Source organism: Paenibacillus foliorum, from assembly GCF_013141765.1.
Classification (GTDB): Bacteria; Bacillota; Bacilli; order Paenibacillales; family NBRC-103111; genus Paenibacillus_S; species Paenibacillus_S foliorum.
This window is the reverse complement of sequence record NZ_WHOD01000013.1, coordinates 288,357-346,027: the sequence shown is the minus strand read 5'-3', so window position 1 is coordinate 346,027 and position 57,671 is coordinate 288,357. Positions and strand designations below refer to the sequence as shown.

The window sequence follows — 57,671 nt, the reverse complement described above, 5'->3', positions numbered from 1 at the left end:
CGGTACAATGCCTGATCATTGGTCGACGATTAAATCGGGCTCCCCCTCCTTGTTTGATCAAAAATCAATGAAGTGGTTGATTCTTTATGCTTAACGATCTTCCCATTTACTTAGAATGAAATCCATAATTTCCTCGCTTGTCTCCTCGGTAAGACCATTTCGAACTGCTGTAATAAATTCAATAAAAAGAAGAGATACCAGCTCATCCAGTTTTATATCAAGCTCCTGGTGCTTCCAACGCATATCTTCGAAAAAAACTTCCACCCGTTTGACCTCCCTTGAATGCAGCCTTATGGGAAGAGTCAGGAACTCTCGTTCCTCCTTATTGCCGTTTTTGTTAGTTAGGCGCCAATGAAATTCGGGCGGTTCACTTGTAGCGGATACTTTTTTACTAATGTTATTGGGTATCGTGAGGACGCTTCCGTATATCCTGCTCAAAGAGGCTAGGTATTCGTACAAATCCTTGCCTTGCCGGACACTTTCGAGAAAATTATCAAATAATAGCTTCACAAGAAAAGCTTTATTTAATCCGGTCAGTTCTTCATCCGTCATGTATTTGACATCCTCTATAAATGCATCGGCACGATTAAAATAATCACGAGGCGCACGAACCTGAACCGTTTGGTAGGACTCAGATGACCTCCCATTGAAAATGCCAGTCCATTTTTTGAAAGTGATCATACAAGCAGTCCCCCTTTTTTCCCTCTATAAACTACTATTACGAATCTAGTAGATTTATGACTAATTCCTATCGATCCATTCAAATTCAAATAGTTATAAAAAAAGAGCCGCCTAAATGGCAAGCTCCTCAACACTCGATATGGCAATTAGGGTAGAATGAGATACTAATTCTATTTGGAACTAATTCTATTTGGAATACCAGAAAAGAGCATATTCCGTCATAATAGAGGCGTGGCCCAATTGGCGTAACATAGCCGTAATATTGCCGCGGTGATACGTTCCATGATTCACAATTTGCAAGACTATTTCTGAATAACTAGTTTCCCGTATTCCTGCATATGGGTTATCTATCACTATCGTCTTTTCCATATTTTCCTGTTGGTTGAAAAACGCTTTATACTGCTCGGATGATTCGCTAAACAACGTTTCCAGTTCTTCAATACTCTTCGCCTCGGTATTCTCTTTCATTTGATTAGCAAATCCCATGGCTTCGTTCATACTTTTACCCAAAAGGATGTTCAACCAACAGGTATCGGTTATGTAAATATGAGGCATCGCCTTCGAAATTGAAGTAAAAACGCTTTGAATTTCCTTATAGTAAATGTCCTGCGGAATTTCCTTTAATCGTTCAAGCATAGTTTTATTAGCCCATACGTGGTAATCATACATTTCTATTGAGGCATGTGCCATATGAAATAACCTCCTATTTTTAACTTCATTTGCCAATTATTTGACTTATAACAAATAATAACACAATTACCCTGACAACAGTGTGTCAGGGTAATCTAATAGTAGTGCTGTGGGCTTACCCTCTCATGTAAAGGCCGTACTTTTGTATGTGAAAATTTACGAATACTGAAGATTTATACTTTTAAAATAACGATAGATACGATTTAATTTCTCGTCCTGTTTCCCCTTCGGGCTTTCCATATTGCCAAATTCAAAGAACTTCACTTTCTTTATACCCACGTAGTTAAATAAGGCTTTTCTCATTAATACTTTGTGCGCATTATTCAACCAGAACAAAGGATACAGTGCGGGCCCCTTCATTGTGGAAATACAAACAACTGACTTTCCCTTTAAAAGCCCCTCTGGCAGAAGTCCTCCCGTGTCTTTGTAAGCAAAACCTGAAGCAAACATTTGGTCGATATACCCCAAGAGCATAGCAGGTGGCCGTCCCCACCAGATTGGGTACACGAATACGATTTTATCAGCCCAAATAATCTGCTCTCGATACTTAGCAAGCTGGGGTTCGGATTTCATATCCCTTCTGCGTTTCTTCTCATTGAACACAAGGACAGGATTAAACTCCTCCTCATACAAATCCAGCACCTTGATCTCTGTGATATGGGGGTTTTCATTACTTCCTTGGATAACTTTTTTCAAAAATGCATAACTTAGGCTCTGATGATTAGGATGCGTATAAATAACCAGCGTTTTCATTTGTACCACCTCATTACTTATCATTTGATAAGCAAATAGTAGCACACCTTTATTTTGTTGTCAAATGATAATTGTTTTTTGACAATCAATTTGATATGGTATTCCTAAGAGGTGATTTCTGTGGATCAAAAAGCTTTTTATCATAAATTCGTAACATTTACCACTGCGGTTCATCAAGTAAAGCATGAATTTACAAAAGATGTTAAACCTGACGACATTACTCCCCTTCAATATAATATTCTTGAATATATTGCGGTTAGTCAGCCCGTTACCCTTAGCGAAATTAGCGATTGTCATCATATGTCCATGCCGAACACGAGCCGTGAATTGAAGAAACTAGTCGACAAAAATCTATGCGAGAAAGTTACCGTTGCCGAGGACCGACGCAAGCAATATATCCGTCTTTCCGAAGAAGGACAAGCCATGATGAATGAAGTCTTTAAGCGCATTCTAGCCCGTTTCCTTCAACGGATAAATGATGCATCCACAGAAGATCTGGAAGAAATCGACCGAGCTCTGGATGTACTGCACTCTAAAGTGTTTTATTCCAATAAATCATTGTGAATGGAGTAGCAGGGGTGATTGAAATCAATTTCCCCCTATCCTATTCAGAAGAATCTGGTAGCATTTACATGTAAATAGTTACAAGGTAGGTGAGAGGATGAAGATGACAGAAGTTTCCTTTGATATTGAAACGGTACCCTCGACAATTAGGTACTATTTAAAAAATGCTACATTTTATGATAGTAGCTGCTCCGATAATGCTAAAACTGTTTTTGTAAAGGGAGCGGATGGGGCTTTTCTAAAGATAAGTAAAAAAGGTAGTCTTGAACGCGAATACAGAATGTCAAACTTTTTAAGTACCCACAAGGTTGCACCGAAGGTTTTTGCCTATGAATCCGATTTGGAAAATGATTATTTATTATCAGAAGCCGTAAGTGGTGAAGACGGAACGTCAGAATTATATATTGAAAACCCGAATAAATTGGCTAGTGTTTTCGGTGAATATCTCAGCATGTTACACTCACTGCCTACCGAGGGTTGTCCCTATAAGAATAGGACTGCAGAAGAGTTAAATGAACTAACTAACAAGGAAGCAAGCCTTAATATCTTAACTGAGATAAATTATTCAGCCATCGACGATGTAATAATACATGGAGACTACTGCTTACCTAATATCATAATGGACAACTTTTCGTTCAAAGGGTTTATTGATTTAGGGTACGGCGGGATCGGTGATAGACATTACGATATTTATTGGGGAATTTGGACGCTTAACTATAATTTAAAGACTGATAACTATAAAGATATATTCTTAGATGCTTATGGACGAAGTAAAATCGATAGGGATGGATTGACCTATTTTACACAACTCATTAAGCTCTGTGATTAACCAAGTAATAAATGCAAATAAAAAGTGAACTAGGATTTCCCTAATTCACTCTATCTTTGTACTTAACTTTTCCTATTAGATTGTGGTTTACCTATAATTTTCCAATCGTTGTCTTAATTCAGATTCATCTTTTGTTGCAATTAAGTTTTCACATAATCTTGATACATAGTTACCCTCTACAGCACTTAGATGATGATTATGAAGTTTAAATAGTTTAAACCCTTGCGATGTTATAAATCTAATGAGTTCTGGTGTCGAATAGCCATATTTTTTAAAGTGATCCTCCCACGACTCGAGATAGATGTGCTTCACATTTTGGAGGACTTTAGTAGAGCCTTTCAGTACAAAGAGTTCAAATCCCTCAACATCTATCTTTAATAAAGTGATAGTTGAACCAACATTTTTTAATATATTGTCCAATTTTTCCACCTTAATCATGATGCCTTTGGAATCTAATGTAACTCCATTTTCATCATCCGAACTAATGTTGTCAGAGAAATTAATATACCCTTCGTTCTCCCCAACAGCTACATTGTAACAATCTATATTTTTGAAGTTATTTAGATTTATGTTATTTTTCAGGAACCTAAATGTCCTTGGGTGGGCTTCAACTGAAATTACCTTTCCGCTATCCCCCACTTTATGAGCAGCAGTTAGTGTCAGTGCACCGATATTTGCCCCCACATCAACTACTGTATCACCTGATTCTAAGAAGTGAGTGAAAAAACTTTCTTCACTGTATACCTTTTCTGGATTCATCCAATAATTGGCGGTTACTGCCGTTGGGTTAAAATAAATTTTAAATTGGTCTCTGTTTATTATTATGAATTTACTAAGCCCAGTAAGCATTAATATTCTGCCGATAATAAATCTAATAGGTCGTTCTTGTTCCCTTAAAATCGAATTATATTTGACAAAGTCAACCACAAAGATTCCTCCTAAAGAACATTTTTTTATTATATGTTCTTTATAAAGAATCCAATTCCTGCTTTTTGAAATAATTTTAATTAAAAAAATTAACAGAAATAGTCTTTTATTTATACTACTTATCTATGGAGTTATCCATTTCTGCATAAAGTGCAATCCGGTCAGTCTCATTATTATTAAGTATATTATCCTCTAATACAGCAAACTTATCCCCGTACTCCTTAACAATATGGTTTTCACCCCATGCGCATAGGGAATCTAATATTGATTTCAAGCTCCAACCATATTCGCTAAGCTCGTATTCGACCTTTGGAGGCACCTGGTTGTAGCTAATTCGATTCACTATGCCATCTTGTTCAAGTTCTCTCAGTTGCTGAGTTAACATCTTTTGTGTAATTGCGGGCATAATACGCTTCAAATCACTTGTTCGCTTCTTCCCATGTGTTAAATGACAGAGGATTACACATTTCCATTTTCCCCCGATCACCTCGAGTGTCGCTTCCACTGAAATGTTATATTTCTTTTTGATCACAATCTATTCCTCCCAGAGCACGTTTATAGGAACTTTTTAGTACCTATATCACTTAAAAGTACGTACTATTCTTTTCTATTCAAATAATTCATAATAGCATCTACCGGCCGGTAATACCATACTGTAGGAGTTGTGAAACAAATGTCAATGAATTCAAAAAGAAGTACGTTCGCGCTCCTTGCATTAGCCATAAGCGCCTTTGCGATTGGAACAACAGAGTTCATCAGTGTGGGCCTGCTGCCCCTAATCTCTGAGGACTTAAATATATCGGTTACCACATCTGCATTAACGGTTACTTTATATGCTTTAGGGGTGACTTTTGGAGCCCCTATCCTAACATCCTTAACCTCTAATATTCCGCGCAAAACGTTATTGGGCTGGATCATGATTGTGTTTATTGTGGGCAATAGCCTTGCCGCAGCGGCAAGTGGAATAGGCCTACTACTGGCAGCACGCGTCATCTCGGCCTTGTCACACGGAGTATTTATGTCGATTGGCTCTACCATTGCAGCCGACCTTGTACCCGAAAATCGGAGAGCTAGCGCCATAGCTATTATGTTCTCCGGGCTCACGGTGGCCACTGTTACAGGAGTACCCTTGGGTACCTTGATTGGACAACACTGGGGTTGGAGAGCCGCCTTTGTCGGGATCGTTGTAATCGGCATAATAGCCTTCATAGCCAATATGGTTTTGATTCCCTCTGACCTACGCAGAGGAACCAAAACTCCGCTTCGCACGCAGCTTAAACTTGTTACTAATGGGCGTTTGCTCCTTGCATTCTCCATTACTGCCATAGGGTACGGAGGCACCTTTGTTGTCTTTACTTATTTATCCCCTTTGCTTCACGATATAACCGGATTTAAGGAAACAACGGTAGCACTCATTCTTCTTTTATACGGAATTGCCATAGCCATTGGCAACGTCATCGGAGGAAAGGCTGCCAATCGCAAGCCCGTTTCCGCCTTGTTCTATATGTTTGCTTTACAATCCATTGTTCTACTCATTCTCACGTTTACCGTTCCATTCAAAATTGCTGGATTGATTACGATTTTCTTTATGGGATTGTTAGCTTTTATGAATGTACCGGGATTGCAGGTTTATGTTGTTATGTTGGCTGAAAGATGTAGCTTCTGCTGTTAATATCGCCGCCTTTAACGCTGGGATTGCGATTGGAGCGTATTTGGGTGGTGTAGTTACCGACTCGATTGGACTTATTCATACAGCTTGGGTCGGAGCATTGATGGTTCTCGGAGCCGTATTCCTAACCGGTTGGGCACGTGCCTTGGAAAGAAAAGATGAAGCAAAACTCAAACACAAGGCAGCTTGACCAATAAAACTCAGGAGGTTTATTCTATGATCGCGAAACATTTACAAGATACAACAACTTTACACAATGGTATTAAAATGCCTTGGTTTGGGCTGGGAGTATTTAAAGTTGAAGAAGGTGCTGAGCTGGTCCTTGCTGTAAAATCGGCCATTAAGCATGGTTATCGCAGTATCGATACGGCAGCTATTTATGACAATGAAACAAGTGTCGGACAAGGAATTCACGAAGCTATTCTTGAGAATCAAATCTCTAGAGAAGATCTTTTTGTTACATCAAAGGTTTGGAATGCCGATCTGGGATACGAATCCACACTAGCGGCCTACGAAACAAGTTTAAATAAACTAGGCTTGGACTATCTCGATTTGTACCTTATCCATTGGCCTGTAGAAGGTAAATTTAAAGATGCGTGGAGGGCTTTGGAAACCCTATATAAAGATGGGCGTGTAAAAGCAATTGGAGTAAGCAATTTCCAAGTCCATCATATTGAGGAACTAATGAAGGAAGCTACAATTAAACCCATGGTAAATCAAGTGGAACTCCATCCGCAATTAACTCAAAAAGAGCTTATTAGATTCTGCAAGGAGCAAGGCATTCAAATCGAAGCCTGGTCCCCGTTAATGCAAGGTCAGCTATTAGATCATCCGATCTTAAAAGAAATCGCAGATAAACATGAGAAATCTATTGCCCAAGTAATTCTGCGTTGGGACTTACAGCATGGGATTGTAACGATTCCAAAGTCTACTAAAGAACATCGAATCCTAGAAAACTCAGCAGTATTTGATTTTGAGCTTTCAAAAGAAGATATGGCTCGGATTGATGGTTTGAATCAGAATCATCGTGTTGGTCCAGACCCGGACAACTTTGATTTTTAATAGGCCCCTATTCTATGTAATTCTTGAATGCTAAAAAAGATATAAAGAGAGCGCCGATTTCTCGGTACTTTCTTTATATCTTTTTCAACTATTCCTTAGTCACGTACTCGTTTTTTCCTGCACCCATACCAAAAATAAAAATAAGTACTGAGGCAACAATCAGCATCAATAATGGGATCGTCCAGCTATTTGCTGCATCATGTATTAATCCAAACAATGTAGGACCTACCGCAGCAAGCAGATAACCAAATGATTGTGCCATTCCTGATAGCTCAGCCGCTTGTTGCGTATTATGTGTACGTAAGCTAAAAAACATCATAGCTAAACTAAAGGCCATTCCAGCAGCAATCCCAATCATAATGACCCATAATGGGATTAGTGCCGTACTTCCATACAGGACACCACTAATTCCACCCGTAAATAATAAAGCAGTTATAACCACTAATAACCGCTGATTCTTCATATATCCAGCTATAATTGGAACAATAAACGTAAAGGGTAGGACTGCAAATTGCATCAAGGAAAGCATCCATCCGGCTGAACTCGAACTTAACCCTTGTTCTTGGAGAATCACAGGCAACCAAGCAATGACGGTATAGAAAATAAGTGATTGTAACCCCATATAAAAGGTCACTTTCCAAGCCAACCTGGAACGCCATATACTAATAGACTCTGTTTGCTTCTCTAAGCTTATAGTATTTGCTGGTTTGCGATGGGAGCGCATTTGTGGAATCCAAAGTAATAGAGCAATAAAGGACAAGATTCCCCAGCTGCCAAGAGCTCCCTTCCATCCTAAACCCATTACAGAAGAAATTGGAGCACTAACTCCAGATGCAATCCCTCCGCATAAGTTCATCGAGACCGCATAAAGCCCTGTCATGACTCCAATTCTTGTGGGGAATTTATTTTTAATAAAACTGGGTAACAGTACATTGCAAACAGCGATAGATAACCCAAGCAAGATGGTTCCAGTAAATAGTGCTCCCACTCCAGCCAAAGACCGTAATACGATTCCGAGTGTTAATAAGAATAACGAAGCCAATAACACAAGCTCCATGCCAAAGCGTCGGGATAATTTAGGTGCGAAGGGTGAAAGCACTGCAAAAGCTAGTAAGGGCACGGTTGTTAGGGTGCCTGCTATTGTGTTAGATATTCCCAGACTGTCACGAATGGAGGCTATCAGAGGCCCTATAGATGTTAAAGGTGCTCTGAGAGTGGCTCCAATAAAAATGATTCCTATGATAAGTAACCCTATCCCTGCCTTTGGGGCTGCTTTAGATTCATGTTCTGCTTGGCTTTGTACTTGATGAAAACTCATGATGATCCCCCAATGTCTTCTAATAAAGCGTCCTTAAATTGATCTATATATTCATTTACAGCTTCTATAGCCTGATCTATATTTTGTTCAATAATTGCAGTTACAAGTTTACTATGAATGTTCTGATGAAAATCTGAATGCGATGTTATTTCAACGAGGTTATGAACAGAGGTTTGCATGGATTCTGTCATGTGCTCATACAAGTCAATCAGAACACTGTTATGAGCTGCTTCTACAATTGCTTTGTGCAGCTTAATATCAGATTCTGCGTAGGCCTGACGATTTTTCGCAACTGCAGCAGCCTGGCAATCGGAGATGTACATACGTAACCTAGCTATATCTTCCTCATTGCGTCTTATAGCTGCTAATTGTGCAGCCTCCCGCTCAAGAGCATGCCGTACCTCTAATGTTTCTAATATATTGGACTTCTGGATGCGTCGGTGAAGAACCGCCCCCAGAACACTGGATGAACTGACAAAGGAACCACTCCCTTGCCTTGTTTTCAAGAGTCCCGCATGAACAAGAGCCCGTATTGCCTCTCTTAATGTATTGCGACTCACATCGAACTGCTGCATCAGCTCTAGTTCTGGTGGTAAACGAGTTCCAACCGACCATGTCCCAGATTCAATTAATGACTCAATTTGTACTATGACTTGCTCGACAAGCGATAACCGATTTGTTTTCGAGATATCCATTCATGCACCTCAAATTTGTAGGATGATTGGTTTATTGGTTAATATAACATAGTTCTATAATAATGTAAATAAGAGGATTCAGGATGAAAAAGAAACCTTAAACTCCACCATCACGGTGTTTTTAAGGTTTCTTCAGACCGAACATGAAATTATTCAAATGAGTCTACCCTTGGGACAGACAGCTACCTCTTTGCTTGATGGAGATATGAATGCTCTCAGCTCATCATCTACACCTGCCGCGCTTCCAGTCGACGAGCCACTATGGATAACGAATAATTAACGATAAAGTACATAACAGCAGTGAGCAATAAGATTGGGATTACGAAATTAACATTCTGCCCGTTAATAATTTGTGCGTTGTGCATCAGTTCTCCCAAGGAAATAACAACTGCAAGCGACGTGTCCTTTAGCAGCGAAATAAATTGGCTTACCATTGGCGGCACCATGCGGCGGAGCGCTTGCGGCAGCACAATATGCCAAAGCGTCTGCAGGTAGGACAGACCTGATGATCGGGCCGCTTCTATCTGGCCTTTATCAATAGATTTTAATCCGCTCCGCACAATTTCAGAAATCATGGCTGCTTCAAAGATGGTCAACGCAACAATCGCCGCATTCACAACACTAAGCTTGATTCCTATTTCGGGAAGAGCAAAAAACGTAAAGAAAATAATCAGCAGCAGGGGGAGGTTCCGAATCGTCTCCACCATCAAAGCTGTAAGCTGTGAAATTACAGGAAATTTCGTATACCGGATCGTTCCCAGTACACATCCAATCAAAAAGCTGAACACGATAGCAATTGCAGCTACTTTCAAAGTTACTCCCAAACCTTCTATCATGAACCATATATGATCCCAAGTATACGCGCCTGCAAAATCCATAAAGTCTCACCTCCAAAACAAACCTATGCCTGCTTAACGCACTCCTGCCATTCGTCGTTCCAGATAGGAAAGCCCGATGCTTAACGGAATGGTAATAACCAGATAAAATAAGGCTACAAAAATATAGACACTAAACGTGACAAATGATTTCGTAGAAATGAGATCGGCATAATACATTAAGTCCAACCCTGCTACGACACTTAATATCGATGAGTTTTTGACAAGATTTAAAAACTGGTTGCCGATAGGAGGGATAACGATTTTGATAGCTTGAGGCAGTACAACATAACACATGGCTTGGTTATAAGTTAACCCCGATGCGCGTGCGGCTTCGGTTTGTCCCTTAGGCACGGCTTGGATTCCCGCCCGAACCGATTCAGCTATAAAGGCAGCCGTGTAAATAGTCAACGCCACTGTTCCCGCAACAAAGCCGCTCAACGGTAGACCGAGTACGGAAGGAGCAAGAAAAAAGAAAAAGACAATCAAAATTAGAGGAATATTTCGGATAAATTCAACAAAGACGGTGCCCATCCAATTCAATGGTTTAAAAGGCGCAATACGCATTACTGCGACAATTGTCCCCAGAATAAAACTACCGACCAACGCAATAAGACTAACCTGAAGTGTATTCCAGAAACCCTCCAGGTACATATCCCAATACTTGAACAAAATATCAAATTTAAGCTTATCCATACCCTTGCGGCGCCTCCTTCCGCTAATGGAACAAGATGAGCAGCATGGAAGCTAGCTCATCTCTCGGTGCGATCCGGCGTATTATTTGCTCGGCTTTTCCCCAATCCATTGCTCATACAATTTGTCATATTGACCGCTAGTCTTAATTGATTTCAGAAATTCATTAACATATGCGGTATAAGCTGTGTCGCCTTTTCGAATGGCCATACCATAAGGCTCATCTGTGAAAGTTCCACCTACCACCTCATAATTCGGATCCTGCTTCACCATACCGTACAAAATAGCATTATCCGTAGTGAGTGTGTCGCCTTGACCCGCTTTCAGAGCGGTGAATGCTTCTTGATAATTTTCAAACTCAAGTACGGTTGCCTCCGGCGCCTTAGCACGAATATTGGTTGTGGAGGTTGAGCCTTTTACCGCCAATGCCTTAACTCCTTTTTTCACATCTGCTACTGATTTGATAGCACTCCCTTTTTTCACCAATAAGGACTGACCTGCTTTAAAATATACATCCGAGAACTCAACTTCCTTCTTACGTTCCTCGGTAATCGTCATTGTAGCTATGATCATGTCAATATCACCATTGTTGAGCATCGGAATGCGCGTTTTGGAGGTAACCTCCTTTAATTCCAGCTTAGTTTCATCGCCTAGAATTTGTTTGGCCAATGCCTTGGCTAAGTCAATATCAAAGCCTTCGACTTTGCCAGTGCCAGGATCTTTCAATCCGAACAGCTTGGTGTCAAACTTAACGCCAGCTACCAGCTTCCCCCGTTTTTTGATGGCATCCAAAGTACTGGCCGTTGTTTTTCCAGCATCTGTACTAGCGCCCCCTGCTGCACCGGGTGCGGGAGTTGTGCTGCCGCAAGCGCTTAAAGCCATCGCTACCATAATAAAAATCAATGTGAAAGCCATTCCTATTTTCTTGTTACTCATTGAACAAACCCCTCTCCTATTGGTTTTGTTAATGCTGCAGTAAGCGGCCGAGGAATAGTCTGGCTCGCTCTTCCTTGGGATTGTTAAAAAATTCGGCTGGTGCCGCTTCCTCAACAATTACCCCTTGATCCATAAAGACAACGCGATCTGCAACCTCGCGGGCGAATCCCATCTCATGTGTTACTACAACCATTGTCATCCCATCGTGTACGAGACTTTTCATAACATCCAGTACCTCTCCAATCATCTCGGGATCGAGAGCGGAGGTTGGTTCATCGAACAGCATTATCTGCGGCTTCATTGCTAGCCCACGGGCTATTGCGACTCGCTGCTGCTGTCCTCCTGAGAGCTGGGCGGGAAACGCGTCCGCTTTCTCAGGTATTCCGACCTTCTCCAAGTACTGCATGGCAATTTGTTTTGCTTCCTGCTTAGGTACTCCAGATACTTTGGTTGGGGCTAATGTGATATTATCCAATACCGACATATGCGGATACAGATTAAAATGCTGGAACACCATTCCAATGTTGCGCCGCAGCTTATTAACGTCCATCTTCTTGCTATGCAGCTGTGAATCATTTACGGTCAATTCCCCATCAGTGATAGTTTCAAGCCGGTTGATACAGCGAAGCAAGGTACTCTTCCCTGAGCCTGAAGGTCCAATAACAACAACCACTTCCCCTTGCCGGATGGATAGATTGATCTGTTTAAGTACATGAAATTGTCCAAAGTGCTTATTAACATTGCGAAATTCAATCATACGTAACCTCCATCCTCCCCCCAAGCTATACCAAAAATATAACTATAGATAATGGTTTTGATATATTTATAATGTATGTTGTTATATTTTTGTTATGCTATATAACATAGATTGCTGTCGAGTTTTTCATTTTTTTTGCAACCTCTTTCTTTTGTAATCGTACTTGCGGCCCGCTCCTCTCTGCACCTTCAACACTATCCTTTATATGGTATTACCTCATTTCAGGCATTACGAATCGCAGATCATTAATCTTATTTCTTTCTGTCTTATACAAACGCGCGTGGATCCTTAGCGCGCATTGTGGCGTTGCATAGTGGTCGGTCGAACCCCACCTTGTCGTTAAGCGTGTCTTGTTGCTACCTTGGAAAAGGAACAAACTATACCTGTATCAATCTCGCTGCTTCATAGGGAGCGCTCCTTTTCGTTAACGGAACGTTCTTCCTCTTTCTCTTACGGAACGTCAAAGACTTAGGGAAACGGTTCGCGGCAATTGGGGGTAAGCTTGGCACACCCAAATTCCCAAAACAAAAAAATCACCCAAATGACACAACATTTGCGGTGATTTTTATATAAGCTACTTCCTTAAATTAGTTCGTTTTCGATGTTCTCGATGTATTCGCATGCGCACTCTCCTTGCGCACTCTCCTACCTACCTCACATAACGCCCAATAAACTGGGCTACCTCTCGGTCATATCCCTCCGGATCGGTCTGCCTTGCCATACCGTGCCCCGCACCGGCTACTATGAACAATTTCTTCTGCGTTGGACTGTTCTCGTACAATTGATATACCATTTCGGTCGGCACAAACAAGTCTGCGTCACCATGTATGAACAGCGTTGGTGTTTTGGATTTTTTCACCTGCTCCAGGGCCGAAGCTTCTCCAAAAAAGTATCCAGCCCGAATTTTAGCCACCATACTGGTTGATCGAACAAGCGGAAATGAAGGGAGATGGTACATACGTTTAAGTTGATAGGACAGCTGTTCTTTAACTGATGTATATCCGCAATCCTCCACAATCACTTTGACGTTAGGAGGCAAATCTTCGCCGCTGGTCATTATTACGGTTGCTCCTCCCATGGATACGCCGTGAAGAACAATTTGTGCGTGGCTGCCCGTATGTTCGATGACCTTGTCAATCCACTTGACGTAATCCATGCGTTCCGACCAGCCGAAGCCGATATAGTTTCCTTCGCTTCTCCCATGACCGCGGGCATTGGGTATCAAAATATTAAAACCAAGCGAATCTCTATACATACGTCCCAGATCACGCATTTGCTCGGCATGTCCAGAATACCCATGTGCAAGAATAACCGTCTTGTTCGTTGGCTGATCAGCAGATAAATAATAAGCATGTAGCTTTATTCCGTCATTGGATATCATGCTCCATTCCCCAAAAGCTTGTTCCTCCCACCATTCTTCGCTGCTGTTGGATGCGCGCTTGACGGTCACGCCAGTCTTTAAATCCGGGTTGCCCTTTAAAAAGCTCTTATCGGTACGTGCTATAGCAACATGATAGAAATAAAAGCTAGCTGAAGTGATGAATATTATTATTATTAATAAAACAATGATAGCAACCAGCACTATCCATCCACATCCTTTATGTATTCTATAGAATCAGCTTATTGGTTTATCAACCCTGTTAATTTACTGTATAGTATTGCTTATTATAATGGATTATAAGAATAAAAGGTTTAGTTGTTCATTGATCATTGTTCGCGGAATTGTCCATACTAGGGTGCAACAAGATCATGTACCTGCTCCCATAAAACAAAAAAACCGTGCTTCGCACGGTTCTACGGTTCTAAAGGCTTTTCCTAATAGCTTCTCTACTGAAATACTACCTTAGAACAACATTTCAACAATAAGAAACAAGTTCAATGAAACAACAATCGCCGCAATAATCCAACCTAAAGTGGCAGTGATTCGATGATTGACCAGCCCACCCATGATGGTTTTGTTACTTGTAAAAATAATAAGCGGAATCAGCGCAAAAGCAATGCCAAACGATAAAATGACCTGACTCGTAATCAAAGCTTTCGTTGCATCAATACCAAGCATAATGATTGCCAGTGGTGGAATAGTCGTAATTGCCCGGCGCAAGTACAGATTGATTCGTCTCTTAATGAAACCTTGCATAACAACGTCTCCGGCCATTGTACCTACGGAAGAACTCGACAAACCGGCAATTAACAGGCCCAGACCAAATGAGATAGCAAATGAAGGACCAGCCAACTGACCAAACTGCTGAAAAGCCGTCTCCAGATCTTCAATAACTAGACCGTTTTTAAAAAACAGGGCTGCCGAGATAATAACCATTGCCATGTTAACTGCACCTGCAATAACCATAGCAATAATAATATCCATCAATTCTAATTTAAATATTTGTTTCTTCTCCGTATCATTTTTTCCAACTATTCGGTTTTGAGTTAGGGATGAATGAAGATAAATCGCATGCGGCATTACCGTAGCTCCAAGAATCCCCGCTGCCAGAAGAATACTATCTACACCTTGAAAGTTTGGCGTAAAAATACCTGTGACTACAGCACCCATATCCGGCTGAGCCACAATAACCTGAAAGGTGAAAGCTAACACTACAATCAAAATCATCGATGCAATTCCCGCCTCTAGCGCTCGAAAGCCACGACGCTGCAATTCCAATATGGCAAAAGAACCAGCCGTTGTTATAAGTGCAGCAGGAAGCATTGGAATACCGAAAAGCAGATAAAGACCAAGCGCCGCTCCAATAAATTCGGCCAAATCGGTTGCAATGATAACCAGCTCACTTTGAATCCACAATATTATAGACACAGCCCTAGGAAATCGTTCTCTTGCTACCTCAGGCAGATTCATCCCTGTTGCAATTCCAAGCTTGGCGGATAATGTTTGAATAAGTACGGCCATTAGGTTGGATACGGCAATAACCCATAATAAGAGATATCCATATTTGGATCCAGCTGTAATATTCGTTGCAAAGTTACCCGGGTCTAAATAGGCAACCGATGCAATAAATGCTGGACCTAGAAAAGGAAGCAGTCTTTTTAAGCCTTTGACATCTCCTCTTAGCGCAACATCAGCTGAAACGTGTGATTTTCTTTGTTTTTGGATCCCAGTGTAACTGTAACTTTTCTCCGTCATGACTGTTCCCTCCCCATTTGCGAAAAGTTAGCTTCGTACACAAAAGTTTACCTTGAGCAACTTTTGTGTTAATTATAATCCTAATCTCGGCAATTGTATATAGAGAGACGAGCTTCTTCATAACAAAAAAATAAACTATCCCAGCAGTCGCTTATGACATACTGATATAGCTTATCCGTTTGGGGTATATAGAAAACCTCAACCATTGATCTCCATAATGAAAAAGCAGTGAGAAGGAGAACTGCACAAGTTTACTAGCAGCATTCGGCAAATCTCATTCTATAAGTCGAACCAATATGCTCTGGCTTGAGGAATCTTCACGATACAAGGACCTGTTTCAAGGAACGCATCATCATCAACAAATATTTGTTGGCCTTCGATTTCTACCATATAGCGGTAGTACGATCCCATAAATAAGTGATGGCAAATCTTACCCTCCAGCATAATATGCCCCTCCTCTTCCAGCACCTGCTGCTTGCCTTCTCCTGCCTGTTTTACTTGTCGAGCTGCACGATCAGGCAGTTCACCTTCAACAATTGGCTCTATCTTGGAGTCACCTGAGCGTATGACAAGTCTTTGCAGCGTACCCTTGCGATAAAGATTAAGTGTATGGCTTTCCCCCAGAAAATGGGCTGTGAAATAGGTGGAGGGCTGCCGGTAAATCTCTTCCGGTGTTCCTGCCTGTTCTACGCGGCCTTCATTCATCACAATAACGTAATCCGCCATCGATAATGCTTCTTCCTGGTCATGAGTGACATAGACGGCCGTGATTCCAAAGGATTGCTGAATACTCCGAATGCCAACCCGCAATCTCTGACGCACCTTCGCATCCAGATTCGATAACGGTTCATCGAGCAGCAGCACATCAGGCTGTACGACTAAAGCCCGGGCTAAGGCAATCCGCTGCTGCTGTCCACCTGAATATTGCTGGGGATACCGAGTCGCCACATCCGACGTATCGATCTCTACCCTCTCCAGCACTTCATGCACCCGTGTTTCACGTTCCTGCTTGGAAACCTTTTGCAGCTTAAGACCATAAGCCACATTATCGAACACACTCATATGCGGCCAGAGCGCATAATGCTGGAATACCATAGCCGCCTTCCGCTGCTGGGGCGATGTATGGGTTACATCGCGGCTCCCGAATAGGATACTGCCCTCGTCTGCCGTCAAAAATCCGGCAAGTGTCCTTAACAGCGTCGTTTTCCCGCAGCCGCTCGGCCCAACGATAGCCGTTAACCCGCCTACAGGCAGCCGCAGGTTGATGTCCGTAATCCCTCTCTTTTTACCGTAACGCTTGTTCAAGCCTTGAATGGTGATGCCCATCTTATACCCTCCCGAATGCAGCCAAATATTCTGAACGCATAAACCGCTGTAAGAAAAACAGCAATACGATTCCCGGTATCATCAGCAGCACAGACGTTACCGATGCGACCTGCATCTCATAGCCATTCGCAGCATTATACATAAAGACCGGCATTGTAATATGAAAAGGCGCTCCAATTAATAAGCTGCCCGTAAATTCATCCAACGAATATAGAAAGACTAACAAGGAGCCCGCGATAATTCCCGGAGCTGCCATCGGCAGCACCACATGAAAGAAGGTGTACACTTTCCCGCCACCCAGCATATAGGAGGCCTCTTCCATCGATTCCGCGACAGATTGGAAGACTGATACCAACGTCCAGACAGAAAATACGATGGCGCCCACCAGATGGATCAGCGTCAGCCCCGTCAGTGTACCTACAAGATCAAAACGGTAGAGAAAGACCATCGCATTCGTGAATACCGGAAGCTGTGGAAATGCCTGAGGCAGTAAAAACAGCAGCAATATGAAATGCTTGAGTGGAAGCCGGTTACGAGCAATGAGATAGGATAAAGGTACGGTTAACACCAGACATAGCAGCGTAACCACAATGGCAATAACGAAGCTCAGCCCGAGAGAAGTCAGCATTTTACCTTCAAATACCTGAGTCCAATATTTGAAGCCCCAAGAGCTCGGAAATGGGCTAGGCCAGAACCATTTCTCCGCTACGGACCATAGAATAAGGCTGGACAGCGGGCCAAAAATGAAAAATATGGATCCCACATAAATCAACAAACGGCGCGTCATGCGGGCGAAAGGCGCTTTTCTATGGGTCAGATCAAGCGAACCGTTAGATGCAGTTGCCGGAATGACTTTGTTCATTTCTTCGCCAACCCCTTTAAGTAATAAATGGCAGCTCCCATAGAAGCAATGTAAGTAATGACGCCAATTGCGTTCGATAATCCGTAATTATGCTGATAGACGCTTTGATGGTACAAATCCATCATTAGCATTTGCGAACCGCCGGCGTTGCCCAGCATTGCGGGTATGGAGAAGCATCCAAGCATCGACGTGAAGGTCAGCACCGCCATAACCCCGATGCTGCTTTTGTTCATAGGAACAAGGAAATGCCAGATCAACCTTAGCTTCCCCGCTCCCATGCCTCGCGCTGCTTCCAGCATGCCTTCATTTACGGATCGAAAGCCGCCAAGCACCAAAAGCAAAGCTAAACCGAGATTTTTCCAGACCAAAGCTGCAATGAGTCCAAACGTAGTGAACGCAAAGGATGGCAGCATATCCGGATTAAACCAGCCTGTTATGGCAATCGCCGAATTGAGCGTACCATGCGGAGCCAGAAATACCCGCATGGCATGACCTACAACGACAAACGGGACAAACAACGGAATTTTAAATATAAATTCCAGCACAGGGTATGCGCCTAGCCGCAGAAAGCCACCAATCGTCACGGTGAATCCGATGAGCAGTGCGAGGCTGGCTAAACAAACCCAAAGTGTAAACACCACATCCCCGCCGTATAAAGAAAAAGCTTCGACATAATTAGCAAACGTCCAGATGCCCTCCTGTGAGCGAAGGCTTGATATAAAGGAAAGAGCAAATGGATACATAAAAAGCAGCGCGACAACGGTAATAGCAGGAGTGGCAAGTCCCACTCCTGCTGTTTTTTGCCAGAAGACGATGGAAGATGAATTAGTTTTTTTCATAGGCCGTTTTCAGATGATCAAAATAGGTATTAATCGGGAATGACTGACCCCTTTTATTTAGGTCTTCCGCAGTAATATCCTTGAATAACTTTTTCTTACCCGCTTCACTGACCTTTGGAAGAACGACAGTTGCATCTATACCTGGATACCAGCTGTTTTTCTCCACGATCACTTTAGCTTGAATTTCAGGAGAGGTCAGCAAATCAGCATACTGTAAGGCAGCATCTTTATTTTTTGCATTTTTGGGAATAACCACGTACATCGGTTGACCAGGCATGCCGGGATCCAAGATTTTTAGTCCAAAGTTGGGATTCATACGACCTTCATCTACCCATAAGTTAAACATATCGACCCATACAGGTCCCATGTCGATTTCGCCGCGGTTCAGCATATCCAGCGTACCATTATTACCATTGGTGTAGGTAACTGGCAGTGCTTTGAGCTCTTTAAGGATAGCTGGCCATTTTTGCTCCAATGCTGCATCAAATGGACCTTGGCTCATCGTTTTGTAATCGCCTGATTTCCAGTAGGTATAGGCAGTGGCAAAAGCAACTCCGCTTGCACCGTTTTGGATGCCGTTATATCCGAATCGTTTGGGATTAGCTTTGATCCAATCCGTAAGCTCTTCAAAATTAGCAGGGAATTTCTTCACTTTATCGGGGTTATAAGCAAAAGCTACCTGACTGTGGAACAGAGGAATAACATAGCCTTCCACATTGGTGCCCAAGCTGTTTTTGCTGTCAGGGGAAACTACGTGCTGCTTGTTAGCTGATTGCGGCACCCATTTGTCCAGAAGATCATTCTCAATCAGCTGCTGCATACCGCTTTGATGCACAATCGCAAGATCGATATCCCACTCTGATTTGCCTGCATCTTTTTGCGCTTTTAGTTTCTCAAATATTTTTTGTGTTCCGCCATCACCTGCGCCTGAATTGACGACGCGAATTTGAGAGCCTGCATACTTCTTCTGGAACTCGCCGACTACAGTTTTCTCCTGCAGATCGGTCATGTTCGTATCTCCGGCTGTTACCAGATTGAGTTCATACTTCTTGGGTGCTACCGGAGCAGTAGCTGCTGCATTCGTCCCACTAGTGGAAGCAATGTTTGGCGCAGTAGTATTTCCGCATCCCGCCGATACGACCATCGTAAACGTCAGAGCACACAGCACGTTCCTCATTTTCTTCATATTTCTCCACCCTTTAGAATGATTAAGATGTCTAGACATCCTTATTCCTTATTATGGAGGAGCTTTGTTAACAGCCTGTCAACTACATACGAAGAAATTGTTAATTTTCAACTCCAACTTGAACAGTCCGACTGCTGTTGGAGATAATCTTATTGTCAGCACACAAGAAAGGCGTGCCAGAATGGAATCCGGTACGCCTTTTGTATTATTTAATGTGCAGTAGCCTTTTTAGGCTTTTTAGCCTTAATAATACTTTCTTCTTCTTCTGCTTTCCTTGGCGGCTTGTCATTAGAGGTACGTAACGGTATTTCCTTCAAGAAGAAGGTGAACACCAATCCAATGGTTACTAAAACAGCTCCAATTATAAAGACCATGGACAGAGTTTCGCTTAATACAGCACGCAGCATAGCGACCATTTGCGCGAACAATGGTTGAACTTGCGCTGGCAGTGTCAATTGCAATTGCTTCAACAAAGGCTGATCTAGCAGCAGCTGGGGGGACATGAGAGCAGTCAATTGTGCAGCTATTTCTGGGCTGACTTTAGATAAATCTACCCCCGCGCCGGAGTTCATTGCATTATGCAGCTTGTTTGTCATTGTAGAGTTCATGACCGAGCCCAATATGGCGATCCCTATTGTTCCTCCGAGGTTTCGGAATAGCGTTGCAGTCGCGGTAGCAACGCCAAGCTGAGATGCGGGTACCGCATTTTGCACAGTCAAGGTGAACACGGGCATGCTAAGTCCTAGTCCGACTCCAAAGATAGTCATGCTTGCAACAGCGAATGCCACCGTGTTCATATAGGCCATCATGATCATGCTAACAACCATTACAGCTACTCCAATGATTGCGAAACGTTTATATTTCCCTGATTTGGATATCCATCGTCCTGTCAATGTACTAAGAATGATCATCATTACCGACATCGGCATATTCACAAACCCGGATTGCGTAGGAGTTAAGCCTTCAACGCCTTGCACGAAGAAGGGCAAATAGATCATGGCCCCCATCATACCTGCGTTCATCAAAAAGCCCACAGAGTTGGAAATGTTGACAATACTGTTTTTAAATAAGGATAGCGGCATCACTGGACTTTTCGCTTTCCTTTCGATAAGTATTAAAACTACAATACCTATAAGGGTGAGGGCAAAGAGTCCCAGTATTTCAACTGAACCCCAAGCGTATTTACCTCCCGCCCACGAGAAGCCTAGAAGCAGAGCGACAATTGATACTGAAAGAACAAGAGAACCCCAGTAATCAACCGATTCAGCTTCAACCCGCGTCGCTTTGGGAAACATAGACCAGATCATAGCTAGAACAATAATACCTAACGGAAGGAAGATCCAGAATAGCCACTTCCATGGCATATGATCAATCATGACGCCGCCGACCGTTGGACCAAGAATGCTCGAAAAGCCAAAGATGGCCATCATAACTCCTGTCCATTTGGCTCTTTCGCGAGGAGCGAATAAATCACCTACGGCTGTAACTGTCGTTGACATTAAAATGCCGGCGCCAACGCCTTGGATCGCTCGATAAATAATCATCTGGAATATGTCAGTGGACAGACCCGTTAAAAAGGAGCCAATCATAAAGACGATGATTCCAGTGATCAAGAAAAGCTTCCTGCCATAAATATCGGATAATTTTCCGACCAGCACCGTAGAAATCGTAGAAGCCAGCATGAATATCGTCACTACCCAAGAGTAATATTCCATGCCCCCTAATAAGGCAATAATCCGTGGCATCGCCGAGCTCACGATCGTCTGGTTAATAGCAGCAAAAAACATCGCCCCCATAAGAGCGATCATAACAGTTACCTTTTGTTTCTGCGATAAGTGATTCATTATGCCACCCACCTTCTTCTAAGTAAAAATAATGTCCCCATTCATGGGTTAAATTATTCTAATAGTAGGAGGCAGGCAATTTAATTGGGAATACCTATAATGAAGCAGACTCATTTAAAAATAAACAACTCCTGCAAATAGTCAGCAGGAGCTATTATAAACATTATGCGATTTTTTTTAAGCACTGGTTGATCCTACTCTTGTACGCAGAAGCCTCATCCCATTCGCGATTACGATAAGCGAGCTTCCCGTATCAGCTAGAACAGCCATCCAAAGGGTTGATGTGCCCAGGAAGATCATGATAAGAAATACGACCTTGACTAGCAACGAAAAAGCAATATTTTGTTTAATAATCCGTAAGGCCCGTCGGCTTAATCCAATAGCGAATGGCAGCTTAGAAAGATCATCCGCCATCAGTGCAACATCTGCTGTTTCCAATGCGGTATCCGTTCCGGCAGCCCCCATTGCAATCCCTACGGTTGCTGTTGCTAATGCCGGCGCATCATTAATTCCGTCCCCGATCATGGCAACATACCCATGTTTGTTCATCAGCTCTTTAATAGAGCTCACTTTATCTTCTGGTAACAGCTCGCTCCGGTAGTCTATGTTACCGAGCTTCGCCGCTACAGCTTGAGCTGTACCTTGGTTATCTCCTGTTAACATGACTGTTTTTTCAATGCCAATTGCCTTAAGGTGTTCAAGAGTGGACTTGCTATTTGATCTAATTTCGTCCGCGACAGCAAATATAGCCCATACATTCTTGCTGGTACCCATTATCATAACGGTTTGCCCCTGCTTTTCGAGCCTCTGAATAATATCCTGAACATGTTCCAAGGATATATTCAATTCGTTCATAAACCAACGAGGGCTTCCGATGTAGAATAACGTTCCCTCGACATTCGCCTGAGCCCCTCTCCCAGTCACCGAAGTAAACAAGGAACTGGATTTCATCTGAATATTAGCTTGCTTGGCTCTTCTTACAATAGCATTTGCAACCGGATGCTCCGACGCAGACTCCACTGCTGCCGCAATCGATAATACCTCTTCTTCTATCCTGGAATCAAGAGGAATAATCTCTGTTACTTGCGGAATACCGGCTGTTAGCGTACCTGTTTTATCAAAAGCAACAACAGATACGGCGCCTAACCGTTCAAGATGAGCCCCGCCTTTAATTAAGACTCCGTTTTTGGCTGCATTGCCAATAGCAGAAACAATGGACACCGGTGTTGATATAACTAGGGCACACGGACACGAAACGACTAGCATCATAAGAGCTCTGTAGAACCATACTTGAAGGGACTCCCCCATAAACAAAGGAGGAATAGTGGCAATAAGTAAGGCAATCACAAGAACGGCAGGCGTATAATATTTGGCAAAAACATCTACAAACCGCTGGGAAGGAGCTTTTTGAGCTTGGGCATCCTCCACAAGACTGATGATACGTGATAAGGTATTGTCCTTAGACAGCTTAGTTACCTTTACTTCCAAAGCTCCCTGCTGATTGACCGTACCCGCGAACACTTCATCCCCTTCGCCTTTCTCTACAGGGATGGATTCACCGGTAATAGGAGCTTGATTTATGGCTGAAGCTCCTTTTCTAATTAGACCATCCATTGCTATTCGTTCGCCCGGCTTAACGATGACCGTATCGCCAATTTGAATGGCCTCTATCGCAATCATCATTTCTTCACCGTTTCTGCGGACAAGTGCTTCCCTTGGTGATAAATCCATAAGACCACGTATTGACTTTCTTGTACGATCCATAGTGTAGGCTTCTAATGTTTCCCCTAGTGAGAACAGGAATACGACAGCAGCGCCTTCTTCCCATTGTCCAATGAGTCCAGCACCGAGAGCGGCAACGGTCATAAGAAGATCCATACCGATGGTTCTGGATTTCAGACCATAAATGCCTGTTCGTGCAATGCGATAACCGCCTATGATCATAGCTAATGCGTATAAGATCGTTGATATTAATTCTGGTATTAAGTTCCCGAGCTCAAGACCCCAAGTTAAAGTAAATATCAATCCTGATGCTGCAGTTGGTATTACTTTATTATTACGTCTCCAAAAGCTACGCTCTTCTGCTAAAAGAGTCTTTCCGCCAGTATCAGGCGTAGCCGTATAACCAGCTTGCTTTACAGTCAGAATCACCGATTGCTCAGCACTGCCATCATGTTCAACAGTCATCTTAGCCGCGCCGTAATTTACCATGACTTGATTTACAGAATTAAGAGCCCCCACACGTTTTTCTAACTTTTGTGCACAATCTGCGCAGTCCATGCCTTCAATACGAAAAACGCTGGATTGCCTGGCGGCAGCCTGCTCTTGTACCCCGTATCCGAGGTTTTGAATATGCTTTTTAATAGAAGTGAAGTCTAATTGGGATTGGTCATAACCAAGACTCATTTTAGCCGTAGCAAAATTCACTTGAACTTGTGCAACTCCATCTAAACGTGAGATCGATTTTTCCAACTTCAGGGCACAATCGCCACAGTGCATTCCTTCAAGAGTAACCGTCTGGTTTACCGTATTCGCACTATGATTTCCGCCGCATAAATCCCCATGCTCGTGGTTGTGATCGTGGTTGTGATCATACTTGTGGTTATGATCATGCTTGTGGTTATGATCGTGATCATGCTTGTGATCATGCTTATCATCATGCTCATGCTCGTGATCATGCTCGTGATCATGCTTGTCATCAGAATCATGATGATGATGCTCGTGCTGATCACATGCACACGATTCGTGGTCCCGATCCTTTTCTTCCTGGATATGGCTGTGCTTTGCATCCTGACTGCAACATGAAGACTTGTCAGACATAGGAATCAGGCTCCTTATTAACATATGATTAGTTGCTCATGTATTGATTATATATTATGCCTTTCTTATCCATGTGTCAATCATACAAAGCCTAATTCATTTAAAGTGTTATAAAACAAAAAAAGCAGAGGCTCACCCCTGCTTTAAACTCACTGAAAAATAACAATCAGGCTCTCTCTCTTAAAACAAGTTATCCGTGCTTGATATGCTGCAGCATTTGGACAAATATTTGTTCTATATGTTCATCGTCTAAAGAATAAAACACCGTCTTTCCTACTTTACGGCGTTTAACGATTCGTAGGTTACGTAAATACCGTAGTTGGTGAGAGACAGCAGATTGGCTCATCTCCAAAACTAGGGTGAGATCATGCACACAAAGTTCATTTTGTACTAACGTGTATATGATTTTCACGCGTGTAGGGTCCCCGAGCGCTTTAAAAACCTCGGCCAAGCCCGCCGCTGTATGTTCATTTATCAAATTTTGTTTTAAAGTGACAACATTGGAAGTCCCTTCGCAAGATTCATCGCATCGTTCTTGAAGCACTTTTTCCAAAACAAGCACCGCCTTCTTTGTTTGCCACTAAGTCTAGTCCACGTTACACATTATAACAGAAAGAGATTCATTTAAGAATTTGGAGTTGCTTTCTAAGAAAAACTTCCATATACTACATATGAACAATTGCTCATATGTAACAAGGATTATGAGACTGATGTCTGAACATGATCGTCACAATCCTAGTCATGGACACTCGCATACGCCTATTAATATAACGGGATTACACATCTCGTTACTTTTTACATCTGTTATTATACTGTTTAAGCTCTTGGGCGACGCAGAATTAATAGTATAGACATTTGCAGATTTTCAATGGAGTTGATCAATATGCTAGCTACTATGGACTACGAGGTTATTATTATTGGAGGCGGACAATCCGGTCTTTCTACCGGATACTTCCTTAGAAAGTACAATACTGAATTCATGATTTTAGATGCAAATAATCAAATTGGTGACTCATGGAGGAATCGGTACGATTCACTTACTCTATTTTCTCCCCGAGCATACAGTTCACTACAGGGGATGCCGATGCCTGGCGAGGCCGAGGGTTATCCCAATAAAGACGAGGTTGCTGATTACTTGGAGAGCTATGCCATGGCCTTCTCTCTTCCTATTAGAACTAAGACCCTTGTAACGGGATTATCAAAAATATACAACGGCTTCCGAATCCATACTAATCGCGACACCTATACAGCCAAAAATATTATTATAGCAGCCGGGCCTTTTCAAACTCCATTTATTCCTGAAACCGCAAAAGCTCTTCATGCAGATATTTATCAAGTCCATTCTTCTCAGTACAAAAATCCTCTTCAGCTCCAAGAAGGACCGGTCTTAGTGGTCGGGGGCGGCAACTCCGGTACTCAAATCGCTGCCGAATGCTCCTTAAGCCGTCAAGTGATCTTATCTGTTTCAAAGCCTCTGCGTTTTATTCCAAACCGTCTGCTAGGCAAAAGTATATTCAGCTGGTTCGATATTCTAGGACTATCCCAAGCCACTTCTGACAGCTTTATAGGAAGGAGATTGCGGCAGAATGAACCGATCATAGGAACCGAGCTGAAGCCATACCTACTTAATGGAAGTGTCAGGGTGAAGCCTGCAACGGTGCGATTCGGACCTGAAGAGGTTTATTTCGAGGACGGCTCACACCTCCCGGTCCGCAATATTATTTGGGCAACAGGGTTTCGTTGTGATTATTCCTGGATATCCATCCCAGGTGTTGTGGACGTTGCGGGCCGTCCGATTCATAAGAGAGGAGTCAGCCCTATACTTGGACTGTACTTTGTCGGTTTGCCTTGGCAGCACCGAAGAGGATCAGCACTCATTGGAGGCGTTGGAATAGACTCTGAATGGATTGTAGAACAACTAACTTGGAAACACGAGTTAAGTCACTAATAAGAAGGCGATCAAGATTCTTCTTGGTCGCCTTCTTTTAACTTCTTTATTGTTTCTTGTTCTCTTCATTTGCTTTATCTTCCAAAAGATCCTTGGTTCCTTGACGAAATTCTTTTATCGTTGTGCCTACAGCCCTACCTAACTGGGGAAGCTTGGATGGACCAAACATAACCAGTGCAGTAACAACTATTAGCAAAACGCCCCCGGCTCCTAAATTTCCAATCATTTCACTCATCCTCCTTTTCAGCTAATCTTAGAATTTAACGAGCATTGCTGTGACATACATAAACAATATACCCAAAGTTAATCCAACGAAGTTGCTCCATGAAACAGATGCTATACGATGCTCGATAGATTCCTTCCATATCATCCGTGAGATCACCATAATAACTTGTAAAATGGCACCCGCTCCGATACCGAAAAATAAGGCTGCAAGTGTTTCATTAAACAAAAACCCACCTGTCCATGTCCCCAGAATCGCTGGTCCCCCTGCAATTAAAGCGAGTAATATGAATGTTTTCGCAGTCGGCTTATCCTTGAGTAATGGAGCTGCAATACCAACCCCTTCCGTAATATTATGAAGGGTAAATCCAATTATCAGAAATGTACCCAATGCAGCTTCTCCCGCAGCAAAAGCAGCCCCTATAGCTAAACCTTCACCCAAATTATGCAATCCAATGCCGGATGCCAGCTTATAGGAAACACCGCGTCCTTCCCGCAGAACATGATCCATTCGCCTTTCGTTCATTTGATCAACAGCAAGTAAAAAGAATAAGCTTAGCAATGCCCCAAACCAGACAAGGCCGGTTCCTTGGAACACCCCTGGAGCCTTTGCAGCAAGTTCAAACCCTTCTTCGAATGTGTCCACGGCAAGAAATATTAACAGACCAACCGTGAAGGCTAATACAGCCTGTGTTCCTCGAATTGAAAATCTCCTCATGAAAGGGTACCACAGCAGCCCTAATCCAACCGGTATAATCCCTACATAGAAGCCGATTAAAGCGTATTGAAAGAAGCGCTGCGAGTCAGGCTGGGGTGTCAGTGCAGCTACAGCAACTTCTCCGGTAAAAATTAATCCATTGGATGTAATAAACTTTATTTGGTGGGGGTCACCATGAACCCATGGATATGGAATAGTTACGGTCCCCCTTTCGAAACGATTCAGGGTAGGGCCTGGTACATACGAAGCATTCCAAAAAGAGTCATCAACGATAGTCTGAGCAATGGTGAGGGCTTCCGGCCCTGAGTTAAGCAGAGTAACGACGAATCCGTCAGGATTCATTATAATGCGTTCGACATTCAATTGTTCAATCGGAGCTGCTGCTTCTCCGTCTATTCCTGTACCGACTTTGGCAATAAAACCAATAATTGCAGCTAACAGAAGAAGCGGTAATAGTCCCCACAATACGGTTTTAACATTCCATCCACCACCCATGCGAGCACTTTGTGTATGATTTTCAATAGGATTCATTATATCCCCTCCTTATTCCGCTAAGAAAAAGCCCATCCAACCAAGCTCAGCGAATTCACTTTGATGCGCATGAAACATATAACGACCTGGCTCTGGGAATGTAATTTCTAAAATACCGCGTTCCCCTTGACATTGCATGATGGTGTCCGTAAAACTTGGCCGAGCTTCAGGATCTGCACCGGTAGCATAATAATTGAAGTAGTTCGCATGTAAATGAAATGAATTGATCAAATCAAATTCCGTAAGATTGCTTAAATAAATCCGAACCAATTCCCCTGTTTTCACCTTGATTGGCTCCTGCTGATAGGCAAAAGCATATCCGTTTACTGTATAGATCTCGTTCTCGCCATCCAAATCCAAATCATAACCATTCATAACCATGTTGAACTCTTTAGCTGCAGCTCGCGGTTTCTTGGGATCAATAATGAAGTTGCCGTAAAGCCCTTTATGAATATGCCTGCGCAGGGGTGCTACATGGCAATGATATACCTGCATGCCAGCCGGTTTCGCAGCAAACTCATATACAAATGTCTGACCCGGTAGCACTGCTTCTAAACCGTCCATATTTGTAGGGTGGATACCATGAAAATGTATAGAGTGCGGATGAGTAGAGTTGTTATAAAATTTAACGCGAATAATATCTCCTTCCGTACAACGCAGCGTTGGACCCGGAATCGTTCCGTTATATGTCCACCCCGGAAACTTGATGCCTTTAGCAATTTCTACTTCTTGTTCAACTGCTATCATATCGTATTCGCGAATCGTTCTTCCGTCGGCATTAGTACTCACCTTGCCATAATCAAATGAGGTAAGTGCATGTCTGGCAGCTTTCAGACCTTCTGTAACTTCTGTACCAGGATCGTACCCATGCTTCATTCCTTGGTGAAGCTGTGAATTCGACGGATTGCTTGACGAGTGATTCTCATGTGTACCCGTTGCCAATGCCGTTTTTGTGCCCCAAAAATTGGGTGAAAGCCACGTACTCCCTATAAAAGCCGCAGCCCCGGTCACTCCTGCTTTCACAATGGCCCTTCTGGACCATTTTTTACTGTCCTTCATAATTAAACCTCCTTCCAAAATTGAACAGCCTATTCAAACGCAAACGTTTTTATGCCAACACCAAAAATTTTAGTTTAACGCCATTTTGTTTCCCTAAGGAAACTTATATGAATAACTATATGCTGTACTCCATCTTTTGTAAATCCCCTTTTTTATGTTTTGACAAAAATAATAAATAACCCTGTCCTTGTTGGACAGGGTTAATGGAAGGGGGTGGGATTACAGCTTATTCTAATTTGAATGCAACGGCTTATTGAATCTCATTCTTTTTCAATTGCAGAGATTTCCCCAATTTCGGCATCAATTTGATTGCAGCTTAATCTTTTGCGTACTTCCTCGATCATAGTACTTTTAGCAATTCCCTCAATATAAAGGATCACAACGTCGGTCTGAGACAGCTCTCCAATGACCAAAGGTTCTAATTTTAATCGAGCGCTTCGGATTCTTCTCCTTACTAAACTCGTATTAATCCGTAAGGTTTCGGTAAAACCGTCCCGTTTGCATGGAATTGGGGATTTGATCATCATTCCAAGTTTTCTTATTACGCAGCATCATAAGTTTCTTGTAATTTATAATATCTCCCTCCCATGACTCTTATATAAATAGTTGTAAAATTTCTACAGTTACTATTTGTAAATGAAAGGATTATCATTCACGTCCGTTCATAATTTACCAGTCGGTGTGGCGGCGAGTCCCCCCTTTGCGGTTGCACGGTATTTCTCCGGCATGCTTCCTCCGATTGCTAACATCGCCCCAATTACTTCAATTTGTAGTCTAAAATGAAAACGAAAAAAGCGGCTGCCTAAGCATCCGCTTTTCAAAATACTAGCACTAGATGCCGCCACCCGTAATCACAAGAAGTATGAATAAAACAAGAATTACGCCTGCGGCAGTCATTCCAATTCCGATACCGCCACCAAGTCCTCCGTCAAACCCCATTTAGTCTTCCTCCCTCCATGTCACTTCACCAGTTTATGAAAGTCTTCCGTCATTAGAGTGGACGGTTCAAAAAATGGGCTTTCAACGAATTGGTTAACTCATATTATCCATTGCAGCGATAGAGGGTTCTTTGATTATTTATAAGCATGAACGCCTAACAAGGTCTCCAAGTCGACGATGGAAAATCCTTTTTTCTGAAGTTGCTCAATGATTTTTGGTAATGCTTCGATGTTTACCGTTTGCTTTTTGCTGGTGTGCATTAGAATAATATCACCGTTTCTTACGTTGGAAATCACATTATTTACGATATTGTCACTTTCCTTTTGGGACCAATCCAGTGTGTCAATAGACCAAAGTACAACGGTGACTCCCTCTTGTTTCACGGCGGTTAATACTTTATGATTCGTTGCGCCGTATGGCGTACGCATAATTGCTGGAGTTTTACCAATTACAGCTCGGATAGCGTCTTCTGTTTTTTTCATGTCGGCATGAATTTGATTGGCGTCCAATTTGGTATAGTCATCGTGATTAAAACTGTGGTTTAGCACCAAATGCCCGTTGTCATACACCCTTTTGACTACATCCATGTATGGATTTACTTGTTTTCCGATAAAAAAGAAGCTTCCCTTAACCTTATATGTATTCAAAATATCCAGAACAGCTGGCGTTGTTTGATCATCTGGGCCATCATCAAAAGTTAAGGCAACCTTTTTTTCATCGGCACCATTAATATATAGATCTCCTTGATGGGATTTGGCAAAATCAACGATCGTTTTGCGCCAATCCAGCATTTTTGCCCAAGCTGTTTGTGTTAATTGATTGGATTTCCCTTCAATGCTCAAAAAGTAATTTCCCTTGGACACGGGCTGCATTTCCGCCTCTTTTAGTACGCTTCCTTCAGAAAAGACCGAGATATGATCAACCTTGGATGTCCCTTTGGGGATAATGAATTTCAATTGATTTTTGGGAGAAACCTTATAGATATAGATATCATCAGTACCGATTTCTGTTTTACTGTCTGAGGGCCCTAATGATTGGACAATAATATCGAGTGTCAAATTTTGAAGGCTTTGATCGTAAGAACGGCTGTCAAATACAAGTCGATTTAATTTGTTATACCCAAAGGAGGCTTTTCGTCCGGTAAAAGAAGCGTACATACCTAATCCAGCTTCATCATTGGTATCTGATTTTCCCCATTGACTTTCAACTTGATCGATCGTACTTTGGCCTACGACAAATTCGTTAATCCAAACCCTTCCTTCTCGGGCTGAATCCAATATTTGTCCAAGAAGCTCGGTTTCCTTTGAAAGCGAAGGAGACGTGGAAGTTACTGGCGTAGGTGATAGTGATGGGCTAGGTGACACCTCCGAGGATTCGCAGGAACATATAACAAAAGTGACTGCAAGAACCACCAGCAACGAGTATATCAATGATTTCCTCTTCATGACATCTTATCTCCCTCACACAGTTGCACTTTATCCACCTCTGGATTTTTTGTTTCTAAATAACAACAGTATATCTTTAGTGATTTGAGCGTTATATTATAGGATGGTTCTATATTTCAGAAATAAAAGGCAGCGAAATGGTTACACTTATACCCTTATTTTCGTTATTTCTGATTATTATATCCCCGTGATATGTATGAGCAATACGTTTAGCAATAGCAAGTCCCAGACCGCTTCCTCCCTGTTTACGGCTGCGCGCCTTATCTACTCTATAAAACCGGTCAAACACAAACGGTAGATCCTCTTCAGGAATGCCTATCCCCTGGTCAACAATTTGTATATTTACCGTATTATTTTGTAATGTACTAACATTGATTTCAATAGTTTTATCGTGAAGTGAATATTTAACGGCATTATCCAAAACGATCAATACAATTTGCTTCAAATGATGTGAAGGTATAATCAGGTGACCTTCAAGGAATTTGTTCATATGAAGGATAAATTTGAAATCCGGATGAAGAATAGAAAGGTCATTCACGAGCTGTTGAATTATGGGCCTTGGATCTGTATATTCCTTTATTTCGTTACCTTTAATGGAATCAACTTGAGAAAGCTCTAACAATTCTTGAACAAGCTTTCTTAATCGAGTGGTCTCCTTCATTGCCGCAGACAGCGATTCATCTAATATCTTAGGATCTTCTTTTCCCCATCGATTTAGCAAGGATAGATAGCCTTCAATAATCGAAATTGGAGTTCGAAGCTCATGTGATGCATCCTCTACAAACTGCTTTTGCTGTCGAAAAGATTTTTCAAGCTGCCCCATCATCTCGTTGAAAAGTATGGCTAAATAGGACAATTCATCTCTATTATCGTGAAAGACTACACGCTCTTGTAGGCCGTTTTTCATTATCTTTTTCATCGTAACTATTATAGACTGTATGGGCTTAAGTAGCTGACGGGTTAAGAGTAACCCTCCTAAACCACTCAATAGGATAGCTAGCATTCCTCCAGAAAGCATAACAATATTCAGATTATCATTCAACTTATCTAATGCTTCTAGATTGTTAATGATCTCTACGGTTCCGACAAAATTACTTGTCTTAAATGGGCTGCGCATTATAATCAAGTGATCATCAAAGTGCCATATGCGTGATAACTCTGGCTTTAATACCGTCTTCGGATCAACCCAATCTTCCGGCAATTCATTGCTCACCGTTAAAATCGGGATTCCTTCATTGTTTAGAATACGAATTAATTGATTGTTTTTAACTAATTTTTCGATAAAAGCGTTAGCATTTGCAATATCTTTTGCATCGGACTGTTTTTCAATAAAATAACCTTGTATTTCATCCATATCCTTGCGTATTTCTTCTTCTGTTTGGTTCAAGAGCCAATGGTTAATGACGATATATTGTGCCGCGTTATAAGCAAAGAATAGAACAATTAAGAAAATAAATGACCCTATCATCAATTTCCATTTGATCGGAATTCCAGTAAACTTCATCATCTTATTATCATCTCATCACATATCCTATACCACGCAATGTATGTATATAGTTTTCTTCCGAATGCCCCAATTTAGTTCTTAGATAGCGCACATAAACATCCACCACATTGGTTTCAACCTCTGCATCGTATCCCCAGACTTTATCCAAAAGGATTTCACGCGTAAGTACGCGATTGACGTTTTCCATAAATACAAGAAGAAGATCATATTCACGTTTGGTCAGATCAATAATGTCTGATCCCCTTTTCACAATTCTCGATTCATTATTTATACTCAGATCGCGAAAGTGGAGATTAGAAGATTCCGTAACTTCACTATTATCGAAGCGTCTAAGCATGGCACGAATTCGCGCAAGTAACTCCTCAATCGCAAAAGGCTTTGAAATATAGTCATCTGCACCACTATCCAGGCCTGAAACCCGGTCCATTACACTATCTCTTGCAGTCAGCATTATGATAGGTGTTTTCTTTACATTTCGAATCCTTCGGCATACTTCAAATCCATTTAATTCTGGCAGCATGACATCTAATAAGATAATGTTCCATTCTTCCGCTATAGCGAGCTCCAATCCTTTTCTTCCATCATCAGCGATCGTTACTGAATAGGATTCATGCTCAAGCTCGAGCTCAATAAAACGTGCAAAGCTTTCATCATCTTCTACGACAAGAATTTTTATCATACGAAAACCCTCAAATTCATGGTTTATGCAGTTAATTTCTATATAAGTATGCCTCATTTATATATAGAAATATTAATATTTCCATAAGTTCATTTGAAAACGAATAAAAGAAAAACATCCTTATGCAAACTTCTACAAAAGGATGTTAATAGTAGTATTGATTATCTTGTTCGACCTTTACAACAGTACCTGTGCTTGCATCCACCTTGACTTCCATGGTTTCATTTTTACTGTCTTTAATGATAACGCTGTATACGGCCGTTCCATCTTCATCTTCCAGTTGAGCTTTAATAATAGTTCCATTCACTTTTTGTAGCGCGATCTCGCCTGCTTGTACTTTTGTAATCTTGGCCTGCTGCTCTAATTGCTGTAATTCGACAAACTAATCATAAGCTTTCCGCATGAGATCCTCATAAAAGGATCATTAGAATTTGATGAGAAATGTATTTGGTTTTATTTCCTGTAATGCATCTCCTTGTCAAGACTTATGTATATTAAGTTTTTCTAATGAGTTTCTAATAAAAGCCTTATATGTCAATCTGCACAAGGGTTTTCTTCCGATATGGAAATTTATAGAAATTATTCTTGTGGTATGGTGTTCTTGGGCAAACGCCTAAACCAGACAAACCCTTAGGAGGAAGCTATGAATAACACGAAGAAAAACCATTTTGGTAAAACACTAGTGGGAATCAGTCTCAGCCTCTCGGTTGCTTTTTCAGGAAGTATGCTGCTAACACCTCAATCTGCTCATGCGGCCACCGTATCAAGTTCATCTGTGGCAAACAATGTTATATCAACAGGAAAACACTTTCTAGGAGTCCGCTATCAATTTGGGGCTTCATCGGGAAGAACGGATGCTTTTGATTGTTCATCATTCACCCAATATGTTTTTAAGCAAAATGGTATCAGCATTCCCCGCTCGTCAAGACAGCAAGCCGGAGTCGGTACCGCTGTATCTAAAAGTCAATTGCAAGCGGGTGATTTAATATTCTCCGATACAAATCGTGACGGAACTATTAATCACGTAGGCATTTACATGGGGAACGGACAAATCCTCCATACCTACAGAGTAGGAATAGGCGTTACGATTTCCAATTTTGCGGGCAGCACTTGGGACAGAACTTTCGTAACCGCCCGTCGCGTAATCGCAGGTGGCGGACAAGCTGTGGCTGTTCCTGCTCCACAACCTGCTCCTCAACATTCGTATAAACCGGCAAAGCCAGCCTCCAAGCATTCCTCTCAGCCAAAACGGGTGTCTTCAAATAGATCCTCTGAAGGTGGGAATCAGCAAGGAGAACATTAATCCGACTAAGAGAAGAAACTTAGAAAAGCCCCGAATTCGGGGCTTTTCCCAATTCATAGATTTCATTAAATCTCTAGCTATGACATAAAACCTCTTAGTGCTTGCTCCTTTTAGTACATCAAATCAACAGCTCACCCTTGGTCTATACCTGCAACAATTTTGGCGTATGCCGTAAACAAATCCTTGCCTAAGAATAGATTGTTGTTATAACAAGGAGGGGATAGAACGTGCCTGGTAAGTTGGGGCTTCACAAATTTTACTTTAAGGATGCTCATATCCGAACTTATTTACCACCGACATCTGTATTGAATAGGACATCATTTTATCGCTTTATGAGGCGATATCATTCCGTTTATATTAAACCGAATATGTCTCACATGGGTAAAGGCATTATTAAAGCTTGGTCGGAAAACAAAAAATATCAATTGATCAAAGTCAAAGGGAAAACCCAATCCTATAGAACCCTCGAAACTACTTTTAACGCTATACAAGCACAAACATCAGCAAGTCTCCATATCGTTCAAAAAACGATTAATTTAGCAAAAATTAATAATAGACCCTTTGATATAAGAGTCATGATGATGCGTAACTCACAGAATCATTGGCAGTATGCGGGGATGTTAGCCAAAGTATCTGGACGTTCTAGCGTTATTACGAATGTAAATAGGGGAGGTGGTTACGCACTTCCGATTGAGAAAGCTTTGAGCGAATCACTTTGTTTATCCAAGAACAAGCAACAAAAAATAATTCAAGAACTTATCCGTTTAAGCTATTGCATTTGTAAACGATTTAATTATTACAAGTATTCTTCTCAAATTGGCATAGATTTCGCTGTAGATCAACATCAAAAGATATGGATCATTGAAGTCAATTTTGATTTTCCATCTCACAGCCTGTTTGACAAACTTACAGATAAAACAATGTATAGAGAAATTAAGAAGTTAAGAAATTCTTATTTAAAATCTCTCCTTTCCGGTAAGATAAAAATCTTAACCCACGTAAAATAGTGGGTTTTTATTGTGCGAGAAAAAAACAGGCCCGACAGTATTCTCTCATGAGATTTTAATCTAGGTATTGTATGATTACTTTCCGATGGTAATCTGACTATTAAAGGAGCCAGTAATGCAATGCATTTATCTCAATTAGACTATCAATGGTTTCAAACGATCAATCAACTTGCTGAAAGATTTCCCGCTATGAATCCTTTGATGGCTTTTTTTGCCGTGAATTTGGATTACCTGTTTTACCTTGGCGTTGCTGTTTATTGGATGGTACGAAGCCCTGATAATCGCCGTATGGTAGTGAATACACTTATATCCGCAGCAGTGGCGCTAGGAACTAACAGTATTATCGGCGCAATCTATCATCGGGATCGTCCATTCGTGGCTCATCAAGTCATTCAATTAGTTAATCACGAGACATCGGCTTCTTTTCCAAGCAATCACGCTGCCGCCGCTTTTGCCGTTGCAGTCTCTATCTGGCTATGGCGACGAAAGGGCGGAACGGTTTGGATCGTACTTGCTGCTCTCATCGGTTTCTCCCGTATTTGGTCGGGCATTCACTATCCGATAGATATCGTCGGGGGAGCGATTATAGGAGGCCTCATCGCGGTCGTGATTGGCAGGCTTATGCGTTGGCAACGGCTGAAATGGTTGTCAGAGGCTTTGATCCGCAATTATGAATTAATTGAACATAAGGTATGGAAGCCATAACACAAAAGACACGACCGAGCCCCCGGTCGTGTTTGTTCCTAACGGAAACGTCGGAAGAATACCTGTAGATCTTCAGTTAACAAATCGGGAGCCTCCATCGCCGCGAAGTGACCGCCACGCTCAAACTCGGACCAGTGAACGATCGTGTACTGTCTCTCAGCGAGGCGGCGTACAGGTTGGAACAAGTCATATGGAAAAACGGCTATTCCTAGTGGTACAGGACATGGCTTTTTCTGTTTTTTAACTGAAGCGGACTCATAGTGAAGCCTAGAAGAGGAGGCAGCCGTTCCTGTGATCCAGTAGAACATAACATTGGTGAGCAGGTGATCCACATCAATCGGACAAGCTGGATCGGACCACTCGCTGAACTTCTCAGCTATCCAGGACAGCTGCCCCACCGGTGAGTCGGTGAGTCCGTAAGCTAGCGTTTGTGGTCGCGTAGACAAGACTACCTTGTGACCGGCAGGATTGGCTAGATAGCCCTCCAATTTTGCAATCCTAGATTCCTCTTCCTCGGATAGGTCGCTTAAATCTCTAGTTGGTGCCATTGGCAGAAAGTTCAGATGAATGCCCAAAATATGCTCAGGTGCGAGTTGACCCATGCCTAGAGAAACCACAGAACCAAAGTCTCCTCCCTGTACACCATATTTGACATAGCCCAAACGGTTCATCAACTCGACACAAGCTTGAGAGACTCGTTGAACATTCCAACCGGTTTCCTTGGTGGGACCAGAGAAGCCATAACCAGGCATAGACGGAATCACTAGATGAAAAGCATCGGCCGGGTTGCCACCATAGGCTCGCGGGTTGGTGAGCGGACCGATTACGTCCAGGAACTCTATGATAGAACCAGGCCATCCATGGTTTAGAATGAGGGGAACTGCACCCGGTTCAGGTGAACGAACATGCATAAAATGAATATTTGCACCATCAATAGTTGTGGTAAATTGAGGAATCTCATTCAACCGATCCTCTTGCTTACGCCAGTCATACGCGGTACGCCAGTACTCCGCTAACTCCTTTATAAGCCCAAGCTCTGCGCCGTAGTTTCTACCTACGCCTGGCAGTTCGTCAGGCCAGCGGGTACGGCTTAGGCGACTTTGAAGATCATCAATATCACTCTGAGGGATTGCGATGCGAAATGGCCGGACCGATAAATCAATGAGTTCAGTGTTACTCGAATCAAAAGGTTTTGAATATTCCATATTAATCAGCCTCTTTCTCTCATTTTTTTTGTTAGCTACCTTATTTGGCTTACTCTGGCATAACGATTCTTCCTATTCTTGAATTCTTGGTTCGGATTGCAGGTAGTAGAACAACAAGATCCCACACGCATTGCTGCAAGAACGATATAAATATTGCTGAATAGGTAGCTGTTCGGATCGACATTTATCGGATTCCAATTAACAGATGAACCATGCGTTTTGTATGCAAGTACATACTTGCATACGCTTTATAAAAGAGCTAGGGAGTTAATGCCCTAGCGAATATCCGCACACTTTCCTCGATAAATTCGTCCAACGAATCTTCTGGAACAGCCACTTTTGCATTTATTTTACTGATGAATGCGCCATAATTCATCCACATGAAAGACTGTGCCTGAAGTTCAAAATTCGATGTTATCACCTTATTTTGTTCCGACATGTCGGTCAAATATTTCGTTAACAGTTTTTTTAGATGTTGAGGGTGACGTGCGGCCTCATCCAGAACTTCATCGGGGAGATTGCTGCTTCCTTTATGAGTAACTAAAAATAATTTTCTGTTCCGATACATAATCTTATGATACGTTCGGCTGATTGTAAGCAGATCCGTATGAAGTTCCCCTATCAGCCCTTCGTTAAATAGCTTTGTCATCTCTTCCGCATAATGGTAGCGATTAAATGCGGTCTCAATAAGCTTCTGCTTCGTTCCGAAATGGCGAAATAACGTAACTTCATTCACTCCGGCAGCAAAAGCGATTTCCTTGGTTGTCGTTCCATCGTACCCCTTCTGTGACATGAGATCGATTGCCGCTGTGAGAAGTTTCTCACTTGTACTTTGATTGTTACTCATTTAGTCACCTTTCTTTAATGCAAGTACTTGCTTACATTACTTACTATACTCTAAGTCTTGGCATAATGTCAATAACAGGAAGTGCAATTAATTAAAGGAAGTTGTAAGAGTTCATCCTGACCAGTGAGGAGGGTGCTGCTTAAATATCCCGGTATGGTGCATGCTTAGTGGATAAAAGCGAACAATCCATTAGAGTGAGGAGCTAGTTTCTAATGGATTGTTTTCGTATACCCTATATAATGACTAACCCATCTTTCATAAGAACAGAATCATTATGATTTTTTTGCAAGTTACAATGTGGACATGTCAATGACGAATCGATAACGCACATCGCTACGGAGAATACGTTCGAACGCTTCGTCCACTTGGTCAGCACAAATCACCTCAATTTTAGGGGCAATGCCGTGTTGAGCGGAGAAATCGAGCATTTCTTGCGTTTCACGGATTCCGCCTACGAGTGAACCTGCAATGCTGCGACGTTTCATGATTAGCGAAAATACATGGTATTTATCTGGTTGGCCTGGCGCACCAACATTTACTAGCGTTCCATCTACTCGAAGCAGGGATAAATAGGCATTAACGTCGAGATTTGCAGACACTGTGTTTAAAATGAGGTCAAAACGACCAGTCAACTCGGAAAATGTAGCGGGATCGCTGGTTGCAAAGTAGTGATCTGCGCCCAAACTCAGGGCCTCATCTTTCTTATTCAAGGACTGACTTAATACCGTTACTTCAGCACCCAAAGCATGCGCATATTGGACAGCAAGGTGGCCAAGGCCTCCTAGCCCCACAATGGCAACCTTTTTGCCTGGGCTGACGTTCCAGTGTTTCAACGGAGAATACGTGGTGATTCCTGCGCACAATAAAGGGCTTGCAACATCCAATTCCAAAGCATCTGGAATACGGACTACGAAATCTTCCCTTACAACGATTTTTTGGCTATAACCGCCGTATGTTGGATTGCCATCGTAATCTAATGAATTATATGAGTTGATAACACCTTTCGTACAAAATTGCTCTTCTCCGCTGAGGCAGTATTCGCATAGTCCGCAGGAGTCAACAAAGCAACCTGCACCAACGTGATCGCCAACGCCAAATTTCGTAACTTCTGGTCCTACCGCTGTAACGACTCCAGCCATTTCATGACCTGGAACCATCGGGAACATTCCGCCTCCCCATTCATCGTAAGCATTGTGAATGTCGGAGTGGCAAATACCACAATACTTAATATCGATTAAGACATCGTCCGGTCGTAAATTTCTCCGCTCAATTGTGGTCTTTTCAAATGGCGCTTTTGCACTTGCAACACTTAGAACATGGGCTTTACACATGGTTTCTCACTACTCCTTAGTCTTGGTAAAGTGGTGGTACTGGACTCTCAGTGATCTGTTCTACTAGCTTTAAATGCCTACAGCTGGATGAGGTACATTAATAATTGGTGCCGTTACCGGCTCCTTTTGGAGTATCCACGCAAGCTGCTGTGTCAACTTGTTTTGGAGGGAAGAGAACCGGTGTTCAGATGGCTAGGCTCTTTGTTTTTCAACAAGCGTTTCACAAATAAAGTAAACAATAATAAGGAGAGCGTGACCGATACGGCGCTGACCGTGAACACTACCTGATAGTTCGTGTATTGAGAAATCCAGCCTAGCATAATCGCACCTAACCCGATACCCAGGTCGTTAGCAGTCAATAAAGAAGCATTTGCAACCCCTTTGCGGTCCGGATGTGCAAGACGTATCGTTGCCGCTTGAAGAGCCGGCTGGGCGGAACCGAAACCGATACCGTACAGCACCGCAGATGCGAGCACGCCGAACAATCCGGTCGAGAAGCTCAAGACAATTAAAGCCGAAATCGTAATCAAAAGAGCCGGTACAATGACAAACGTCTGGCCGTACCGGTCCGAAACTGTCCCCGAAATAGGACGGCTCAAAGCAAGTGCTGCGGCAAAGGCCAGAAAAAACGCGCCTGAATTGACCTCGATCGAGTTGGTAAACATTGGGATGAAAGCGGTAATACCTCCATAAGCGATATACATAAAAAAGACTGATACCGTAACGGGCAAGACCGATTTTTCGAAAAGTTCAATTGTCCTTGCGCCCGATTGCGGTTGGTGAGGTACTTTTGCACCAAACATCAGAAGCAGCGCTGCGGCAGAGAGGCCGACGGCGAAAAGAAACAGAGCGTGGTACGATAGGTTCTGTATTACCCAGATAGCGAAAATCGGACCGACCGCCATAGCCAAGGTCGTGGCTGTGCTAAACCATCCCATGCCTTCCCCGCGGCGGGCGGACGGGATTATATCCGTAATCGTCGTGTAAACGGCGGTTGTGGATACAGCCCAGCTCATCCCGTGCAATAATCTGATCCCTATTAAAACGACGATTCCACCGACCCAGTCATACATATACATCGCCAAGGCGAAGAGAAGCAGCCCCCATATGATAAAAGGACGCCTGCCATAACGGTCAAGAAGTCCGCCAACGATAGGGCGAAAAATAACGGCACACAGCATAAAAGCACCCGTCGATAGACCAATTTGCACTTCGCTGCCGCCCATCTGTTTGATGAACAACGGCAGCGTAGGAAGCAGAAAGTAAAATGCAGTAAATAGGAAAAAGTTCCCTACAGTCATGAGAATAAATGTTTTCGTCCATAAGCGTTCCACTTCTCTTCCTCCTCGGGTGAAAGATTCAATGCTAACCGTTTATTACCCGAATTGCCGCTCACGCATTTCTTTTACAACTACTGCCTGTTCATATCTTTCAACTTTATAGTCCAGACGTTCTAGCGTTTTCTTCATAACTTCCATTCTTGCTATGAGCTGCTTACGCTCCTCTATCAAGAGTTCTTTTCTTGCCTCAAGGGTTTTATCACCTTTTTGAAACAGACCGACATACTCAATCAATATTTCAATCGAAAGACCCGCATACCGCATACATTTGATAAATTCGACCCATCTACAGTCTTCTTCCGTATAATCCCTGATTCCGCTTTTATTCCGGTTCACACGCGGAATCAGTCCGATGCGTTCATAATAGCGAAGTGTGTATCCGGCGGAATCTCAAATTTTGCACTTACTTCTGCTATCATCATTCAGCCTCACCTCCTAATATCCAATATTATTGCACTTGGAGTTAACTCCAAGTCAAGAGTAAACCGCCAAAGGCGAGCGTATAGGCGTTCTGTACCCAGGAGAGCCCTGTAGCCGAGAAGCCCAGATCATGCTGTAGTTTCGGGATTACGGTGATAACGATCGCCTTCTTGATATTCAGCTTATCACTTGGAGTTAACTCCAAGTCAAGCGATTTTCGCTTGCTGCGCCACTCCGGAGTCATTTCCACACAGTTCAGCGGAGGTAAATTAGTCTTAGAAAAAAGAAAACTTTAAACTATCCTGCCAGTTAGCATGGAAAAGGTAACCGACGATCAATTCCTGGCCGTCTACCTATTATTTATCCGAAACGCATCTGTTACATACTTCATTCAAAAAGGAGCCATTTAATAAGCCTCCACCTTCTAGTATTAATTCATCAATTGAAAATAAATTTTTTAGCTTTTCTACTACTACATTAAAACTTAAACTTTCTTTTCCACCGAATATATATGATATAACTAGATTTTTCAGATAAGCTAGGTAAGCATCAGATACTAATTCTGTTTGTTGTTTGTTTTCGACATTCATCATTTCGTAACCATTTAGTCAATTCTCGTTCAATTGTGCTGTGAAATAAATCACATGCTTCATTTATAATAAATAATATACACGTTTTAGTAATACAATAACATGTACTACATATTAAGGAGCTGATGTACTATGATGTCATATGATCCAGCTGTGTACAGTCGTATACTTACAGGCCTAACGCTGGGCTTTCATATTATTTTTGCCACCATTGGTGTCGGGGTTCCAGTTATGATAGCCATCGCTGAATTTCTGGGGATCAAACGTAAAGACCCCCATTATACACTGCTAGCGCGGCGTTGGGCTCGGGGCTTCGTTATAACTGTAGCCGTTGGTGTTGTTACTGGTACATCCATCGGATTGCAGCTAAATTTGTTATGGCCAAGCTTCATGCAGATTGCCGGTCAAGCGATTGCGCTTCCGTTATTTTTGGAAACCTTTGCTTTCTTCTTCGAAGCGATCTTTCTCGGTATTTATTTGTATACATGGGATAGGTTCCGTAATCCTTGGACACATTTTATAATATCGATTCCAGTTATTATTGGATCGAGCGCATCCGCTTTTTTTATCACAATTGTTAATGCGTTCATGAACACGCCCCAGGGCTTTAAGCTGTCCGGTCGCACGATAATCGATATTGATCCACTAGTTGCTATGTTCAATCCTGCCACTCCTACCAAAACAGCTCACGTAATCTCATCTGCCTATATGACTAGTGCATTCGTGCTTGCAGCTATAGCCGCTGTTGCTCTACTAGCAGGTAAACGTCACGTTTACTATCAAAAAGCACTGAAGCTGACGATGGTTTGCGGACTGATCTTCTCTATTTCTACTGCATTTATTGGTGACTTATCCGGAAAATTTCTAGCCGAGTATCAACCGGAAAAGCTTGCTGCAGCTGAATGGCATTTTGAGACTACAGACAAAGCTCCATTAGTAGTAGGTGGGATATTAGGTGAAAACAATGAGATTCGTTATGCCTTAAAGCTGCCTTATGCACTAAGTGTACTCGCACATGGCAACCCGAATGCTGTAGTTCAAGGGCTGAATGAAACACCTAAAGAGCTTCGACCGCCCCTCTATATTCACTATTTCTTCGATATTATGGTTACCATTGGTAGCTTAACGATTGTCCTTTGCATCGCTTACTTATGGATTGAGCGCAGATCTCAAGGTCAGGGGAAGCCGCTTCCGAGCTGGCTGCTGCGTTGTGTTGTGTGGTCCGGCCCACTCGCAATGCTTGCCATTGAATGCGGTTGGATATTCGCAGAGGCTGGACGACAGCCATGGATTCTGCGCGGCTATATGAAAACAGTGCACGGTGCCACAACCTCAGCTAATGTCGATTGGATGCTGCTGCTTTTTTCCTTATTATATATCGTGCTCGGCTTCAGCGTTTGGATGATACTTCGCCGTATGTTCCGCAGTAATACCCCCGAGCAGGAATTGGAATTGAACGGCATTGAAGGAGGCAAACACTAATGAATATCGAGCTGATCGGAATTACCGTTCTCTGGATTTTTCTGTACGGATATTTGATCGTTGCCTCCATTGATTTTGGCGCCGGTTTTTTCAGCTACTACAGTATGCTTACGGGAAGAAAACATTTGGTGCACGGCATTATCGAACGCTATCTCTCCCCTGTGTGGGAAGTTACCAACGTGTTCTTGATCTTTTTTATGGTCGGAATGGTCGGTTTCTTTCCAGATACGGCTTATTACTTGGGTACTACGCTGTTAATTCCAGGCAGTATCGCTATCGTGCTATTAGCCATTCGGGGTTCGTACTATGCCTTCAGCACTTACGGCTCCAAGGATAATAAGATCTACTTGCTGCTGTATGGTGCTAGCGGACTGCTTATTCCTGCCTCTTTATCCATAGTGCTGACCATCTCAGAGGGAGGATACATCGAGGAAAAGGGTAATCAAGTAACCTTGCTCTACAGCAAGCTTTTTACAAGCCCCTATGCCTGGTCTGTCGTTATCTTGTCACTTGTCAGTGTTTTGTTTATATCCGCGGCGTTCTTAACTTACTATGCTCAGAAAGCAAAGGACTACAAAGCGATGGAGGTACTGCGCGGTTTCGCAATCGCATGGAGCATACCTACAATTCTCAGCAGCTTGCTCGTATTTTTCTCAATCCAACAACATAATCCCTGGCATTTTAACCGGATGATTGAGCTATCCTGGATGTTCGTGCTGTCATTACTGTGCTTCATGGTCGCTGCTTATCTGATTTGGATCCGCAAGCGTCTCGGGCTGGCATTCCTGCTGGTGATGCTGCAATTCGCCTTAGCATTCTTCGGATATGGAGCTTCGCATCTGCCTTATATCTTATACCCCATGATATCCATTCATGAGAGTATTACGAGCCCTAGTATGGGTATTGCGCTGATAATCGCTTTTATAGCCGGGTTATTGCTGCTAATCCCTTCCTTATTCTTGTTGATGCGGCTGTTCTTGTTTGACGCTAATTATGTACAAGGTAAACACGGAAAATAGGCAAATAGCGTAATCCTAATCAGGAATCCATCCAAACAAAAAGAGGCCACCTCCAAGTTATCATACTTGAGAGATGTCCTCTTTATTTTTACTTCAGTTGTTTCTACATTCAAAAAATCACTTCAAGCTATTTCTTTTTCTTATCGCTCAAAATATACGGCCTTACCTGTCTTGGACGATTCATAAATAGCTTCAAGAATTTCCGACACAACGCATGCTTGCTCAGGTGTTACGACTGGATCCTTATCCTGCTCAACAGCTTCTAGCCATAAACGAGCTTCCAGATCAGCAGGACTTTCTTTCTTTCCATCGTAGAAATCTACGCCTTTAGCATCCAGTTGGATTTGATTCATGAACAAGCGACTATGCTTTTCACCGTTAATACGCAGACCATCCTGCATATCGGCGCCGCCCTCTGTTCCGCACAAGGTTGTTTTGGCTTCGCCTGTTTGCAGCATATTAATCGCCCAGCTGGATTCCAATACTATGGTAGCGCCGTTCTCCATAGTGATCATCCCGAATGCTGAATCCTCGACTGTAAACTTTTCCGGATCCCATGATCCCCAAGCGTTTGCTGCATTTTGCTTATGAGACAGCTTGTGAAAGGCTGTTCCCAGTACGGCCTTAGGCTTGTAATTATCCATCATCCATAACGTCAAATCCAGAGCATGTGTACCAATATCGATCAACGGCCCCCCGCCTTGCTTCTCCTCATCCAGAAACACGCCCCAAGTCGGTACTGCGCGGCGGCGGATTGCGTGTGCTTTCGCATAATAAACCTCTCCAAGATCGCCTTCAGAGCAAATCGTTTTCAAATATTGGCTGTCCGAACGAAATCTGTTTTGGTAACCAATCGTCAGTTTTTTACCAGTACGTTTCGCTGCTTCCACCATACTTCTAGCATCAGCGGCTGTTTTGGCCATCGGCTTCTCGCACATTACATGCTTGTCCGACTCCAATGCTGCAATGGAAATTTCCGCATGGGAATCGTTCGGTGTACAAACGTGTACAATATCAATGGAGCCGTCATTTAACAAATCCCGATAATTTTCGTACACTTTCGCCCCTTCTACGCCAAACTTATTCGCTGCATCATGAGCTTTGTTGACATCAACATCGCAAAAAGCGACCATTTCAGCATTTGGTTGATTTTTTAATGCGGGCATATGTTTTCCGTTTGCAATACCTCCGCACCCGATAATTCCAATTCTAAACGTTTTCGACATGACCCTTGCCCCTCCTTCAATATTAAAAGCAAAATTGTTATTATCATAATGATCTAAATAACCTAGTCCTAGTATAGACAAGAAACACCTTAAAATATATTTCGAATCCTGCTAATCTTGTATACGATTTTGTCTTATGCCCCATTTCCCGGGAAATGGCCCCTGGATTTCAAAATTAACCACAAACACGAGCAAACCCCCTGAATCATTCATTCAGAGGGCTGTTTGTGCCAGCTATTAATTTTTCTTCGTATTCGTATTTGTACTGACCAGCTTATAGCCAACACCACGAATCGATTCAATCTGCACGCTTTGCTGATTCATTTCGAGCTTCTTTCTTAGTGAGCTTACATGAACATCAACCGTACGCTGACCGCCGATGTAGTCAAAGCCCCAAACGATATTCATCAAGTCGTCCCTTGTTACAACAACTCCCGGGCGCTGAACGAGATATAACATCACTTCAAATTCCTTGGGCCTAAGAGAAATCGATTCGCCATTCAGCATAACCTCATATTTCTCCGGATAAATGTGCAATTCCCCTACCGTGATGACTTTCTCTCCAGCCGTATTCTTCTCCTGCAATTGCTCATCTGACATCGTTCTCCGCAATACAGCAGATACACGTGCGAGCAGCTCAGCAACACCAAAAGGTTTAGTGATATAATCATCTGCACCGTACTTAAGGCCTTGCACGACCTCTTCTTCTGCATTACGTGCGGTTAAAATAACAACCGGTGTCTTATTGCCTTTTTGTCGCAGCTTGGATAATATTTCGAAACCATTCATTCCTGGAAGCATAATATCGAGAATAATTAAATCAAACGACTGTTGAAGTGCAATCTGAAGCCCGTCGCTTCCGTTATCTACTACTTTCGTCTCATAACCGTCCTGCGATAAATTATAAGAAAGCAGCCTTGCTAATGTAGGCTCGTCTTCAATAACTAAAATAGTTTGTGGCATGGGAATCCCCCGCTTTAATTTCTATATAAACCAATCATAGCATGATTAATGAATAATCGGCAATTCGATTATGAATTTCGAACCCATACCGACTTCGCTATCTACCCGGATTGATCCTTTATGCAGCTCGACCAAGTGCTTAACGATTGATAAGCCCAAGCCGGTACCGCCTGAAACTCTTGAACGCGCTTTGTCCACCCGATAGAAACGTTCGAATATACGCGGCAGATCTTTCTTAGGGATACCAATGCCGGTATCTGAAATCGTCAAACGAATCCGCTCATTTTCAGGCCCGTCCCCCGCTCTAAGAAAAGACTCTACCTTCACTTTCACTTTACCACCCTCGGGGGTGTAATTAATACCATTGGATAACAAATTGATCATTATTTGCCGCAGCCGATCCTCATCCGCTTCAATATACAAATTCTCGTCTACCAGCATTTCGAGTTCTATCGACTTCTTAGCTGCCTCTGAATTCATCACATTAAGACAGTTGCCTACAAAGGTCTGCATATAAATGGGTGAAAACTGCATAGGAATCCGCTTTGACTCGATTTTTGATAACTCCAGAATGTCACCGATGAGCCGATTTAAACGCTCACTCTCGTCAAAAATTATCTGCAAAAACGACTTTGCGGTTTCTTTATCGTTTAGAGCACCGGCAAGAAGCGTCTCAGCAAAGCCTTTAACTGCAGCGATTGGTGTTTTTAATTCATGGGACACATTGGCAACGAATTCACTCCGCATCCGCTCCAAGCGCCGTACGGCAGTAATATCATGAAGCACGATCAATACTCCTACCCATTCCTCATCACCTAATGACATAGGGCTTAAGTTAATTTCCAATATGCGTTCAGATGGATAATAGAAAATCATTTCATCCCTGATATGCTCGTGAACATCAAAACATTCCTGGATCAATTGTGTAAAATCAAACTGCTGCTTCGCTTCGTCAAATTTTTTACCCAACAGCTCCTGAGAAGAGAAGCCTAATATATCCTCTGCCGACCGATTCAACAGCACGATCTTACCTTCACGGTCAATCATCATAACGCCGCTGATCATATTCTCCAGCACGCTTTTCAAGCGGCTTTCATCCTCAATAATTCGATTCATCTGCAGCTGTAGACTATCCGCCATTCGATTGATGGCATGCCCTAGCTGTCCAACCTCATCTTTCTTACGTCCATGGACGCGAGCTTTATAATTCAAATTAGTAATTTGATGGGCTACCTTCGTAATCATTTCGATCGGCTTTGTAATGCTATAAGCAACGCGAAAGCTAATTAATACTGCAAGCACAAATACGACTAGAAGGCCAATTAGCAATCCAAACCATAACTTCTTAATCGATGCTTCTACCTCTTCCAAGCTCATTGCGAGACGAACATAGCCCTTGATTTGATTGTTATCCTTAATTGGTACTGCTACATACAAGGTATTGCGCCCAACTGTGGCCGAAAAGCGCGAATCTGAGCCCACCGTACCATTTGTACGCGCTTCAACTATCTCTTTACGTTCTGAATGATTCTCCATATCAGCCGCAGCATGATCGGAATCCCCCAGTACTTTACCATCTGCGCGGATATAGGTAATACGCGCATCAGCCGATTGTCTCAAACGGTTAGCCTGTTCGGTGTAATATCGAATTTGTTCTTCATCCGATCCGCCTTTATTCCAATCCAGAGTAACCAGAATAATTTTAAGCTCCCGCTGCATATTAGCTTTCAAGGCTTCTATGTGGGATTCCTTCAGCATCTGAGCCATAAATAGACCCGCTAGAAGAACCGAAGAACCGATCAGCGCAATAAAAATCAATGTAAGCCGGGCACGAAATTTATGCATCGTTCATTTGTCCCTTCACTTGAGGTTTATGAATAAATAGTTTACACATTATCGTAGCTGTTCAGTAGATAGATGGCTAGTTTTTTTTTTGTAAAGGAAATTTTAAGACGCTTGTTGCAGTTGGAACATGAGCTTCAATAGTAGGTTGCATACCCGAGCAGGCACCAAAAGGTGACTACAAAGGCGATGTCGTAGCGATAGCGGACGCTTCTCCCCGCACACAACGATCCCCTCTTTTGTTCTACTCAGTGCTGCTTGCTCCCACGGAATAAGGAAACAATAGAGGAAGCTTTTGTTCCTCTATTACTTGAAAAGCACAATAAACAGAGGGATAACGGAACTAGCTTTTCCGTTATCCCTCTGTTTTTCTACATTTGTGCTCACATTCTACCAAATAACGGAACTCCAACTTCCGCTAACGCCTTAAATCGGAGGCCGTAAATGAAATAACGGAATTCTCGGTTCCGTTCAAATCCTACAGAGCTCATAGCAGCAGCTTCTCCGCTATCTCCGTTGTACATTCAATCTTAGGAAAAAACCGTTTCCTTCAATTGTGCAAGCTTCGCAAAAGAATCCTTCTCCACTTCCGCATGCAAGCTGTTACCATGTGAGTCCATTGTTACGATCGCGGCGAAGCCTTCGGTTTGCAAATGCCACATTGCCTCTGGAATACCGAACTCCATGAAATCTACGCCTTCTACCTTTTTGAAGCATTCGGCATAATATTGAGCCGCTCCACCAATAGCATTCAAATAAACTCCGCCATGCTCCTTGAGAGCGGCTAACGTTTTGGCGCCCATGCCGCCTTTACCGATAACTGCACGGATACCGAATTTTTTAATGATATCGCCTTGATAAGGCTCCTCGCGGATACTGGTGGTAGGGCCGGCTGCCTTAACATGCCACTCTCCGTTAGCATCCTTGGCCATAACAGGGCCACAGTGGTAAATCGCTGCGCCGTTCAAGTCCAATGGAGCATCGTGATCCATCAAATATTTATGAAGAGCATCGCGACCTGTATGCATGATACCGTTGATAATAACTACATCTCCAACACGCAGCTCACGAATTTGCTCCTCAGAAATTGGCGTTTGCAGCACTACTTCTCGACGTTCCGCTTTCTCAGTAGACGCTGCTGCTTCTGCCTGTTGATTCATAGGAACCGTTTCTCCGGTTCTGTACACCCACTCTTTAATATCACCGCTGTTCGAATCAAGCAGCACGCCTTGTCTGCGGTAAGCCCAGCAATTATAAGCAACGGAGACGAAGAAGCTCGCTGGAAGACGGTTCATAACACCCACTTTACACCCAAGCAGCGTCACTTGCCCACCAAAGCCCATGGTCCCGATACCAAGCGAATTCGCATTGCCCATAATGTAGTCCTCAAGCTGACGCAGCTCTTCAATGGGATTCACATCGTCTACATGGCGAAACAGCTGATGTTTGGCTAGTTCATAACCTGTCGTCCGATCACCGCCTATGCCAACCCCGATGAATCCCGCACTACAGCCTTGACCTTGAGCCTGATAGATCGAATGCAGAATACACTTACGGATCCCATCTAGATCACGGCCTGCTTTGCCTAAGCCTTCAATCTCCATCGGCAAACTGTATTGAATGTTTTTATTCTCACAGCCTCCGCCTTTTAAAATCAGCTTCACTTCAACATCGTCTTTTTCCCATTGCTCAAAATGAACAACCGGAGTTCCGGGACCTAAGTTATCTCCCGTATTGGCTCCTGTTAAGGAATCGACGGAATTGGTACGCAGCTTGCTATCCTTAGTCGCCTGAGCTACCGCTGCCAATATTTGTTTCTTCATCACAATTTGGTTAGCGCCTACTGGACAATGTATAATAAAGGTCGGCATCCCCGTGTCTTGACAGATCGGTGAGACGTTGCACTCCGCCATATGAATGTTATTAGCAATAGTTGACAAAGACAGCGCGGAACGCGTTCCAGCGTCCTCCTGGGCTTTAGCTGCTTGAATGGCTTCGCGGACATCGGCCGGAAGGTTGGTGGATGTTTCTACAATCAGTTTATAGACACTTTGTTGGAATTGCTGCATGAATAAAATCTCCTCTCAAAATGATAAGCCCGGCTTCCACACCGGATAAATTATGCATAGGTATATAATAGCATAATCCGACATGTTCAAAAACCGTGAAAATAGGGAGGTTTTGCGGCTTTATTTGACATCAGTCGTTATACCAATGAATTACACAAACATTTCAATATTCTACTGCCTTCTCAGAAGGAATCCTTACCTTGGACCTAGAATATGTTTTCTTACCCCCTAGGAAATTTCGACTACCAGATAAGGAGTTTCGATTGCATATGAACAAACTCATTCTAAAAGCAGCGGCCCTTAGTATTATCGGCCTTAGCATCATCCTACCGTCTCTATATGCAGCCAATTCTAACACTATTTTTAAAGATCAAGTTGCTGTTATTATGTATCATCATGTAGATGACGAAGCGAAGAGCTCCGGGACAGTCACCACTCAGCTTTTTAAGGATCAGCTGTCTCTTTTAAAAAATAAAGGCTATCAATTTATTACGCTCCAGCAGTTCAAAGAGTTTATGCAAGGCGCTTCGGTTCCGCACAATGCTGTGCTTGTAACCTTTGATGACGGCTATGAGAGCTTCTATACAAATGCATATCCCATTCTCAAAAGCATGCGAATCCCTGCGGTCAATTTTGTTATTACCGGAGACTTGGAAGATCCATTAGCCAGTTACATTCCGTCCATGTCCCGCGATGAAATTGTCGAGATGACCAGCGACACTAATTTTATAGATCTCCAATGCCACACCAACAGCATGCATCAAAAATTGCCTGACGATAGCGCCATGCTAATAGGACGTATCATCACGAACGGCACGAAAGAAACCGAAGATGAATATAAGCAGCGTGTCCTTACCGATACGGGACAATGTATCTCTAAGCTGAGTGAGTTGTATCCTGAGCCTATTGATTCCTACGCTTATCCATTTGGCATTTACGACAAGCTGTCCTCCCAATACATTCAACAGGCCGGGATGAAATTCGCTTTTACCATTGTACCGGAAATGGCTACAAGAGACCTTGAGCCTTTGCAAATCCCTAGGATCAATGCAGGTAACAGCGCTATTTCACCAGAAGGATTAGAAGCTTCCATCAAGCGCAGAGTTGTTGCCACTAATCATCCATTTAATGAAGTGCCTTTAATGGAGACAATGGGTCAATTAGGCGGTAAAGCAACAATGAATAGCAAAAGCCAAGTTCAAATTCAGTTCCAGAACACAAGTTGGATAGGTACGATTAACAGTCAAAAGCTAACTTCACTTACCGGAGGCAAGACCCTCAACCTGCAAAAGCCGCTTTATATGAAAAATAATGTCGTGTATATCGGAATTAAAGATTTGGAAAATGCTATCGGTGTGCAAATTGTGTATAATCCAACCGTACAGAGCTTCTCCGTCCGCCAAACACCGGCGGTTAAGCCATAACTCTGATGTTAAAAAATTAGATAGGATGAGACCTGATGGATAGTCATTTTTTCGCATACATGTACAGATTGCGCTATATTGAACGCTGGAGCCTCATGCGTAATGTAGTGAAGGAGAACGTAGCCGAGCACTCTTTTCATGTAGCCATCTTAACCCATGTGCTATGCACAATTGCCAACGAAGTGTACGGAAGAAATATCCCGACAGACCGAATTGTCAGTATGGCGTTGTTCCATGATGCAACGGAAGTATTTACGGGGGATATACCTACTCCTGTAAAGCATCACAATCCGAAAATATTAGCAAACTTTCGCGATATTGAGCAATTAGCCGCTGAGCGTATGCTCGATATGATTCCTGATAAGCTGCGCCCGGTGTACGAGCCGTTGATCGATACGAAGACAGGTGAAAACAACGAGTTAAAAAAATATGTAAAAGCAGCCGATTTGCTCGATGCTTACTTGAAATGTGTAACAGAGCTATCGGCTGGTAATAAAGAATTCGGCAGCGCCAAGAAGCAGATTGAGCAATCGATCCAAATGATGAACATGCCCGAAATGCAATATTTCCTCGATAACCTGGCACCCAGCTTGGAGAAGACTTTGGATGAATTATCGGAGGAATAAGATAAAGGGTAAGAATAAGAAAAAGCGCAAGAGCACGCGGCTCTTGCGCTTTTTCTTTTTTTGAATTAAATGCAGTTCCAGCGACTTCCCCATCCCCCCAGTTAAATAATATAGTTTAGGTCCGCCGCGGCAAAACTTAGTTTATGAATCCCTCGAATTGTAGGAAGCGTCTCAGCATTACAGCAGCCTCTGCACGTGTTGCATTGGCTTGAGGTACAAACGTCGTATCGGTTTGTCCATTGATCAATGCGGCATCTACTGCTTGTGCTACGGCCTCCTGTGCCCACGCACTGATTGTGCCTTGATCGGCAAATTTAGTGAGCAGCTGCTTTACTCTTCCACTTGTATCGTTGGATTTACCCGCGATAGTCATGGATCTTGTGATCATTAGCGCCATTTGTTCACGAGTGATCGGTGCGTTAGGCCTAAACGTCCCATCCTCGAAGCCTGCTACGATCCCCGATTGCGCTGCTGCTACAATCGCGCTTGCAAACCAATCCTTACTATTTACGTCCGAGAACTTCGATGAAGGATCTGCATTCAATCCTAAAGCACGGACAAGGAGAGCAGCAAATTCAGCGCGGGTAATTGAATTTCCCGGTTCAAATGCCGTGTCCGTGAATCCCTTCACTAAGAGTTTGGATGCCAGCAGCTCCACGTCCGCTTTTGCCCAATGCCCGTTCAGATCGGCAAAGCTTTTGCTAGACTGTACGACCATATAGATACTATTTGAATGGTTCTTAATCGTGACTTGTGTATTTCCGTCCACAACATTGAATACCGCTGGTACGAACGTCATTTCGCCTGTAGCAGGGTTGTAAAGCACGGCAGTAGCTTTAGCCGGATCTACCTTCTGCGGAATCACGATTATTCTTGAAACATACGTATTGTTAAAATGGTCAATGGATACCACACTGCCTTTTGCTACAGCTGTAATTTTGAAATCCAAGACCTTCGCTTGATCGCCGCCAATTAAAGTGAGTCCGGCAGCATTGGCTTTTTGTAGGATTTGCTCCCCGATGGCTCCTGCAACCTTTTCAATCGAGACTCTGATTTGTACATCCTTTGTATCTGCCCCAAGGCTTTTTGCAATAGCGCCTACATCAATCACTTTAATAGGCAAATTGTAGGTGGCCATATCGGTCTTAATGGAAATGACCGTTTGAGGCGCAAATTGATTGCCGCTTTGAATAGCGCTGCCAGGTAAGTCCACCTTTACTACCGAACCACTGCCTTTAACCTCCAGTGTGATTTTCTGTTCATTCGAGTTTTTACCTTTGATTGCTTCGATAGCCTTACTCAACCCAGCTACATCTACAGTAACAAGTTGAATGGTACGTCCATCGACGGTTTTTTCTTCTTTTACGGTTATGGAGCTGCTGTCGATTTTTCCAATTTCAGCATTTGAAGCATTCTCCGTGCTTGGGCTGCCAGCTCCCGGCCTTGATGAAGAGGAGCTATTGCTATAGCCTAGTGTTGTAGCAGCTACACTTAATCCTACTCTCTGATTTCCTGCTTGATCCAGTGCAACGATTTTAAACGTGTAATTGGTTCTTGCCGTTAATCCCGAAACCGAATAAGTAGTTCCAGTTACGGTGCCCATTAACGAGTCACCATTGTATACTCGGTATTCTTTTATGCCTACATTATCTGTTGCCTTCGGCCAGCTTAGTATCATTCCTGTTTGATTGACATTGGAATAGGAAAGCACCGCATTACCCGGCCATACCGGCGGTGTTGTGTCAATCTCAGCCGTTGTGTTCACTTTTACTGTATAATTCTGTCTAGTACCATTCCCTGCTTCTACGATGTAAACAACCGGATCCGTAAAGCTATTAGCAGTAACTCCACTCACCTGAGTCGTCGAACCCACTCTCACTTTGGTGCCGGAGGTATTGAAGGATGCAACCAACTGGGTCACATTCGTACCATAAGGAACCGTAAGCCTAATTTCCGTTCCATCTATCGTTCCGCTTACATCCGGATTCAGACCTTTGAAGCTGAACTCCGTTAATTCCTTTTGATTTAAATCGAAAAGAGGTTCGCCTGTTAATTTAAAATCATCAATGTTCATGTATCCGCTACTGCTTTTATCCAATCTTAGCCTGAATAAAAAGTTAGGGTTGTTATTAGCTCTGACATCATTAATCGAAAAGCTAAACGGATAATTGCCATAAGAATCAGTCAATGTAGTGCGAGTCGCGTCGCGAGTGAGTGTATTTGCCACGTTCCACGTAGCACCACCGTCTACTGACCATTCGGAATAAAGATTATAAGTTACCGACTGATCCTGAGTCCTGGCCGCGAAAGAGCCTGAAATATTATTATAGTTTTTCAAGCTTATTGGGATAGTTACGGTAGAGCCATATACCGCATCCTTAACCAGCCTTAAAGCTGCAGGCATGGATCTCGTATGTTGAGAATTCCCGTCCTTGATAAAAATACGTGCAGAAGATTTTACCATGCCATTATCATTTAACCCGCTGTACCACGTGAGTGGTTTCATCTCAGATAATGCTTGAGGCATTGGCTTTATCAAGTCAAATATTGTTTTACTGCTATCTACCAACAGGTCTTTATCTATACTAGGATCGTTTCTGTAATCGCTAAATCCCGTTTCATAGATTGTAACCGGCAGTCTGTTTGGCAGAACGTTCACTCTGATTGTATAATTCCTGCTTGAACCCGATGGCGATTCTACAGAATAAACAACTGGATTCGTGAAATCATTCGCCGTAACTCCGCTCTCCTGCAGTATTGAACCGATCTTAACTCTTTGGCCGGAGGTTTTAAATGTAGCAATCAAACTTGTCACATCTGTTCCATTAGGCACGTCCAGCGTTATTTCATCGTTATTTATCGTTCCTATAACAGGCACATACAGTCCTTGAAAACTGAAGGCAACCAACTCTTTACGCGGAGCAGGATCCGTGTTTCCTGGAGCAATCAAATTAACACGATGCGTATGTAATTGTTCTCCAAGCATTATTTCTGCTGCACTCCATAGTCTATCGTCTCCGTACCTTACAGCTGCTTCCCGCAAATACCTTGCAAAAGCAGTCTCATCTTCATCTCGGAGTTCATCATACGGCCATTGCGCAAAATCAATAATATAAGGTGCTATAAATCCATAGGCTTTACGGATACCGTCTCCGGAATTCCAAAGATCAACACCAACTTGATCTCCCAAAATCGATAACATCGAGAAAGGTATTAAATTAAACAAAAAATAATGAAAAGGTCGCGTTCTTCTCAATTCTTCGGGCATGGTCCCATCATCCATGATCTGGGCTGAAATGCGAGGAATTGCTGTTTTTTGCAAATAAGCCTTAGCATCCTCCTTTTTGCCTAAATACATCAAATAGTTGACGAATTGCGCATCATACCATGTACCGTGATTATTTATCGTTGCTTTTTCTGCTTGTGCGAGCGGACTTGCTTGCAACCATTCGGTGTATTGCATGAGCCACTTTTTAAAGCTCAGCGTATCCGAACTCGACCAGCTGCCTGAATTCGAAATGAGCTCGATAGAATCAATAATTTCGAGCAGCTTATCTGATTCCAGCACACCTTCCTTACGTCCGTTTTCAGCACCTCCTACACCTTGGGCATAATTCATATTCGGGTTCATTTTCGTTTCTGGGTCGATAAACCATGTTTTGAGCAGCAAAGCCGCTCGATCAGCGTATTTGTTGTCATTAGTATAATAGTAGGCAAGAGAAAGTATAGAAACTGTTGTTCGCAGCAATGTGTAGCTTTGTTTGTCATACTTATCGGTAAGTCCCTCAGGATTAGTCTCTCCGTCTCTATTTATATACGGCAACCCGTCAGGCTTAGTCGGATCCGGCCACCAATAAGGCGCCGCGCTCCAGTAATCGTGTTTATCACCTTCTGGGTTCGAAGGGGTCTTATTGGGAGGGGTTCCCGTCTTGTACATGACCGAATAGGGACCATTTGTCATTGCTAACTCTGCGTCCACGATCAATTGATTCACAGCCCCCGAATAATCTGTATTGCCGGGAGTCAAAATCTTATTTTTAACGGCTCTCAGCTGGCCGGAATTAAATAATTGGGTGTTTGGGTATATATCCGGTTTAACTGACACGAGTACATTAGAACTTATCTTATCGTCAGTGGTTACCGTTTGAATAGCGAATGTGTAGGCCTTATTCACATTCAAATTAGTAAATGTTGCTGACTGCTGTCCCTTGTTAACAAGGACCGACTTGCTTCCGTCTGATAGGTCAAAGACCTTGACCTTATCGAAATCCAAATAAACCGCACTTTGGACAGGATCCGTCCATAAGATTGTCGCCGTTCCATTTGCGCTGGATATGAATGCTGAGGTGACTGGAGCTGGCTCGGTAGGACCTCCGTCATTGTAAAGTTCAAATTCACTTAATTGAAAATTTGGAGATTGTGCGCTAAACAAGAACGTTATTCTTACATATTGCGCAGTTACGGTATTATTTAATTTCACCGTTTCCGTCCTTGCTGTAGTGCCCCTATTTGTTACCGTTTCTTCGTAAGCTTTGGTCCAGGAAGAGTTATTATTGGAATACTCAATTCTTACCTTGCTCACACCATTACTTACTGCCATTTGGAAAACGGCTTTGTTAAATGATTTTACAGCTCCCAAATTAATCGACACCCAGGCGCCGGTCTTAGCAGGATCACGCTCAGAAGAATTAGGCTGCCAATATGTCGAAATCAGCCCATCGTATACACTTGAAGCAACTCCGGCTGTTGCCTGCGTGCTATA

52 protein-coding genes and 3 pseudogenes (1 of these 55 only partly in view) are annotated in these 57,671 nt (G+C 42.8%); 12 read left to right on the top strand and 43 right to left on the bottom strand.

All coding sequences use genetic code 11. The annotated features are described in order from the left end of the window. Positions 1-90 precede the first annotated feature (90 nt). The 3 genes from GC093_RS04195 to GC093_RS04185 all read right to left on the bottom strand — a co-directional run bounded on the left by GC093_RS04195 (position 91) and on the right by GC093_RS04185 (position 2,124). Positions 91-681 (bottom strand): hypothetical protein, encoded by a 591-nt coding sequence (locus GC093_RS04195; protein ID WP_171650588.1) that lies wholly within the window; start codon positions 679-681, stop codon positions 91-93. A gap of 186 nt (positions 682-867) precedes the next feature. Next, positions 868-1,371 (bottom strand): DinB family protein, encoded by a 504-nt coding sequence (locus GC093_RS04190; protein ID WP_171650587.1) that lies wholly within the window; start codon positions 1,369-1,371, stop codon positions 868-870. Positions 1,372-1,527: 156 nt separating this feature from the next. Then, complete coding sequence (locus GC093_RS04185; RefSeq protein ID WP_171650586.1) at positions 1,528-2,124, bottom strand: NAD(P)H-dependent oxidoreductase; 597 nt, start codon at positions 2,122-2,124, stop codon at positions 1,528-1,530. A 120-nt stretch (positions 2,125-2,244) separates the two neighbouring features. Between GC093_RS04185 and GC093_RS04180 the strand changes: the two genes are divergently transcribed. Both GC093_RS04180 and GC093_RS04175 read left to right on the top strand, forming a co-directional pair. Next, positions 2,245-2,688, top strand: a complete 444-nt coding sequence (locus GC093_RS04180) for a MarR family winged helix-turn-helix transcriptional regulator (protein WP_171650585.1) — start codon at positions 2,245-2,247, stop codon at positions 2,686-2,688. Positions 2,689-2,785: 97 nt separating this feature from the next. Then, entirely contained in the window at positions 2,786-3,517 is a 732-nt protein-coding gene (locus GC093_RS04175) for an aminoglycoside 3'-phosphotransferase (RefSeq protein ID WP_171650584.1), read from the top strand. A gap of 87 nt (positions 3,518-3,604) precedes the next feature. Here GC093_RS04175 and GC093_RS04170 read toward each other — a convergent pair whose 3' ends face one another. Next, positions 3,605-4,444: an FkbM family methyltransferase gene (locus GC093_RS04170; RefSeq protein WP_171650583.1), complete on the bottom strand. Its 840-nt coding sequence runs from the start codon at positions 4,442-4,444 to the stop codon at positions 3,605-3,607. A 115-nt stretch (positions 4,445-4,559) separates the two neighbouring features. Beyond that, the gene (locus tag GC093_RS04165) at positions 4,560-4,973 is read right to left on the bottom strand and encodes a winged helix-turn-helix transcriptional regulator (RefSeq protein WP_376768626.1); all 414 of its coding nucleotides are present in this window, start codon (positions 4,971-4,973) and stop codon (positions 4,560-4,562) included. 144 nt (positions 4,974-5,117) lie between these two features. On the opposite strand from GC093_RS04165, the pseudogene GC093_RS04160 reads away from it, so the two are divergent. Next, a pseudogene (locus tag GC093_RS04160) lies at positions 5,118-6,303 on the top strand (MFS transporter). A gap of 29 nt (positions 6,304-6,332) precedes the next feature. Continuing rightward, positions 6,333-7,175, top strand: coding sequence for a glyoxal/methylglyoxal reductase (gene pgoN, locus GC093_RS04155; RefSeq protein ID WP_376768625.1), 843 nt, complete (start codon positions 6,333-6,335; stop codon positions 7,173-7,175). An 88-nt stretch (positions 7,176-7,263) separates the two neighbouring features. On the opposite strand, the gene GC093_RS04150 is transcribed toward pgoN, so the two are convergent. From GC093_RS04150 to GC093_RS04080, 15 genes are all read right to left on the bottom strand, one after another. Continuing rightward, positions 7,264-8,493 (bottom strand): CynX/NimT family MFS transporter, encoded by a 1,230-nt coding sequence (locus GC093_RS04150; protein WP_171650580.1) that lies wholly within the window; start codon positions 8,491-8,493, stop codon positions 7,264-7,266. Beyond that, positions 8,490-9,188 carry a FadR/GntR family transcriptional regulator gene (locus tag GC093_RS04145; RefSeq protein WP_171650579.1) on the bottom strand — a complete coding sequence of 233 codons (699 nt, stop codon included), beginning with the start codon at positions 9,186-9,188 and terminating at the stop codon, positions 8,490-8,492. The genes GC093_RS04150 and GC093_RS04145 overlap by 4 nt, the downstream gene beginning before the upstream one ends. A 227-nt stretch (positions 9,189-9,415) precedes the next feature. Next, entirely contained in the window at positions 9,416-10,066 is a 651-nt protein-coding gene (locus GC093_RS04140) for an amino acid ABC transporter permease (RefSeq protein ID WP_171650578.1), read from the bottom strand. 33 nt (positions 10,067-10,099) lie between these two features. After that, positions 10,100-10,759 carry an amino acid ABC transporter permease gene (locus tag GC093_RS04135; protein ID WP_171650577.1) on the bottom strand — a complete coding sequence of 220 codons (660 nt, stop codon included), beginning with the start codon at positions 10,757-10,759 and terminating at the stop codon, positions 10,100-10,102. Between the two features lie 81 nt (positions 10,760-10,840). Next, positions 10,841-11,692 (bottom strand): transporter substrate-binding domain-containing protein, encoded by an 852-nt coding sequence (locus GC093_RS04130; RefSeq protein WP_281365143.1) that lies wholly within the window; start codon positions 11,690-11,692, stop codon positions 10,841-10,843. Between the two features lie 28 nt (positions 11,693-11,720). Then, the gene (locus tag GC093_RS04125) at positions 11,721-12,449 is read right to left on the bottom strand and encodes an amino acid ABC transporter ATP-binding protein (protein WP_171650576.1); all 729 of its coding nucleotides are present in this window, start codon (positions 12,447-12,449) and stop codon (positions 11,721-11,723) included. A 649-nt stretch (positions 12,450-13,098) separates the two neighbouring features. After that, a complete protein-coding gene (locus GC093_RS04120) occupies positions 13,099-14,031 on the bottom strand; it encodes an alpha/beta hydrolase (protein ID WP_171650575.1) in 933 nt (310 codons plus the stop codon). Between the two features lie 261 nt (positions 14,032-14,292). Next, positions 14,293-15,585 carry an Nramp family divalent metal transporter gene (locus GC093_RS04115; protein WP_171650574.1) on the bottom strand — a complete coding sequence of 431 codons (1,293 nt, stop codon included), beginning with the start codon at positions 15,583-15,585 and terminating at the stop codon, positions 14,293-14,295. 279 nt (positions 15,586-15,864) lie between these two features. Next, positions 15,865-16,911, bottom strand: a complete 1,047-nt coding sequence (locus tag GC093_RS04110) for an ABC transporter ATP-binding protein (RefSeq protein ID WP_171650573.1) — start codon at positions 16,909-16,911, stop codon at positions 15,865-15,867. 1 nt (position 16,912) lies between these two features. Continuing rightward, positions 16,913-17,773: an ABC transporter permease gene (locus GC093_RS04105; RefSeq protein ID WP_171650572.1), complete on the bottom strand. Its 861-nt coding sequence runs from the start codon at positions 17,771-17,773 to the stop codon at positions 16,913-16,915. Beyond that, complete coding sequence (locus GC093_RS04100; protein ID WP_171650571.1) at positions 17,770-18,612, bottom strand: ABC transporter permease; 843 nt, start codon at positions 18,610-18,612, stop codon at positions 17,770-17,772. The genes GC093_RS04105 and GC093_RS04100 overlap by 4 nt, the downstream gene beginning before the upstream one ends. Next, the gene (locus GC093_RS04095) at positions 18,599-19,798 is read right to left on the bottom strand and encodes an extracellular solute-binding protein (RefSeq protein ID WP_171650570.1); all 1,200 of its coding nucleotides are present in this window, start codon (positions 19,796-19,798) and stop codon (positions 18,599-18,601) included. Before GC093_RS04095 ends, GC093_RS04100 begins: the two co-directional genes overlap by 14 nt. Before the next feature lie 209 nt (positions 19,799-20,007). Beyond that, on the bottom strand, positions 20,008-21,642 hold the full coding sequence (locus GC093_RS04090) for an MDR family MFS transporter (RefSeq protein ID WP_171650569.1): 1,635 nt from the start codon (positions 21,640-21,642) through the stop codon (positions 20,008-20,010). 177 nt (positions 21,643-21,819) lie between these two features. After that, positions 21,820-24,462, bottom strand: a complete 2,643-nt coding sequence (locus tag GC093_RS04085; RefSeq protein WP_216624479.1) for a heavy metal translocating P-type ATPase — start codon at positions 24,460-24,462, stop codon at positions 21,820-21,822. Between the two features lie 190 nt (positions 24,463-24,652). Next, entirely contained in the window at positions 24,653-25,015 is a 363-nt protein-coding gene (locus tag GC093_RS04080; RefSeq protein ID WP_171650568.1) for an ArsR/SmtB family transcription factor, read from the bottom strand. A 330-nt stretch (positions 25,016-25,345) separates the two neighbouring features. Here GC093_RS04080 and GC093_RS04075 point away from each other — a divergent pair, with 330 nt between their 5' ends. Continuing rightward, on the top strand, positions 25,346-26,410 hold the full coding sequence (locus GC093_RS04075; RefSeq protein ID WP_376768621.1) for a flavin-containing monooxygenase: 1,065 nt from the start codon (positions 25,346-25,348) through the stop codon (positions 26,408-26,410). A 46-nt stretch (positions 26,411-26,456) separates the two neighbouring features. Here GC093_RS04075 and GC093_RS04070 read toward each other — a convergent pair whose 3' ends face one another. The 10 genes and pseudogenes from GC093_RS04070 to GC093_RS04025 all read right to left on the bottom strand — a co-directional run bounded on the left by GC093_RS04070 (position 26,457) and on the right by GC093_RS04025 (position 33,856). Beyond that, complete coding sequence (locus tag GC093_RS04070; protein WP_171650567.1) at positions 26,457-26,636, bottom strand: twin-arginine translocase TatA/TatE family subunit; 180 nt, start codon at positions 26,634-26,636, stop codon at positions 26,457-26,459. Between the two features lie 27 nt (positions 26,637-26,663). After that, a complete protein-coding gene (locus GC093_RS04065; protein ID WP_246313335.1) occupies positions 26,664-27,881 on the bottom strand; it encodes a ZIP family metal transporter in 1,218 nt (405 codons plus the stop codon). 12 nt (positions 27,882-27,893) lie between these two features. After that, positions 27,894-28,940: a multicopper oxidase domain-containing protein gene (locus GC093_RS04060; RefSeq protein ID WP_171650566.1), complete on the bottom strand. Its 1,047-nt coding sequence runs from the start codon at positions 28,938-28,940 to the stop codon at positions 27,894-27,896. 299 nt (positions 28,941-29,239) lie between these two features. Continuing rightward, a pseudogene (locus GC093_RS04055) lies at positions 29,240-29,437 on the bottom strand (spore germination protein); the annotation flags it as partial. 165 nt (positions 29,438-29,602) lie between these two features. Beyond that, positions 29,603-29,785 (bottom strand): hypothetical protein, encoded by a 183-nt coding sequence (locus tag GC093_RS36795; protein ID WP_376768620.1) that lies wholly within the window; start codon positions 29,783-29,785, stop codon positions 29,603-29,605. Beyond that, positions 29,772-29,879, bottom strand: a complete 108-nt coding sequence (locus GC093_RS04045) for a sporulation protein YjcZ (protein ID WP_171650564.1) — start codon at positions 29,877-29,879, stop codon at positions 29,772-29,774. The genes GC093_RS36795 and GC093_RS04045 overlap by 14 nt, the downstream gene beginning before the upstream one ends. A 134-nt stretch (positions 29,880-30,013) precedes the next feature. Next, positions 30,014-31,324 carry a polysaccharide deacetylase family protein gene (locus GC093_RS04040; RefSeq protein WP_171650563.1) on the bottom strand — a complete coding sequence of 437 codons (1,311 nt, stop codon included), beginning with the start codon at positions 31,322-31,324 and terminating at the stop codon, positions 30,014-30,016. A gap of 109 nt (positions 31,325-31,433) precedes the next feature. Beyond that, a complete protein-coding gene (locus GC093_RS04035; protein WP_171650562.1) occupies positions 31,434-32,831 on the bottom strand; it encodes a HAMP domain-containing sensor histidine kinase in 1,398 nt (465 codons plus the stop codon). A 7-nt stretch (positions 32,832-32,838) separates the two neighbouring features. After that, positions 32,839-33,510 carry a response regulator transcription factor gene (locus GC093_RS04030; RefSeq protein ID WP_171650561.1) on the bottom strand — a complete coding sequence of 224 codons (672 nt, stop codon included), beginning with the start codon at positions 33,508-33,510 and terminating at the stop codon, positions 32,839-32,841. Positions 33,511-33,655: 145 nt separating this feature from the next. Further along, the gene (locus GC093_RS04025; protein ID WP_171650662.1) at positions 33,656-33,856 is read right to left on the bottom strand and encodes a PepSY domain-containing protein; all 201 of its coding nucleotides are present in this window, start codon (positions 33,854-33,856) and stop codon (positions 33,656-33,658) included. Between the two features lie 297 nt (positions 33,857-34,153). On the opposite strand from GC093_RS04025, the gene GC093_RS04020 reads away from it, so the two are divergent. The 3 genes from GC093_RS04020 to GC093_RS04010 all read left to right on the top strand — a co-directional run bounded on the left by GC093_RS04020 (position 34,154) and on the right by GC093_RS04010 (position 36,525). Next, entirely contained in the window at positions 34,154-34,813 is a 660-nt protein-coding gene (locus GC093_RS04020; RefSeq protein WP_171650560.1) for a C40 family peptidase, read from the top strand. A 227-nt stretch (positions 34,814-35,040) separates the two neighbouring features. Further along, positions 35,041-35,820: a YheC/YheD family protein gene (locus GC093_RS04015; RefSeq protein WP_171650559.1), complete on the top strand. Its 780-nt coding sequence runs from the start codon at positions 35,041-35,043 to the stop codon at positions 35,818-35,820. A 120-nt stretch (positions 35,821-35,940) separates the two neighbouring features. Then, on the top strand, positions 35,941-36,525 hold the full coding sequence (locus tag GC093_RS04010; protein ID WP_171650558.1) for an undecaprenyl-diphosphatase: 585 nt from the start codon (positions 35,941-35,943) through the stop codon (positions 36,523-36,525). Between the two features lie 38 nt (positions 36,526-36,563). Here the strand turns inward: GC093_RS04010 and GC093_RS04005 are convergent, their stop codons facing one another. The 7 genes and pseudogenes from GC093_RS04005 to GC093_RS03975 form a co-directional block, all read right to left on the bottom strand. Next, positions 36,564-37,730 carry an epoxide hydrolase family protein gene (locus tag GC093_RS04005; protein WP_171650557.1) on the bottom strand — a complete coding sequence of 389 codons (1,167 nt, stop codon included), beginning with the start codon at positions 37,728-37,730 and terminating at the stop codon, positions 36,564-36,566. A gap of 259 nt (positions 37,731-37,989) precedes the next feature. After that, positions 37,990-38,577, bottom strand: a complete 588-nt coding sequence (locus tag GC093_RS04000; protein WP_171650556.1) for a TetR/AcrR family transcriptional regulator — start codon at positions 38,575-38,577, stop codon at positions 37,990-37,992. A gap of 290 nt (positions 38,578-38,867) precedes the next feature. Continuing rightward, positions 38,868-39,908, bottom strand: a complete 1,041-nt coding sequence (locus GC093_RS03995; protein ID WP_171650555.1) for an NAD(P)-dependent alcohol dehydrogenase — start codon at positions 39,906-39,908, stop codon at positions 38,868-38,870. Between the two features lie 152 nt (positions 39,909-40,060). Then, complete coding sequence (locus GC093_RS03990) at positions 40,061-41,242, bottom strand: MFS transporter (protein ID WP_171650554.1); 1,182 nt, start codon at positions 41,240-41,242, stop codon at positions 40,061-40,063. A gap of 42 nt (positions 41,243-41,284) precedes the next feature. After that, a pseudogene (locus GC093_RS03985) lies at positions 41,285-41,670 on the bottom strand (MerR family transcriptional regulator). 41 nt (positions 41,671-41,711) lie between these two features. Then, positions 41,712-41,912, bottom strand: coding sequence for a hypothetical protein (locus tag GC093_RS03980; RefSeq protein WP_216624478.1), 201 nt, complete (start codon positions 41,910-41,912; stop codon positions 41,712-41,714). Between the two features lie 112 nt (positions 41,913-42,024). Next, the gene (locus GC093_RS03975; protein ID WP_171650553.1) at positions 42,025-42,261 is read right to left on the bottom strand and encodes a hypothetical protein; all 237 of its coding nucleotides are present in this window, start codon (positions 42,259-42,261) and stop codon (positions 42,025-42,027) included. Between the two features lie 129 nt (positions 42,262-42,390). Here GC093_RS03975 and GC093_RS03970 point away from each other — a divergent pair, with 129 nt between their 5' ends. Then, positions 42,391-43,740 (top strand): cytochrome ubiquinol oxidase subunit I, encoded by a 1,350-nt coding sequence (locus GC093_RS03970; RefSeq protein WP_171650552.1) that lies wholly within the window; start codon positions 42,391-42,393, stop codon positions 43,738-43,740. Continuing rightward, entirely contained in the window at positions 43,740-44,759 is a 1,020-nt protein-coding gene (locus tag GC093_RS03965; RefSeq protein WP_171650551.1) for a cytochrome d ubiquinol oxidase subunit II, read from the top strand. The genes GC093_RS03970 and GC093_RS03965 overlap by 1 nt, the downstream gene beginning before the upstream one ends. 140 nt (positions 44,760-44,899) lie before the next feature. Here GC093_RS03965 and GC093_RS03960 read toward each other — a convergent pair whose 3' ends face one another. From GC093_RS03960 to GC093_RS03940, 5 genes are all read right to left on the bottom strand, one after another. Then, complete coding sequence (locus GC093_RS03960) at positions 44,900-45,985, bottom strand: Gfo/Idh/MocA family protein (protein WP_171650550.1); 1,086 nt, start codon at positions 45,983-45,985, stop codon at positions 44,900-44,902. Positions 45,986-46,222: 237 nt separating this feature from the next. Beyond that, positions 46,223-46,948, bottom strand: coding sequence for a response regulator transcription factor (locus GC093_RS03955; protein ID WP_171650549.1), 726 nt, complete (start codon positions 46,946-46,948; stop codon positions 46,223-46,225). 45 nt (positions 46,949-46,993) lie between these two features. Beyond that, complete coding sequence (gene pnpS / locus GC093_RS03950; protein ID WP_171650548.1) at positions 46,994-48,793, bottom strand: two-component system histidine kinase PnpS; 1,800 nt, start codon at positions 48,791-48,793, stop codon at positions 46,994-46,996. Between the two features lie 380 nt (positions 48,794-49,173). Then, the gene (locus GC093_RS03945) at positions 49,174-49,314 is read right to left on the bottom strand and encodes a hypothetical protein (protein ID WP_171650547.1); all 141 of its coding nucleotides are present in this window, start codon (positions 49,312-49,314) and stop codon (positions 49,174-49,176) included. A gap of 6 nt (positions 49,315-49,320) precedes the next feature. Then, positions 49,321-50,859 carry a fumarate hydratase gene (locus GC093_RS03940; protein WP_171650546.1) on the bottom strand — a complete coding sequence of 513 codons (1,539 nt, stop codon included), beginning with the start codon at positions 50,857-50,859 and terminating at the stop codon, positions 49,321-49,323. 269 nt (positions 50,860-51,128) lie between these two features. Between GC093_RS03940 and GC093_RS03935 the strand changes: the two genes are divergently transcribed. Further along, the gene (locus tag GC093_RS03935; RefSeq protein ID WP_171650545.1) at positions 51,129-52,283 is read left to right on the top strand and encodes a polysaccharide deacetylase family protein; all 1,155 of its coding nucleotides are present in this window, start codon (positions 51,129-51,131) and stop codon (positions 52,281-52,283) included. Between the two features lie 35 nt (positions 52,284-52,318). Continuing rightward, positions 52,319-52,909 carry a 5'-deoxynucleotidase gene (gene yfbR, locus GC093_RS03930; RefSeq protein ID WP_171650544.1) on the top strand — a complete coding sequence of 197 codons (591 nt, stop codon included), beginning with the start codon at positions 52,319-52,321 and terminating at the stop codon, positions 52,907-52,909. A gap of 136 nt (positions 52,910-53,045) precedes the next feature. Here the strand turns inward: yfbR and GC093_RS03925 are convergent, their stop codons facing one another. Beyond that, on the bottom strand, positions 53,046-57,671 hold the 3' portion of the coding sequence (locus tag GC093_RS03925) for an alginate lyase family protein (protein WP_171650543.1). Its footprint extends 150 nt past the window's final position; only the last 4,626 of its 4,776 coding nucleotides appear in the window; its start codon lies beyond the right edge, outside the window; the stop codon is at positions 53,046-53,048.

Bases quoted from the DNA above. Each gene is read 5' to 3' on its own strand.
- GC093_RS04190 (WP_171650587.1), bottom strand. From the start codon at position 1,371: ATGGCACATGCCTCAATAGAAATGTATGATTACCACGTATGGGCTAAT.
- GC093_RS04130 (WP_281365143.1), bottom strand. From the start codon at position 11,692: ATGAGTAACAAGAAAATAGGAATGGCTTTCACATTGATTTTTATTATG.
- GC093_RS03940 (WP_171650546.1), bottom strand. From the start codon at position 50,859: ATGCAGCAATTCCAACAAAGTGTCTATAAACTGATTGTAGAAACATCC.
- GC093_RS04000 (WP_171650556.1), bottom strand. From the start codon at position 38,577: ATGAGTAACAATCAAAGTACAAGTGAGAAACTTCTCACAGCGGCAATC.
- yfbR (WP_171650544.1), top strand. From the start codon at position 52,319: ATGGATAGTCATTTTTTCGCATACATGTACAGATTGCGCTATATTGAA.
- GC093_RS04135 (WP_171650577.1), bottom strand. From the start codon at position 10,759: ATGGATAAGCTTAAATTTGATATTTTGTTCAAGTATTGGGATATGTAC.
- GC093_RS04070 (WP_171650567.1), bottom strand. From the start codon at position 26,636: ATGATTGGAAATTTAGGAGCCGGGGGCGTTTTGCTAATAGTTGTTACT.
- GC093_RS03960 (WP_171650550.1), bottom strand. From the start codon at position 45,985: ATGTCGAAAACGTTTAGAATTGGAATTATCGGGTGCGGAGGTATTGCA.
- GC093_RS03975 (WP_171650553.1), bottom strand. From the start codon at position 42,261: ATGATGAATGTCGAAAACAAACAACAAACAGAATTAGTATCTGATGCT.
- GC093_RS04175 (WP_171650584.1), top strand. From the start codon at position 2,786: ATGAAGATGACAGAAGTTTCCTTTGATATTGAAACGGTACCCTCGACA.
- GC093_RS03980 (WP_216624478.1), bottom strand. From the start codon at position 41,912: ATGACTCCGGAGTGGCGCAGCAAGCGAAAATCGCTTGACTTGGAGTTA.
- GC093_RS04060 (WP_171650566.1), bottom strand. From the start codon at position 28,940: ATGAAGGACAGTAAAAAATGGTCCAGAAGGGCCATTGTGAAAGCAGGA.
- GC093_RS04145 (WP_171650579.1), bottom strand. From the start codon at position 9,188: ATGGATATCTCGAAAACAAATCGGTTATCGCTTGTCGAGCAAGTCATA.
- GC093_RS03955 (WP_171650549.1), bottom strand. From the start codon at position 46,948: ATGCCACAAACTATTTTAGTTATTGAAGACGAGCCTACATTAGCAAGG.
- GC093_RS04100 (WP_171650571.1), bottom strand. From the start codon at position 18,612: ATGAAAAAAACTAATTCATCTTCCATCGTCTTCTGGCAAAAAACAGCA.
- GC093_RS04020 (WP_171650560.1), top strand. From the start codon at position 34,154: ATGAATAACACGAAGAAAAACCATTTTGGTAAAACACTAGTGGGAATC.
- GC093_RS04115 (WP_171650574.1), bottom strand. From the start codon at position 15,585: ATGACGGAGAAAAGTTACAGTTACACTGGGATCCAAAAACAAAGAAAA.
- GC093_RS04010 (WP_171650558.1), top strand. From the start codon at position 35,941: ATGCATTTATCTCAATTAGACTATCAATGGTTTCAAACGATCAATCAA.
- GC093_RS03935 (WP_171650545.1), top strand. From the start codon at position 51,129: ATGAACAAACTCATTCTAAAAGCAGCGGCCCTTAGTATTATCGGCCTT.
- pnpS (WP_171650548.1), bottom strand. From the start codon at position 48,793: ATGCATAAATTTCGTGCCCGGCTTACATTGATTTTTATTGCGCTGATC.
- GC093_RS04035 (WP_171650562.1), bottom strand. From the start codon at position 32,831: ATGATGAAGTTTACTGGAATTCCGATCAAATGGAAATTGATGATAGGG.
- GC093_RS04110 (WP_171650573.1), bottom strand. From the start codon at position 16,911: ATGGGCATCACCATTCAAGGCTTGAACAAGCGTTACGGTAAAAAGAGA.
- GC093_RS04030 (WP_171650561.1), bottom strand. From the start codon at position 33,510: ATGATAAAAATTCTTGTCGTAGAAGATGATGAAAGCTTTGCACGTTTT.
- GC093_RS04045 (WP_171650564.1), bottom strand. From the start codon at position 29,879: ATGGGGTTTGACGGAGGACTTGGTGGCGGTATCGGAATTGGAATGACT.
- GC093_RS04075 (WP_376768621.1), top strand. From the start codon at position 25,346: ATGCTAGCTACTATGGACTACGAGGTTATTATTATTGGAGGCGGACAA.
- GC093_RS04140 (WP_171650578.1), bottom strand. From the start codon at position 10,066: ATGGATTTTGCAGGCGCGTATACTTGGGATCATATATGGTTCATGATA.
- GC093_RS04065 (WP_246313335.1), bottom strand. From the start codon at position 27,881: ATGAATCCTATTGAAAATCATACACAAAGTGCTCGCATGGGTGGTGGA.
- GC093_RS04085 (WP_216624479.1), bottom strand. From the start codon at position 24,462: ATGTCTGACAAGTCTTCATGTTGCAGTCAGGATGCAAAGCACAGCCAT.
- GC093_RS04040 (WP_171650563.1), bottom strand. From the start codon at position 31,324: ATGAAGAGGAAATCATTGATATACTCGTTGCTGGTGGTTCTTGCAGTC.
- GC093_RS03945 (WP_171650547.1), bottom strand. From the start codon at position 49,314: ATGTACAACGGAGATAGCGGAGAAGCTGCTGCTATGAGCTCTGTAGGA.
- GC093_RS03995 (WP_171650555.1), bottom strand. From the start codon at position 39,908: ATGTGTAAAGCCCATGTTCTAAGTGTTGCAAGTGCAAAAGCGCCATTT.
- GC093_RS03970 (WP_171650552.1), top strand. From the start codon at position 42,391: ATGATGTCATATGATCCAGCTGTGTACAGTCGTATACTTACAGGCCTA.
- GC093_RS04185 (WP_171650586.1), bottom strand. From the start codon at position 2,124: ATGAAAACGCTGGTTATTTATACGCATCCTAATCATCAGAGCCTAAGT.
- GC093_RS04005 (WP_171650557.1), bottom strand. From the start codon at position 37,730: ATGGAATATTCAAAACCTTTTGATTCGAGTAACACTGAACTCATTGAT.
- GC093_RS03965 (WP_171650551.1), top strand. From the start codon at position 43,740: ATGAATATCGAGCTGATCGGAATTACCGTTCTCTGGATTTTTCTGTAC.
- GC093_RS04090 (WP_171650569.1), bottom strand. From the start codon at position 21,642: ATGAATCACTTATCGCAGAAACAAAAGGTAACTGTTATGATCGCTCTT.
- GC093_RS04095 (WP_171650570.1), bottom strand. From the start codon at position 19,798: ATGAAGAAAATGAGGAACGTGCTGTGTGCTCTGACGTTTACGATGGTC.
- GC093_RS04125 (WP_171650576.1), bottom strand. From the start codon at position 12,449: ATGATTGAATTTCGCAATGTTAATAAGCACTTTGGACAATTTCATGTA.
- GC093_RS04105 (WP_171650572.1), bottom strand. From the start codon at position 17,773: ATGAACAAAGTCATTCCGGCAACTGCATCTAACGGTTCGCTTGATCTG.
- GC093_RS04150 (WP_171650580.1), bottom strand. From the start codon at position 8,493: ATGAGTTTTCATCAAGTACAAAGCCAAGCAGAACATGAATCTAAAGCA.
- GC093_RS04195 (WP_171650588.1), bottom strand. From the start codon at position 681: ATGATCACTTTCAAAAAATGGACTGGCATTTTCAATGGGAGGTCATCT.